The following is a 57,671-nucleotide window of genomic DNA, read 5'->3' as shown; positions in this document are numbered from 1 at the left end:
CGGCCCGGGGTGCGGGTGCTGGCGGATCCCGACGGCCGCGATCTCGGCGCGATGATCGAGCTGACCCGCCGCGACGTCGTCGTGCTCTTCGACTATCACCGCTACCAGCGCAGCGCCGCCGAGCTCGCGGCGCGGGTGCACCGCGCGGGGGCGACGGTGCTGCTGATCACCGACGACCTGGCCTGCCCGGTGGCGCCGGAGGCCGAGGTGGTGCTCGCCGCCTCGAGCACCGTCGGCACCACCTACCAGAGCATGGCGGCGGGGTTCCTGCTCACCGAGCTGCTGGTGCCTCTGGTGATGGACGCGATCGGTGAACCGGCCCGCACCCGGATGGCGCTGTGGGAGGAACAGCGGCACACCGAGCTGCTGGGCTGAGGACCCCACCCGCTAGTCGGCCGCCACCGCCAGCGCCTTGCGCGCGTTGGCCCGACGCTCCTCGATGGTGCGGCCGAATTCCTGCAGCAGCAGCGGGTTTCGCTGCACCATCATCTCGACGTAACTCCGTTCGACCTGGACCACGGTGACCTCGTCGACCGCATGGGCACTGCCGATCACGGGCTGGCGGGTCAACGTGCTCTGACCGAGGAAGCCACCCTCGTCGAGCGTGGCGATCGCGATCTGGGTACCGTCGTCGGCTTCACCGGTGAGCCGCACCCGCCCGGAGACGATGAACGACATCCGGTCCGGGACCTCCCCGGCGCGCTGGATCACCTCTCCCGCACCGTAGCGCTCCAGCATGGCGTTCGGGATGAGCTCGGCCTGATCGTCCCCGGAGAGCCGCAGTGTGGGGGCTACCACCCGATGAACGGCGTCGGCGACGCGGTCGGTAGTCGAGAACTCCTCGCCTGCCTCGTTCAAGTGCAGGCCCTCGCGCCGCGAGGCGTACCAGATCCATTCCAGGAACCGCGTCTTCGCGGCACCGTCGTCGGCGGGTGAGACCAGCGGGATGGTGGTGCGGTACTCCTGGCCACCGGACGGCGCCGCCGAGACGGTGGCATCGGGGCGGCGGTGCGGCAGGTCGGCGGCCACCCGCGCCAGCATGGCGCACACCCGGTTGGGCGGATCGTCGAGTGAGAAGACCGTCGTCACGGTGAGCATGTGCTTGCTCGCGGGCCGACTGAGGTTGGTGAACGACGCCCCGGCCAGCACCGAGTTCGGAGTGATCTGCAGACCCGTGCTGGTCTCCAGATGAACTGCGCGCCAGTTGACTTCGACGACGCGACCACGTGCAGCCGGAGTCTCCAGCCAGTCCCCCAGCTGGAATGGCTGCTCGAAGAGCATCAGCAGACCCGAGATGATCTGGCCGACCGAATTCTGCAGCGTCAAGCCGATGACGATGGACGTCACACCGAGCGCGGTGAACAGACCCTTGACGTTGGCGCCCCAGATGTAGGAGAAGATCATCGCCAGGCCGATCGCGATGACCAAGAACCTTCCTACGTCGATGAAGATCGTCGGCACCCGCTTGCGCCACGTCCCCGCGGGTGCACCCTTGAACAGGGTCGCGTTGACTCCCGACAGCACCAGGATCAGCACGACGAACGCGAACAGGGTGGCGACCATGCGCACCGGGGTGGTGCCGGCGGGCACCTGCTTGGCCTCGGTCAGCAGGAGCAGCAGCGCGCCGAGCGGTAGCAGGTAGTTGCGCAGCAGCGTGACGGGCCGGACCAGGAAGCTCTCCCTCCTGACCAGCGCGTGCTGCCATTCGGTGAGTGCGACCAGCCCGACGGGCAGCCCGATGGCGATGCCCACCGCCCAGTAGAACCAGGACGAACCAAACACGTTGGCCATCAGCGATTCTCCAGACGCCAGATGGGCCGTTCGCGTCCGTCGACCACGAGGCTCCCGGCGGGGGTGAAGCTCATCGTGTCCCGCAGCGCATCGTGGACCGGATCGGTGACGTCGATGCCGGGTTGTTGCGACCCGCTCTTGACCTGGTAGGCGATGTTCACCGCGGCACCCCACATGTCGTAGACGACCGACATCCGACCGCTGAGCCCACTGCTGACCGTGCCGGTGTCGATGCCCGCACGCAACGAGAGATTGCTGCCCGTCTCGCTGTTGAAGCGGTCGATGATTCGCCGGCACTCGATCGCGAATTCGACCGTGCGACGCACGTTGTCGAGCCGGGGCACGTTCAGACCACAGCTGCCCAGGTAGCCGTTGCGGACACCGCGGATCCGCTCGATGCCGAGACTGTCTGCCGCCGCGTCGAATTGGCGCTCGATCTCGTCGACGATCTCCAGCGACCGCTCGGAGGTCAGCTCGGCCTGCAGCCGGTCCAGGCCCAGCACGTCGGCGAAGATCACCGTGACGTCCTGGTGCTCCTCGGGCGGGATCTCCTCGCCTTGGCGGTAGCGCTCGACCACCGGCTCCGGCATCAGCAGCGCCAGCAGCTGGTCGTTCTCCTTGCGCTGGGCGTTGAGGAGCTCCTCCTTGACCGTCAGGCTTCGGCTCATCTCGTTGAACGCCTTGGTGAGATCCCCTATCTCATCCCGGGTCTCGACGGGAATGCTGACGCTGTAGTCGCCCCCGCTGATCCGGCGGGCGCCGGTCTCCAACCGCCGGATCGGGCGCACGAACAACTGGGCCAGGAACACCGCGGCCACGCAGACCACGAAGATGATCCCGACGGTCGCCAGCACCATCGTCTTGGTGAACGTCGCCTCCCTCGCGAACGCCTCCGCGGTGTCGACCTTCGCGACGATGGCCCAGTGGATCTCGGAGTCGGGGATCACCACCGGGGCATAGGCCTGCAGTGTCTCGTTGCCCAGGTAGTCGGTGGTGATCAGGGTTCCCGACTCGCCGCGCTCGGCATTGGAGGTGGCCTCCGACGGGACGGGTTGCACCAGCGTGGTGCCACCAAGGCGAATGGCCCGGTCGGCGACGTCGGCAGGGGTGCCAGCCGCGACGACCTCGCGACGGTAGGCCTGCTGATCTTCGACGAAGATGCGGGAATCCGAGCGCATCAGATCGTCCGGCCCGACCAGGAAGGTCTCCCCTGTCTGACCGAGACCCGAAGCAGCCCAATGCTTGTCGAAGGTCATGAGTCGGTTGATCTTGGTCGAGGGGAACTGCAGGGCCAGCACGCCCGCGGCCCGTCCGTTGATCACCACGGGGGTGACCATCCACGCGGTGGGCACGTTCTCGGCCGGCTGGTAGATCTCGAAGTCGGTGAACCCCACGTAGTCCAGCGCATTGGACGACAAGGCCTTCTCGTAGGCGCCGCGTAGCTTGGACCCGCTGTACGGACCGGTGAGGATGTTGGTGCCGAGGTCGACGTCCTTGTACGCCGAGTAGACCACGTTCCCTGCGGTGTCCAGCAGCAGCGCGTCCTCGAACTCGAAGCGAGTGACGATCTCGCGGAAGAAGTCCTGATACTGGGCGTTGGCCGCCGACCACGCGCTGCCGTCGTGCGCGTCGTCGATCGTGACCGCAACGTCGTCGGACTTGCGTTGAGCGGTGTAGTTGGCCTGTAGATAGCGCTGCGCACCGCCGACCGGGATCAGCTGCTGGGCGTTCAGCTTGGTCCCGCTGTACTGCTCGACCTGCTTGATGAAGACGTCGTCGTAGTAGTCGGTGATCGACTGTGCCTGCGCCGGGCTGATCGGTTGGTTCTGCAGTTCGTCGAACCCGCTGGTGAATGCCGCGAGCGCATTGCGGGTGGTGGCTCCGCGGGTATAGATGATCATCGAGTTCTTCAGATCCGTCAGCTGGTCCTGAAGGGAGCGGGACTGCGACTCGCGCACCTCGGTCAGCCGGTTGAACACCGAGTCGCGCAGCGAGTTGCGGCCGGCCTGGAAGCCGATGATCCCGACGACGGTGGCCGCCACGATGGTGCACAGCACCATCATCACGACGAGCTTGGACTGGATGCTCACCTTGGCCAGCAGGCGCCGACGCTGAAATCGCCCGAATCGGTGTGGTTTTGGCGTCTCGACAGCCGTCACCTCGGCAGCATCCGGCTCAGACACTTGTAACATCGGCATCCCTTCGCCGGTCGGGTCACCGCGGCGGTCTCGGGGCGCACACTAACACCGCCTCAGCGCTCGATGCCGGGTAGCGGACGGGGTTTATCAAATCGACGCCCTAAGGAGATGCGCCGCGCGCCAGCCACATTCACCGGACGGTCACACACCCGTTTCCTGTGAGGAATCTTCGCGTCAGCTGCCCGTCACGGCGATCACGTCATGGCCCGGCGCGGCGCCAGGCGCGTCACGTCCAGCCCTCTGGCGACCAGATCCGGGGGCGCGGGCCGACCGAGCGCCAGGGCCGCCGCCAAGCGGGCCGTCGCGGGTGCCGTTTGGATTCCGTATCCGCCCTGGCCGGCCAGCCAGAAGAACCCGGGCGCCTCGGGATCGGGACCGAGGACGAAGTTGCGGTCGGCCGCGAACGTCCGCAGCCCGGCCCACGCCGAGGCCACGGTGCGTATCCCGATGGTGGTGGCGGCGTTGATCTCCTCGATCGCCCGTGCGATCTGCTCGTCGTCGGGCTTGGCATCGCTTGGCGGACAGGGCGTCTCGTCGGCCGGCGAGCACAGGAACTGCGCCCCTTCGGGATTCACGTAGAAGGCGTCGTCGACGTCACCGCAGTTCGGCAACCCGCGGCCCGCTTCGCCCAGCGGGGAGGGCACCATGAAGATGGTCCGGCGCAACGGTCGCAGGCCGACGCGGCGCACCCCGGCCGCCTCGGCCACCACGTCGGCCCACGCGCCCGCGGCGTCGACCACGATCGCGGCCCCGTGCCGCCGGCCGTCCGCGGTCGTCACCGTCCACGAGTCGCTGCCGCGCCGCATCGTACGGACCTCGGCGCTGCGCACGATCTCGGTGCCGTTGCGGCGCGCACCGCGAGCGTACCCCTGGTGCAGGGCCGCCACGTCGAGGGCCAAGGCGCGCGGCTCGTACATGCCGTTGTCGACGGCATCGGGCCGCAGCAGCGGGAAGAGTTCGCGGCACCGGTCCGCGTCGAGCAGTTCGGCGTCGCCGACCAGTGGCAGCACCGCCCGGTGCAGCTCTTCGACGCGGTGCCCGCGACCGCGCAACGCGACGAGCAATTCGGGCCGCGGGGTCGTCAGCGGCGAGCCGAAGCCCTCCGGCGGGTCCTCGAAGAAGGCCCGACTAGCCGTCGTCAACGCTCGAATCTGTTCTCCACCATAGGTTTCCAGGAAGACAGCAGCCGACCGTCCGGTGGTGTGATAGGCCAGCGTCGGCTCCATCTCCAGCAGCGTGACGCGGACCGACGCGGACAATTCGTAGGCGATCGACACCCCGGCGATGCCACCTCCGACGACGATGACGTCTGCGGTGCCGTCCATCTCGACGACGCTATTGGCGGCCGGGCGATCCGTCCAGCTGGCCGTATCCTGTGAGCCATGACGTACGAGGGACACAGGTGAGCGCCGGGCTGTTCGGACTCCTCGACGACGTGGCGGCGCTGGCGCGGCTGGCGGCCGCCTCCGTCGACGACATCGGTGCTGCGGCGGGCCGGGCCACCGCGAAGGCGGCCGGGGTCGTCATCGACGACACCGCGGTGACGCCCCAGTACGTACACGGCATCGCCGCCGCCCGCGAGCTGCCGATGATCAAGCGGATCGCGATCGGGTCGCTGCGCAACAAGCTGGTGTTCATCCTGCCCGCCGCACTGCTGCTGAGTCAGTTCGTGCCGTGGCTGCTGACCCCGATCCTCATGCTCGGCGCCACCTACCTCTGCTTCGAGGGTGCCGAGAAGGTGTGGGCCCGGTTCGGCGCGCACGGGCACGACGGCCAGGGCGGGCACGGCGCGCCGACAGCCGCCGTCGGCGAGGACGCCGAACGCCAGATGACCTCCAGCGCGATCCGCACCGACTTCATCCTCTCCGCCGAGATCATGGTCATCGCGCTCAACGAGGTGGCCGACCAGGCCTTCCTGCCGCGGCTGGCCATCCTGGTCGTCGTGGCGCTCGTCATCACCGCCGGGGTCTACGGGGTGGTGGCCCTCATCGTGAAGATGGACGACATCGGGCTCAGCCTGGCGCAGCGATCGTCGCGGGCCGCCCAGAGGATCGGCCGCGGGCTAGTGGCGGGCATGCCGAAGGTGCTCAGCACGCTCTCGGCCGTCGGCACCGTCGCGATGCTCTGGGTCGGCGGCCACATCCTGCTGGTCGGCACCGATACCCTGGGCTGGCACTGGCCGTACGGCGTCGTGCATCACCTCGAGGACGGCGTGCACCACGCCACCGGCGCCGCCGGGGGCGTGCTGGGCTGGTTGGTCAACACCGGCATCTCGGCGGTGATCGGCCTGCTGGTCGGGTCGCTGGTGGTCGCCGTCGTACACGTCCTGCCCTTCGGCAAGAAGGCCGTCGCCTAGCCGAGGCTCAGCGCCGCGCCAGCACCATCATCGCGACGTGCAGCGAGGTCCTCGACTCGGCGTCGTCGAGGTCGACGCCGAGTAGACGCTCAAGCGCGGCCAGCCGCGCGTACAGCGTGGGGCGCGAGACGTGCAGCCGCTTGGCCAGTTCGGCCTTGTTGCCACCGACGTCGAGGAAGCCCGCGAGCAGATCGAACGTCTCGTCGCCGAACTTGGCCCGGCGCTCCAGCAGCCCGCGCAGTTCGGTCTCGGCGAAGGCCTGAACTCGCGGGTCGGCGCGAATGAGCCCGATGAGGCCGCGCAGCCGCACGTCGGCGGCGCGGTAGAACGGCCGGTCACCCACCGCGGGCGACGCGTTCTCGGCCATCGTCAGCGCCACCTCGGCGACGTGCCCGGATTCGGCAAGCCCACCCGCTGCGTCCACCAGCCGGCTCGACTCCGGACCGATGCCGATCACGCACTGTGACACCCCGTCGACGTGCAGCACCGCACGCCGCACCGCCACCGCGACCTCGGCAAGGACGCGCTCGTCGTCGGGCGCCGACCCGCCGATCGCCATGGTCCGCGACTGCGGCGCCAGCAGCAGGTCGATCTGACCGTCGTCGCGGCTCGCCGTCAGCACGCTGTGCCCCCCGGCGCGGATGGCGTGGACCAGTGCGTCGAGCGTGCGACTGCGCCGCTGCTGGATCAGCAGCTGGTTGGTGGTGACGGTCTCCCGCAGCCGCGCCGTCATCGGGACGTAGGCCAACGCGGGGCGCAGCCCGAGAGCGTGGGCCCGCGCGGTGGCCTCACCCTCGTCGCGGATGCGGCCGCGGAGCAGGTCGTCGACGAGACCACTCTGCGCACGCATCTCCAGCGACGTCCGGTCCTGCTCGACCATCCGGTGCAGGGCCAGCGCCTGCGCGGCGCGTTCGAGGGTGGTGACGGTGCGGTCGTCGGCCTCGCCGTCGCGGCTGCGGCCCCGTGGCGCGACGAGGCGACCCCAGACGTGACGGTGCGGTCCGACGGGCCGGGCGACCCAGGTGCCCTGGCCCGTGGTCGGAGTCAGCCGCGATCGGCGCTCCCAGTCGGCGAGCAGCTCGGTGGACGGCACGTCACGCCCGACGAAGGCCAGTACCTGGCGGTTCAGGTCCTCGAGCACGATCGGCGTGTCGAGCATGTCGGCGGCCGCCGCGACGATGTCGTCGACCGAGGCGCGCCGCATGCTGAGGTTGGTGAACGCCTCGTGCACCCGCCGGGCGTAGTCCACCGCGGCATACTGCTCGGCGACGATCCGCCGGTGCACCTCCTCGGTGACCTCGACGAAGCGGACCGGGTGGTGCAGGACGACGACGGGCAGATCCAACCGGGAACCGACCGCGCGGACCGACGGCGGCACCTCCTCGACATGGGTACCCAGCTCGACGACCACCGCGACGGCCCCCGCTCTGGCCAATTGCGGCAGGTACCCGTCGCGACGCTCGGCGTCGGCCAGCGCCTGGCCGGTGGTGAGCACCATCTCGCCGCCCTCGAGCAGGTTGGACAAGTCGGGCAGGTCGCTGACGTGGACCCAGCGCACGGGACGGTCCAGCGCCTCGGCGTGCTCGGCCCCGCAGACGATCTCCGGTCGGCCCGCCTGAAGCACCGGCAACGCGAGGATCTCCCGCACCGTAGGCAGCATTGACAGAGCGTAAGACAATCGGTGCCATTCGTTACACACCGTCGGGGCTCGCGGCGATCGGCGCGGTCGAGAATCGACGGGACGACACCCTTCAGATTGGACCTCCCGTGACAGTCAGCACCCGCGTCCGCACCATCTCGCACTGGGCCGACGGCAAGAGCTTCGCCGGTTCCAGCGACCGCACCGCACCGGTGACCAACCCGGCGACCGGTCAGATCACCGGTGAGGTCGCCCTCGCCGACGTCGCCGACGCGCGTGCGGTGATCGACGCCGCCGCGGCGGCCTTCCCCGCGTGGCGGGACGCCTCGCTGGCCAAGCGAACGGCCGTCCTGTTCGCGTTCCGGGAACTGCTCAACGCCCGCAAGCACGAGCTGGCCCAGATCATCACCAGCGAGCACGGCAAGGTCGTCTCCGACGCGCTCGGCGAGGTCAGCCGCGGCCAGGAGGTCGTCGAATTCGCTTGCGGCATAGCCCATCTGCTCAAGGGCGGGATGACCGAGAACGCCTCGACCAACGTCGACGTCGCCTCGATCCGCCAGCCGCTCGGCGTGGTCGGCATCATCAGCCCCTTCAACTTCCCGGCCATGGTGCCGATGTGGTTCTTCCCCATCGCGATCGCCGCGGGCAACACCGTCGTACTCAAGCCCAGCGAGAAGGACCCGTCCGCCGCGCTCTGGATCGCCGAACTGTGGGCCGAGGCCGGTCTGCCCGCCGGGGTGTTCAACGTGCTGCAGGGCGACAAGGTCGCCGTCGACGAACTGCTGACCAACAAGACCGTCAAGGCGATCAGCTTCGTCGGCTCCACCCCGATCGCGGAGTACGTCTACGCCACCGGCACGCTGCACGGCAAGCGCGTGCAGGCCCTCGGCGGAGCCAAGAACCACGCCATCGTGCTGCCCGACGCCGATCTGGACCTGGCCGCCGACGCGATGATCAACGCCGGCTTCGGTTCCGCGGGCGAGCGCTGCATGGCGATCTCGGCCTGTGTCGCGGTGGGGCCGATCGCCGACGAGCTGGTGGCCAAGATCGCCGACCGGGCCAAGGGCCTCAAGACCGGTGACGGCACCCGCGACGCCGACATGGGCCCGCTGGTGACCAAGGCGCACCGCGACCGGGTCGCGTCCTACGTCGACGCCGGCGAGGCCGACGGCGCCACCATCGTGGTCGACGGACGTGGCGTCAGCGTGGACGGCGAGTCCGACGGCTTCTGGCTGGGCCCGACGCTGATCGACAACGTGACCACCGAGATGAGCGTCTACACCGACGAGATCTTCGGCCCGGTGCTCTCGGTCGTGCGGGTGAACTCCTACGACGAGGCGCTGGCCCTGATCAACGCCAACCCCTACGGCAACGGCACCGCCATCTTCACCAACGACGGCGGCGCCGCGCGGCGGTTCCAGAACGAGGTCGAGGTCGGCATGGTCGGGGTCAACGTGCCGATCCCCGTCCCGACCGCCTACTACAGCTTCGGCGGCTGGAAGAGCTCGCTGTTCGGCGACACCCACGCACACGGCACCGAGGGCGTGCACTTCTTCACCCGCGGCAAGGTGGTCACCACCCGCTGGCTCGACCCGAGCCACGGCGGCATCAACCTCGGCTTCCCGCAGAACGACTGACAGGCACACGAGGAAGACTGAGGACATGACGACCTTCGACACCACCGACTCCCCGTCGCTGCGCTCGCCCCAGGACCTGCCCAGCGGGCAGGACCTCGCCACCGCCAAGGCCGAGGGCGCGCGCGCCTACGAGCTCGACCGCAAGCACGTGTTCCACTCCTGGTCGGCACAGGCACAGATCAAGCCGATGACGATCGTGGCCGCCGACGGCCAGTACGTCTGGGACGGCGAGGGCAACAAGCTGCTCGACTTCTCCGGGCAGCTGGTCTTCACCAACATCGGCCACCAACACCCGAAGGTCGTCGAGGCCATCGCCGCGCAGGCCGCCAAGCTGTGCACGATCGCACCGCAGCACGTCAACGCGGCGCGCTCGGAGGCGGCCCGGTTGATCGCCGAGCGCACTCCCGGTGATCTGAACAAGGTGTTCTTCACCAACGGTGGCGCCGACGCCGTCGAGCACGCCGTCCGGATGGCGCGCCTGCACACCGGTCGCTACAAGGTGTTGTCGCGCTACCGGTCCTACCACGGTGGCACCGACACGGCGATCAACCTGACCGGTGACCCGCGCCGCTACCCCAACGACTACGCCAGCGCCGGCGTCGTGCACTTCAACGGCCCGTTCCTGTACCGCTCGTCGTTCCACGCGGAGAACGAGCAGCAGGAGACCGAGCGCGCGCTGGAGTACCTGGAGCGCCTGATCCAGCACGAGGGGCCGTCGTCGTTCGCGGCGATCATCCTCGAGTCGGTCCCCGGCACCGCGGGCATCATGGTGCCCCCGCCCGGATACATGGCCGGCGTCAGGGAGATCTGCGACAAGTACGGCATGGTGTTCATCGCCGACGAGGTGATGGCCGGCTTCGGGCGGACCGGAAAGTGGTTCGCGATCCAGAACTTCGACGTCGTGCCGGACCTGATCACGTTCGCCAAGGGCGTCACCTCCGGGTACGTCCCGATGGGCGGTGTGGCGATCAACGCGAAGATCGCCGCGACGTTCGACGACCGGGCCTACCCCGGTGGTCTGACCTACTCCGGCCATCCGCTGGCCGCCGCGGCCGCCGTCGCGACGATCAACGCGATGGAGGACGAGGGCATGGTGGACAACGCCGCGCGGATCGGTTCCGAGGTGCTCGGCCCCGGCCTCGCCGAGCTCGCCGCCAAGCACCCGTCGGTCGGCGAGGTGCGCGGTCTCGGTGTCTTCCATGCCATCGAGCTGGTCAAGAACCCCAAGACCAGGGAGCCGTTGGCGCCCTACGGCGGATCCAGCCCGGCGATGAACGAGGTGATCGCCGCGTGCAAGTCCGGGGGGCTGCTGCCGTTCGCCAACTTCAACCGCATCCACGCGGTGCCCGCATGCAACATCACCGATGCCGAGGTCGCCGAGGGGCTCGAGATCCTCGACGCGGCGCTGACGGTGGCCGACGGGCACGTCGTCTGACCTGAGGCTGCGCGCCGACACTACGGTTGCCGCCGGAATCGAGCCGATTCCGCGCAGCGACCGTAGTGTTGGCGTGCGCTACTAGCTGCCTGCCGATGTGGGTATGCGCCCCCCATGGCGACTGAGACTGAGTACGACCTGATCGTGATCGGTTCTGGGCCCGGGGGTCAGAAGGCCGCGCTGGCTGCCGCCAAGCTCGGCAAGCGGGTGGCCGTCGTCGAGCACGGCCACATGCTGGGCGGCGTCTGCGTCAACACCGGAACCATTCCCTCCAAGACGCTGCGCGAGGCGGTGCTGTACCTGACCGGGATGAACCAGCGCGAGCTGTACGGGGCGAGCTATCGCGTGAAGGAGAAGATCACCCCGGCCGATCTGCAGGAGCGCACCGCGCACGTGATCCGCCGCGAGATCGACGTCATCCGCGACCAGCTCGTCCGCAACCGCGTCGACCTGTTCATCGGTCACGGCAGCTTCGTCGACGCCAACACCGTGACCATCGAAGGGCAGGACGACGCCGAACACCGAACGCTGACAGGGCAATTCGTCGTCATCGCCACCGGTACCACGCCGCGCCGGCCCGACGGCGTCGACTTCGACGCCGAACGCGTGCTGGACTCCGACGAAGTCGTCAGCCTGGACTTCATCCCCACCTCGATGGTCGTCGTCGGGGCCGGGGTGATCGGCATCGAGTACGCCTCGATCTTCGCCGCGCTCGGCACCACCGTGACGGTGGTGGAGAAGCGCGACACCATGCTCGACTTCTGTGATCCAGAAGTGGTGGAGGCATTGCGATTCCATCTGCGCGACTCCGCCGTCACGTTCCGGTTCGGCGAGGAGGTGACCGACGTCGACGTCTCCGAGCACGGCACGTTGACCACGCTGGCCAGCGGCAAGCAGATCGCGGCCGAAGCCGTCATGTACTCGGCGGGGCGGACCGGACGCACCGCCTCGCTCGATCTCGCCGCCGCCGGCCTCGAGCCCGACGCCCGCGGGCTCATCGAGGTCGACGACCACTTCCGCACCAAGGTCGAGCACATCTTCGGCGTCGGCGACGTGATCGGCTTTCCCGCCCTGGCCGCGACGTCGATGGATCAGGGTCGGCTCGCCGCCTATCACGCGTTCGGCGAGCCGGCCAGTGACATGACCGATCTGCAGCCCATCGGCATCTACACGATCCCGGAGGTGTCGTTCGTCGGGGCCACCGAGTCCGAGCTGACCCGCGAGTCCATCCCGTACGAGTTCGGAATCTCGCGCTACCGGGAGCTGGCCCGCGGACAGATCGCCGGTGACTCCTACGGCATGCTGAAGCTGCTCGTCTCGACCGAGGACCGCACGTTGCTCGGTGTCCACATCTTCGGCACCGCCGCAACGGAACTCGTCCACATCGGCCAGGCCGTGATGGGTTGCGGTGGCACGGTCGACTATCTGGTCGACGCGGTGTTCAACTATCCGACCTTCGCCGAGGCCTACAAGGTGGCCGCGCTCGACGTGATGAACAAGATCCGCGCGGTCAGCACGTTCAACGACGCACGGCAGGAGGCGGCGGACTGATCGCCGGCCGGGTGGCATCCATCTCAGTCACGGTCCTCGTCGGTCCTTGGCACCGGCGCCGGTGAAAGGATGCCCTGGTGGCAGAGCACGTCAGCTTCCCCAGCACCAGCGGCCCCCTCCTGCGCGGGATCGTCGACCTCCCCACCGGTGAACCGCGGGGGTGGGGCGTCTTCGCCCATGGATTCACCCTCGGCAAGGACTGCCCCGCCGCCAGCCGGATGTGCAAGCAGCTGGCCAGCGAGGGCATCGGCATGCTGCGCTTCGACAACCTCGGCCTCGGCGGCTCGGAGGGCGACTGGGGGGACGGCTCCTTCTCGCACAAGGTCGCCGATACCGTCCGCGCCGTGGAGTTCATGAACGACTCCGGTCGTGAAGTCCGGCTCCTCGTCGGACACTCCTTCGGCGGGGCCGCGGCGATCGCCGGCGCCCACGAGTGTCCGACGGTCGCGGCGGTGGCCAGCGTCGGCGCGCCGTACGAGCCCGCCCACGTCGAGCACACCTACGACGCCCTGATCCACCGCATCGAGGCCGAGGGCGAGGCCCAGTTCCTGGTGGGCGGCAAGGCACTGACGCTCAAGCGGCACTTCATCGACGACGTGCGCAACGCCGATCTGCGCGAGCGGATCCGGACCCTGCGCCGGGCCCTGCTGGTGATGCACTCCCCGACCGACAACACCGTCGGCATCCAGAATGCCAGCGACATCTTCCGCACCGCGCGGCATCCGCGCAGCTTCGTCTCGCTCGAGGGCGCCGACCATCTGCTCACCGGCAAGAACCAGGCGGCCAGGGCGGCCCGCATCATCAGCGCCTGGGCCGACCCCTACCTGTAGCCGGGCTCCGATTCGACGCGATGCCGCCGACGTGTTTAGCGTTGAGCGGGTGACACCTCGGGACGCGCCGCGATTGAAGGTCCTCTACCCCGACGATCTCGGCCTTCGGGTACCGGCGGATGCGCCCGACCTCGACCTGGTCCCGTACTCCCCCGAACGACCGTGGCCAAGCGAGCATCTGGACGCAGCTGTCGTCGTGGTCGGCTTCGAGAACGCCGAGGCGATCGGGGCGCGCTTCGGCGAGCTGCCCGAGCTGCGCCTGGTGCAGACGCTCAATGCCGGCTACGAACAGTGGCTGCCGCATCTGCCCGACGGCGTCGTGCTCTCCAACGGCCGTGGGGCACATGGCGGTTCGTCGGCCGAGTGGGTGGTGGCCGCGCTCCTGGCCATCTACCGGGAGCTCGCTTCGTTCCGCGAACGACAGGCTGCGGGGGTGTGGCGACCGCGGGACACCGAGACGCTGATCGGCAAGCGGATCGTCATCCTCGGCGCCGGGGACCTGGCCGCCAACCTCGCCGCCCGGCTCGCTCCGTTCGAGACCGAGGTGACCCTGGTCGGACGACACGCCAGACCCGGGGTGATCGCCCTCGACGACGTCGGCGAGGTGCTGCCGTCCGCGGACGCGGTGGTCGCCATGCTTCCGGGCACCGAGGCCACCCACCACCTGATCGACGCCGCGTTCCTGAGCCGGTTGCGCGACGGGGCGGTGGTCGTCAACGTTGGCAGGGGTGGCGCCGTCGACACCGATGCCCTGCTGGCGGAGCTGACGGCCGGCCGGTTGCGCGCCGCCCTCGACGTCACCGAGCCAGAGCCGCTGCCGGCGGGGCACCCGCTGTGGTCGGCGCCCGGCCTGCTGCTGACCCCGCACGTGGCTGGCAGCACCGAAGGCGCCTGGGACCGGGCCTGGCGCATCGCGCTGCACCAGATCGACGTCTTCGCCGGCGGTGGCCGGCCCCCGAACCAGGTGGCCGGGCCGTGAGCGCGGTGCCGCGGGTCGCCGTCGTCGGCGCCGGCCTGTCGGGCGCGGCGTGCGCACGAGCCCTGCGCGATGGCGGCGTGCAGGTCGAGGTGTTCGACCAGGGCCGGGCGCCCGGAGGCCGGATGGCGTCTCCGACGATGCACGGCCGGCGCGTCGACATCGGGGCGGCGTACTTCACCGTCAGCGAGCCTGCCTTCGCGTCCGTCGTCGAGCAGTGGGCGGCCCGTGGCTTGATCCGCGACTGGACCGACACCCTCGACGCCTTCTCGGCCGCCGGGCACCGGCTCAGTTCGGGTCCCATGCGCCACGCCGCACCCGACGGCCTGCGCTCGCTGGTCCAGGCCAGCCTGCCCGACGACGTCCGGTCCGGTCGGGTGGTCGGTGCCCTCGACGAGCTGGACCACGACGCGGTGGTGCTGGCGATGCCCGATCCTCAGGCCGCCCGGCTGGCCCCGTACGCCGCCGATTGGGTGACCTACGAACCCGTCGTCACGGTGATCGCGGGCTGGGACCGCCGATGCTGGCCGATGACCCACGCCGCGTTCGTCAACGACGACCCCGACATCACCATGGTCGCCGACGACGGATCGCGCCGCGGCGATGGGGCCGCGGTGCTCGTCACCCACACGACGGCCCGACTGGCCGGTGCTCATTTGCAGACACCGCTTGATGCGATCGCCCCCGTACTGGCCGCCCTCGCCCGCGTCATCGACGTGACGGCGGACCCGCAGTGGTCACTGGCCCACCGCTGGACCTACGCCAAACCCGTTGGTACGCACGGCAACAAGCCGTTCGCGCTGGTGGATGGCGGAGGCAGGCCCGTGGGCCTGTGCGGAGATTCGTGGTGTCCGTCCGGTTCGCCCCGCATCGAGTCGGCCTGGTTGTCCGGCCACCGGCTGGGCACCGCGCTCGCCGCCCGGTTGGAATCGTGAGGTGGCAGAGGTGACCGGTGAGTACGACGTCGAGGCCGTGCGGCGCTGCTTCCCCGCGCTCGAGGACGGCACCGCGTTCTTCGACGGGCCCGGCGGATCGCAGACCCCGACCGCCGTCGCCGACGCGATCCGCGACGCCATGCTTCACCCACTGTCCAACCGCGGCACGACGACCGCCGCGGCGCGCAATGCCGAGGACGTCGTCGGGCGATGCCGGCACGCGCTGGCCGATCTGCTCGGTGCAGGCCCCGACGAGGTGATCTTCGGGCGGAGCATGACCGCGCTGACGTTCGACCTGTCGCGCACGCTGGCGACGCGGTGGCGCCCCGGTGACGAGGTCGTCGTGACCCGGCTCGACCACGACGCCAACATCCGGCCGTGGGTGATCGCCGCCGAGGCGGTGGGCGCGGTGGTCCGCTGGGTCGACTTCGACCCGGAGACCGGCGAGTTGCCGGTGGCGCGGGTCGAGGCGCAGCTGAGCCCTCGTACCCGGGTCGTCGCGGTGACCGCGGCGTCGAACCTGATCGGCACCATGCCCGACGTCGCCGCGATCGCCGAGCGGGTCCACGCCGCAGGGGCGCTGCTGTACGTCGACGGCGTGCATTACACCGCGCACGAGGTGGTCGACGTGCGGGCGCTCGGGGCGGACTTCTTCGCCTGCTCGCCCTACAAGTTCCTCGGCCCGCACTGCGGCGTCGTCGCTGGGCGGCGCGCCGTTCTCGCCGAGTTGCGACCCGCGAAGCTCCTGCCCTCCACCGACGAGGTGCCCGAACGCTTCGAGCTCGGCACGCTGCCCTACGAGCTGATGGCCGGTGTCACCGCGACCATCGAATTCCTCTCCGACCTAACGGATCTCACCGGTTCCCGGCGCGAGCGCCTGGTGGCGGGCATGCACGCACTGCAGCGGCACGAGGACGCGCTGCGCACGCGCATCGAGGCTGGGCTGGCCCGGTTGCCCGGCGTGGAAGTGCACTCCAGGGCGGCGCGGCGGACCCCCACACTGCTGCTGACCTTCGACGGGCATCCCGCCGCGCAGATCGCCATCGCGCTGGCAGGGCGGGGAATGAACGCCCCCGCCGGATCGTTCTACGCGCTCGAAGCGTCTCGGCGGCTCGGCCTCGGCGATGAGGGCGGGTTGCGTGTCGGGTTGGCGCCCTACAACACCGACGACGACGTCGACCGGCTTCTGGATGCATTTGCCGAGCTGCTGAGCTGACGCCAGTTGCATAGTTCTGCCTATGTACTGGATCGGCCGCAGCGCACGACTCATACTTTCATGCAGTTGACGACTTCGAATACGAGCCCGTCAATGAGCATTGCGTGGCTCGACTAGCCAATGCATAGGGTGCGTGATATTAGTACCGGGTGGAAGATTCGCCGGCGGGGCCCGACGTCAGCGAGTGCGTCGGCGAGCTGATCGATCGCGCGGTGGATCTGACGGCCCGCTTCCTGACCGATCGCGCCGAGCTGAGCGCCTCCGCGGGATTCACGATCAACCGGGTATGCCGGGAAGGGCCGCTGCGCCTGACGACCCTGGCCGCGCGGGAGGGAATCACCCAGCCGTCGATGACGCAGCTGATCACCCGGCTAGAGCGGCAGGGCCTGGTGACGAGGCTGCCCGACCCCGAAGACGGTCGCGCCGCCCTCGTCGGCATCACCCAGCTCGGTCGCGATCTCATCGACGACCGCAAGCGCGTGCGCCGCGAACGGCTCGCCGAACTGCTCGCGACCCTGTCCCCGGAGGAAGCGAACGCGCTGTGGCTCGCCGCGCGGGTGGCCTTTCCCGTCATGGAACGAATCGTCACGAATGCGGAGACCGCACCGGATGATCCGGCCGGCCCGACGGTCGCGCCGCGACCTGTCAATCAGCGGAAGGTGTTGGGGTGAAGCGTATTCCGATAGGCCGGACGGCGAAGGCGGTGTGGATCCCGCTGGTGCTGATCGTGGTGCTCGCGGTCTCCGGCCTGGTGGTGTACCGGTTGCACGGGCAGTTCGCGTCGGCAGATCTGAATGCCAACGCCGGTGCCGGCATCGAGATCGTGCAGTTCAACCCCAAGGTCATGGTCTACGACGTGTACGGCGCCCCCGGCGACACCGCTCAGATCAGCTACTTCGACCCGGATGCGAACGTGCACTCGATCACCACGACGCTGCCCTGGTCCGTCACCCTCTCGACCACGTTGCCGACCGTCAGCGCCAACCTCATGGCCCGCGCCGACGGCGACCAGATTGGATGCCGCGTCACCGTGAATGGAACCGTCCGTGAGGAGCAGTCCGCCAGTGGGATCGAAGCCCAGACCTACTGCCTGGTGAAGTCGGCATGACGCAGGCGACCCCGACCCCGACCCCGGCGCGGCCGAAGCGGCCCTACCTTCCGCACGCGATCCGGCTCTTCTCGGTGCCGATCGTGCTGTTCTGGATCGCCGTCGCGGTCATCGTCAACGTCATCGCTCCCCAGCTGGAGACCGTCGGCGAACTGCACTCCGCGCCGATGGCGCCCGAGGACGCGCCGTCGATGACGTCGATGAAGCTGATGGGCGGCAACTTCAAGGAATTCGACTCCAACAGCACCGTGATGGTCATCGTCGAGGGGCAGAAGCCCCTCGGGCAGGACGCGCACGACTACTACGACGCGATCATCAAGAAGCTGCAGCAGGATCCCGAGCACATCCAGCACATCCAGGACTTCTGGGGTGACACGCTGACCGCGGCGGGTGCGCAGAGCTCCGACGGCAAGGCGTCCTACGTCATGATCAACCTGGCCGGCGAGCAGGGCCAGACGCTGGCCAACGAGGGCGTGGAATCGGTCCGCAAGGCCATCGAGGACACCAAGGCGCCACCCGGCGTGCAGGCCTACGTCGCGGGGCCGGCAGCCCTGACCGACGACCTGCACGTCATCGGCAACGCCAGCCTGGCGCAGATCACGCTGTACACGCTCATCGCGATCGCCTTCATGCTGCTGGTGGTCTACCGCTCCATCGTCACCACGCTGATCCAGCTGTTCCTGACGTTCCTCGGGCTACTCACCGCCCGCGGTGTGGTGTCGGTGCTGGCGACCAACGGCGCCTTCGGGTTGACGACGTTCGCGGGCAACATCCTGACGATGCTGGCGATCGCCGCGGCCACCGACTACGGCATCTTCATCTTCGGGCGCTACCGAGAAGACCGGGGTCTGGGACTGGACCGCGACGACTCCTACTACGCGACGTTCAAGTCCGTCGCTCCCGTCATCGTTGGCTCGGGCCTGACCATCGCGGGCGCCACCTTCTGCCTCAGCTTCTGCCGGCTGCCCTACTTCAGCACCATGGGCGCTCCCGTCGCGATCGGCATGGTCGTGGTGGTGGTAATCGCGGTGACCCTTGGGCCGGCGGTGCTGTTCCTCGGCAGCAAGGTCGGGCTCTACGAGTCCAAGCGGCCGCCGCAGAGCAGGTTCTGGCGCAAGGTGGGCACGGCCGTCGTCCGTTGGCCCGCACCGATATTCGTGGTCAGCCTGTTCGTGGTGCTGATCGGCATCGTGGCGATCCCCGGTTACAAGCCGGCCTACAACGACCAGTACTACCTGCCCAAGGACGCTCCGACCAACATCGGTTTCGCCGCCGCTGACCGGCACTTCAGCCAGGCCCGGATGAACCCCGACATCCTGATGGTCAACGCCGACCACGACATGCGCAATCCGGCGGACATGCTGGTGCTGAACGCCGTGGCGCGCAACGTGATGCACACCCAGGGGATCGCGATGGTGCAGAACATCACGCGGCCGCTGGGCATCCCGATCCAGCACAGCTCGATTCCGTTCCAGACCAGCGTGCAGGGTCAGACCTCCAACATGAACCTGCCGTTTCAGCGAGATCAGCTGGCCAACCAGCTCAAGACCATCGAGACCACGAACGCCTCGATCGCCATCATGGAGCAGCAGTATCAGCTGTCGCTGCAGCAGACCAAGCTCACGCAGGACTCGGCGGCCAAGTCGCAGGATCTGCTGGCCACCACCGAGAAGCTGCGTGACTCGATCGCGAACTTCGACGACACGTTCCGGCCGATGCGGGCGTACTTCTATTGGGAGCCGCACTGCTTCGACATCCCGCTGTGCGCGGCCATCCGCTCGCTGTTCGATTCCCTCGACGGCATCGACGAGCTGACCGACCGGACCGGGGCCGTGCAGGTCAACACCGACCAGTTGGCGGCGATCGCGCCCAAGCTGACGGCACTGCTACCGCAGACCATCGCGACCATGAAGCAGAGCCGCGATCTCGCTCTGGCGTCGTACAACTCGCAGAAGGCGCTGCTGGACCAGATGGAGGCCAGCAACGACACCGCCCTGGCGATGGGGGCGGCCTTCGACGGCGCCAAGAACGACGACCTGTTCTACCTGCCCCCGGAGGCCTTCACCAACCCCGACTTCGAGCGCGGCCTGAAGATGTTCCTGTCCCCGGACGGCAAGTCCGCGCGGATGTTCATCACCCACGAGACCGATCCCGCCACGGTCGAGGGCATCAGCCGGGTCAGCTCCGAACGCAGCGCCGCCCAGGACGCGCTGAAGATGACGTCGCTCTCGGACGCCAAGATCTATCTGGGCGGTACCGCCGCGACGTATCGCGACATGGCCGACGGCGCCAAGTACGACCTGATGATCGCCGTGGTGTCGGCGCTGACGCTGATCTTCATGATCATGCTGATCCTGACGCGAAGTGCGGTCGCGGCGCTGGTCATCGTGACCACCGCGGCGAGCTCGATCGCCGCGTCGTTCGGCATCTCGGTGCTCATCTGGCAGGACCTCTTCGGCAAGCCCGTCCAATGGCTGGTCATGCTGATGTCGGTCATCATCCTGTTGGCCGTGGGCTCGGACTACAACCTGCTGCTGGTCTCCCGGTTCAAGGACGAGATCCACGCGGGGCTCAAGACCGGCATCATCCGGTCGATGGCCGGCACCGGCGGCGTGGTGACCTCGGCCGGGCTGGTGTTCGCCGCCACCATGGCCGGCATGATGGGCAGCCAGCTCATCGTGCTCGCCCAGATGGGCTCCACCATCGCGATCGGCCTGCTGGTGGACACCTTCATCGTGCGTTCGCTGCTGATGCCGTCGATCGCGACGCTGCTGGGCCGCTGGTTCTGGTGGCCGCAGGTCGTGTATCCCCGCGGCGACAACCACTTCCGCAAGTCGACCCCGCCGAGCGACGACACGGACACCGCGCCGGTGCCGGTGTCCGGCTAGGTCCGGACGGCTGGGGTCAGGCGGCGCCGTGCACGCCCAGCGAGGTGGCCGATGCCGGTCCCGCGCCGGCGTCGCTCGTGACGAGCTGGTACAGCGGCGTGCCCCAGTCGTGCGCGCCGCTCGAGGCCGGCGCGTACGAGGTGTGGATCGCCAGCGCGGCGGCTGACAACGGATCGGCGGTCGAGTCGGCGTCGTAGTCGCAGACCGGATCGCCGACGTCGCACACGCTGACGGTGCGCGCACCGATCGTCGCCGGCAGCTTCGAGGTAGGGGCCGAGGCCAGGAACGAATGCTCCTGCGCGACGCCCTTGCCCACGCTGGGCACCACGGCGGTCGAACCCAGGTCGATCGTGGTGTCGCCGGGCAGCCGGTCACCGTCGGCGATCAGCAGCGCGGCCGCCACCTGGGGATCGTCGGCCAGGTCCTTCAGATTGCGGTGCACGACCATCGCGCCCTGCGAGTAGCCGGCGAGCACCACCTTGGTGGCGGGGCACTGCTCGGTGAACGCCGCGAGCTGCTTGGCCGTGGCCTTGGTGCCCTCCTTGACGCTGTCCATGAAGTCCATCCAGCCGCCAACCCCGCCGTCGAGCGGTACCGGCGCCGCCGGGTACTGGACGGCCTCGGCGGTGATGGTGCGGCCACTGGCGGCCAATTCGTCGCGCAGGTCGAGGAACGACTGGTAGACCACCTTGCCCATGCCACCGTTGGCGGTCAGGCCTGCGCCGTCGCGCTGCCCCGACCCCGCGGCTCCGATCCAGTGGTAGTCGGCGCACCCGGGCGCCGCAGTGGCGATGCCGGGGGCCAGCCCGACCACGGCGAAACCGGCCGCCACGGCGACCACACCCATCCGACGAATCACGATGACTTCCCTCCGACCTACGCGGCGCGACCCGACCGAGCGCTGCCGCCTCAGACGGTTATTCGTCCCCTGGGCCACCGCGCGTTACCGACAACGGACCGGGGTCACGGGCCGGTCCCACCGCATTTCCCAGGCGGTTCACAGCCAACCCACCGTCACATGGACCAACGCGTCCGTGGCACGAACGCGCACCCGGCCTGCTTCTGAACCGCCGATCGGGCTGCATACAGCGGGTTTCCCGCCGCGACGGCGGCAGCCGGTGTCGTCCGGTTCGCCTTGACGGCGAGCCGTACTGGACGATACAGTTCAGTTAGCATCATTCTCAGCGTTCCCGGCAGCACAGATAGGACTGCATCATGCAAAGTCGGTTCACACGCCGCGTCGCCGCTGGCCTCGGCGTCGCCGCCGTCATCTCCATGGGAGCGCTGACTGCCTGCGGCGGCAGCGGATCCAACGCCCCCTCCAGCACGACGACGACCACGACGACCACCGCGCCGTCGTCCAGCGTCACGCCCACGGAGAAGAGCATCAACCCCACCGGTGGCAACCTCTTCACGCCGCCCGTCAAGGCGCCACCCGCTCCGACCGCCATCCCCGGCACCCACAACTGAGTTCGGCCGTCGACCAGTAGAGATTGGACTGCATCGTGCATAGCAAGCTCACACGCCGCGTCGCGGCGGGCCTCGGCATCGCGGCCTTCATCTCGATGGGAACGCTGACCGCCTGCGGCGGTGGCGAGAAGAGCGGCCCGTCGAGCACCACCACCCCGTCCAGCTCGTCGGCGACGGTGTCACCGACCGAGAAGAGCATCAACCCCACCGGTGGCAACTCCTTCAGCCCCGGCGTCAAGGCGCCGCCGGCTCCGACGGGTGTGCCCGGTACCAACCACATCGGTTAGTTCGCGTCTTCCGTCCGAGGCGGGCCAGTCATCGACTGGTCCGCCTCGCTCGCGTCGGGGGTCGATCAGTCGGCGATCTCGGCCGTAACCGAGCGGAACGACGTGACGTGCCCGATCGCCGAGTCCAGCGCGGTCTGCATCAGTCGCGGGTCGTGCGTCGTCTGGGTCAGCAGGTAGCCACCCTCGACGGCGGCAAGGAGACCGGTGGCCAGCGCGAGAGCATCGATGGCCTCGACGAGCACCCCGGCGTCGCGCATCCGCTCCAGGGCGGCGGCCAGGATGGCCCGCCATTCGGTGAAGTGCTCGGCGAGCGACATGCGGGCCTTGTCATCGCTGTCGGACAGCTCCGCGGCAAGGGAGCCCAGCTCGCATCCCCACAATCCGCGGCGCAGCGTGCACCGCTGCACCATGGCGTCGCGCCACTGGTAGAGGCCCCGGAAGGAGTCCACCTTCTCCAGCCGGAGTCGCTGCCAGGACAGGATCTCGTCGGCGCGCAGGGTGATGACGTCGTAGACCAGATCGGTCTTGTCGTCGAAGTGTTGGTAGAACTGCGACTTGCTGGTCGCGCTCGCAGCAAGCACCTCGTCGATCGTCGTCGCGGCGACGCCGCGCACGTGCATGAGCTCGGCTGCGGCAAGCACGATTCGGTTGCGCGTCGCCACGCCCCTCGACGTCAGCTTGGGTCGCGACGCTTCATTCGGGTGCGGCGACATGGTGTAACTGTAGCCCCTCAGTTGGACTAAGAAGTCCAACACGGGCAGGACATCCGGCGGTTCGCCGGAGCCCGGTGCGGACGGTCGATGGGTGCGTCGTCGTCGAACGCACCCACCGACCCGGACCCGTTACTGCTGCGCGGTGCCGAGAGTGACCTGGGCGGTCTGACTCGCACCCGACGGGTCGAGATAGGTCAGCGTGACCTGGTCGCCCGGCGCCTTCGACCGCACGGCGGCCACCAGCCCCTCGGCGCCATCGATTACGTGATCGTCCACTTTGGTGACGACGGCTCCGTCCGGGACGCCGGCTGCGGCCGCGGGACCGCCGTTGACCACCTGCGCGATGGCAGCGCCGCGCGCGTTTGCGTCGCTGCTGAGCTGCACACCCAGCGACGCATGCGTGGCCGTGCCGGTGGACACCAGCTCGTTGGCGATGCGCTTGGCCTGATCGACGGGAATGGCGAAGCCAAGGCCGATCGAACCGCTCTGCCCGCCCGACGAACCGCCACCCAGAGATGCGATGGCCGAGTTCACGCCGATCAGCTCGCCGTTCATGTTCACCAGCGCGCCGCCGGAGTTACCCGGGTTGATCGCCGCGTCGGTCTGGATCGCGTCGAGCACGGCACCCTGATCGGATCCCTCGCCGCCGGCGGACACCGGCCGGTCCAAGGCACTGACGATGCCGGTGGTCACGGTGCCCTGCAGCCCGAGCGGAGAACCGATCGCCACCACGTTCTGGCCGACCTTGAGGTCCTTCGACGAGCCGAGCGCGATCGGGGTGAGGCCCGAAAGGCCTTGCGCCCGAACGACGGCGATGTCACTGGACGGATCGGCACCGACCACGGTGAACGGTGCGGAGCGGCCGTCGGACAGCGTGACCGTCGCCTGCATGGACTGTGGGCCCGGGATCTCCTGGCTGCTGGGGGCGGCTTGGCGTCCCGAACCGTCCTGGCCGCCCTGCGAGCCGCCGCCGGCGGAGTTGCCGGCCAGGGCCGCGACGACGTGGTTGTTGGTGAGGATCAGACCGTCGGGGTCCAGGATCACCCCGGAGCCCTCTTCGCTCTGGCTGCCCATGTCTATCTGCAGCTTGACCACGCTTGGCACCACCTTGGCGGCGACCTGCTCCACCGAACCGGTCGGCAGGTTGGCGGCCGGGACGGCGGACTGGCTGGGCGCCGTCGCCAGCGCGGTGGCAAGTCCGGTGGCGGCCGTCCGGTCGTCCTGACTGGTCAGCGCCACCGCGCCGACACCGGCCGATACCACCGCGAGGGCGGCGACGCTGGTGATGGCCACACGGGACCGAGACTTCTTGCGCAGCCGGCGAATTGGCGCCGTAGGGGTCGAATCCATCTGGCGGTGGTGACGGTTTGGATCGTAGGGCGGAGCTTGCTGGGCATAGCGCCAGTCGTAGCCCTGCTGATACGGATTATGAGCTTGGTTGCTCGGGTGTGGTTGTCCCACAGCCTGATTCGCACCCACGCCGGGAGCGGGGTGAGGATGCGGGTACCGCGGGTGATTCGTCATGTCCGGGCGTCTTACCTTCTTCGAGGAGCAGCAAAGTTGTGACTCCACTGTGCAGCCACCATCTGAGACGCGACTGAGAGATGGTTCTGTGCAGACCAAGACTCTTGGGCGGTCATCCTCGAGGGTCAGCAGCCCGTGCGCGCCCAATCGGCAAGCGCCCGTTCGGTCGTGATGTGGTCCAAGCCCCAGGCGATCGCGCCGTGGAGCGGACCATCTTCTCCGTGGTGGCCGTTCCGCACCGGTGGCGCCGATGACTTCCGGAACGACATCAACCCGTCGCGATAAGCGGTGTCGAACGCCTCGCACGCCGCCGCCCGCAGCGGTCCCGCCAGCCCGCCGAGGGTCACGACCTCGGGGTCGTGGAGGTTGACCAGCCCGCCGATGCCGGCACCGAGCGCGGAGGCCAGCGCCTCGAGCGCCGCCGTCCGGCGCGGGCTGGGGGCGCGGCCGAGGACGTCGTGCGCGTAACCGACGGGATCGGCCGGCGCTGGTTCACCGAGGTGCCGGGCCAGCGCGCGGCCGTCGATGGACAGATCCCAGCAGCCGCGGGCCCCGCACGGACACACCAGCCGGCCGTCGCCGAACGGCACGTGCCCGTACTCTCCTGCGGCACCGTGCGCGCCGGTCACGGGCTCTCCGTTGACCACCAACGTGCCGCCGAGGCCGACCGCGATCAGCAGATGCAGCGCCGTCGCCGCCCCGCGGGCGGCTCCCGAGCGGGCCTCGGCCAAGCCGGCGAGGGTCGCGTCGTTGCCCAGCAGCAGCGGCAGGTCGGCATCATCGCCGAGGCCCGACGTGAGCCCGGACAAGTCCACGCCGGTCCAGCCGCGGGTAGTGAACTGCACGAGACGCGCATCGCTGACGGTGCCGGCCGCCGAGACGGCCACGGCCCGGATGCGCTGGGGCCGTTCGGCGTACACCGCCGCGATCGCCGCCGCGGTGTCGGCGAGGAGCCGGGCCGGGTCCGCGCCCACGTTGCGCGCCTGGGCGACCACCCGCGGCAGACCGTCGAAGCCGGCAAGGGCGAGCCGCCAATCCCCGGCCCGCAGTTCGGCCGCCAGGACCAGCGGCCCCTCGGGGTGCGCACCGAGGACCGTCGTCGGGCGCCCGCGTCCGGTCGCTGGTGCTGGCGTCTCGTCGAGGAGCCGGGCGGTGCGCAGCCGCGCGACCAGGTCGGCGGCCCCACCGCTGCCGATGCCGAGGCGCTGGGCGGCCGCCGCGCGCGTGATGCCCGGCTCGGACCGCACCAGGCTGATCAGTTGCGCAGCACCGAACCACCGCTGCTGCGCGACCGTGCGGGGTTCCTGGGACATCGCCTGACATGATCGCACTTGTTTAAACTCTGCTGCTGAGTATATTCGTCGACGTGCCGACCGCGACCTCTCTGGACCCGCCCCGGCTCGGTCTGCGGCAGCACCTGCCCGGCCTGTCGTCGCTGGCGCTGGCGTCGTGCCTGGCCGTGACCACCGAGATGCTGCCCGTGGGGGTGCTCCCGGCCATCGGACGGTCGTTCCACGTCGACGACTCGGTCACTGGGTTGCTGGTGAGCCTCTACGCCGTGATGGTCGCCCTGCTGGCCGTCCCGCTGACCCTGCTGACCGCGCGATTCGCCCGCAAGCCGCTACTGCTGACGACCCTGGCGTGTTATGCCCTGAGCAATCTGTTGGTCTCCGTCGCCCCGACGTTCGCGATACTAGCCGCCGGCCGTGCGGTCGGCGGGGTGACGCATGCGCTGTTCTTCTCCCTCTGCATCGGCTACGTCCCCCGGCTGGTCGCCGGCCGCCAGGTTGGTCGCGCGCTGGCCATCGCAACGGGTGGGGCCGCGGCGGGTTTCATCGTCGGTGTGCCATTGGCGACGTCGGTGGGTACCGCATTCGGCTGGCGCACTTCGTTCGGTGCCCTGGCCGTGCTGTCCTTGCTGACCCTGGCGTCGGTTGCCTGGGTGCTGCCCGGCGTCGGCAACGACGTCCCCGCCCGACCGCACCGAACACGCAGCGGCCGAGGCGATCTCGCGGCCGTGGTGGCCTCGAATTGCCTGACCTACCTCGGCCAGTTCACGATGTACACGTTCGTCAGCCTGCTCTTCCTCGCCGCCGGCGCCCCGCCTGCGTGGATCGGGCCGCTGCTACTGCTGTGCGGCGTGTGCGGCCTGGCCGGATTGTCCTATGCTGCAGAAAGACTGGATCACCGTCCGCGCCGTACCATCGTCGTCATCCTGGCGCTCGTGATGGCCGCGATCCTTTCGCTGGGCATCGGCATGCCCGCGCTGGTGCCAGTCGTCGTGGCCGCGGCCGTGTGGAACGGCGCCTTCGGCGGTGCCCCGTCGATCTACCAAGCGGCGGCCGTCCGCACCCGCGCGGTCAGCCCGGAACTCGCCGGGGCGTGGGTCAATGCGTCCGCCAACGTGGGGATCGCCGGCGGTGCGGCGATCGGGGCGGGACTGCTTCCCGTGATCGGCCTCGGTGGTCTGCCGTGGGTCGGCGCCTCGTTGATCGGCCTCGGCCTGCTTACGAGCATGGCTGGGCGGCAGGCGTTTCCGGCCCGACTCTGACGGGCGCTAGCCCGTGTCACTGGTGTCGAAGACCGTCTCGGATCGGGACGTGTCACAGGCCATCGCGATTCTGTGCCGCATGTCGTCGGACATCTCGGGAAGGGCCCGTACGTCGAACCAGTCGGCGTCGACGCTCTCGTCGTCAGCGGCGTACGGCTCACCGCCAACCCACTCCATCCGAAAGACGTGGTCGAGGTACTGCGCGTGGTCACCGTTGGCGTGCACCACGGGTCGGGTGACGTGCACCCAGGCCAGCCGCCGCGCCACGGCGTGGACCCCGCTCTCCTCGAGCACCTCGCGCACGGCACCATCGGCGGGGTTCTCCCCGGGTTCGACGATGCCCGTCACCGGCGTCCACGCTCCGTTGTCGGCGCGCCGGACGAGCAGGATCCGCTCACGCCGTACGACGACGGCGGTCACCCCGGGCAGCCAAAGGGAAGCGTGACCGATGCTGCGGCGCAGTTCGACGATGAAGTCGGGAATCGGCATGCTCGTCATCCAACCGTGCGCGTCACCGCCAGGCGAACGCCGGCTGTTCGAGCTCCTGCACGGAGTCGTGGCGGCCCTCGAGACCCAGCCACCGCAGCTGCAGCAGCACCGCTCCCGTCGGGGCATGAATCAGGTCGTTGCCGAGCGGGATCTGGACGACCGGTCGAGGGCTCTCCGCAATGGTGACGAACCGCGGCGAGTCGGCACGGCACAGTTGGTGCAGACCCACCCGGTAGGCCGCCACCACCTCGTCGGGCGCCGGGCGCGGTTCGAGCCGTCCGCCACCCCAGACCACGACGGGCGTGATGACGTAGCCAGACCGGGTCGGGTAGTCGTCCATCAATCCGAGCACGGCGTCGCCAGGCAAGCGAATGGCGAGTTCCTCGTCCAACTCCCGCAGCGCGGCGTCGACGGCGTCCTCACCCGGATCTACCCGTCCACCGGGCAATGCCCACTGCGCGGCATGAGCACGGAGCCGAGAAGCCCTGCGGCACAGCAGGAATGAAGCTCCGCCCGCGACGTCGACCATGCGTCCATCGAGGTCCTCCGGAATCGGCCGGCCATCGATCCACTCGTCGACCGGGGCGGGATCCACCCGGTCCTCGCCGGACACGGAATCCACCAGCACCACCGCCACGGCCGCGTGCCGCTTGGACGGATCACTCACCTCGCGGCGGTCGTGGTCCGAGAGGTGCGTCCGGATGCGTTCGCGCAGCTCGTCGTCGTAGGCGATCGTCATTGCCCGACCATAGGCGGGCGCGGGTCCTACCCGCGGTACTGCGCCACCTTCGCGGCGTACTCGTCGAGCAGACGCAGGGCCTCGTCGGTCGGCACCGACGGCAGCAGCAGCGCCACCTGACCGAACCCCAGGTCGTCCACGGCGCGCCAGTAGTCCAGATCCACCGGGGTGCCGAACATCGCCAGCGGCACGTCGCCGTCGCGGCCCTCCTTGATCTGCGCGATGCGCTTGCCCAGGTGCTCGGCCGGTAGTGGGTTGGAGATCCAACCCGCGTCGTGCCGGTTCACCCGCTTGACGGTGGCATCGGAGTCGCCGCCCACGTAGATCGGCGGGTGCGGCTTGCGCACTGGCTTCGGCCGGCTGTACGACGGGCCGAAGTCGACGTACTTGCCGTGGTACTCCGCGGGTTCGGTGGTCCACAGCGCCTTGATGGCCTCGATCCGCTCGTCGAGCAGGGCGCCACGGGTCTTCGGATCGGTGCCGTGGTCACGCAGCTCCTCGATGTTCCAGCCGGCACCGACCCCAAACACGAAGCGGCCGCCGGAGATCAGGTCGATGCTCGCCGCCTCCTTCGCCGTCGTGATCGGATCGCGCTGGATCAGCAGGGCGATGCCGGTGAAGAGTTCGATCTCCGACGTGACGGCTGCGGCCGCAGCGAGCGTGACGAACGGGTCGAGGGTCTTGTAGTAGATGTCGGGCAACTCACCGCCGCCGGGATAGGCCGACTCCCGGCTCGCGGGGATGTGCGTGTGCTCGGCGATGACCAGCGACGCGAACCCCCGCTCCTCGATCGCGCGCCCCAGAGTCACCGGGTCGATTCCGTCGTCGGTGACGAAGGTGGAGATTCCGAATTTCATGTCGACCCCAATCGTTGGACTGTCACGGTCGGCGACGTCAGACGGTTGACTGGCCATTCTCCCGTCCGGAACCCATTCAGCATCGCCTCCTCGCCGACCGGAACGCAACCGGCCGCACGCACTGCGCCACCGGGGCCGACCGATTGGACGAACGTTAGATAGGGTCACTATTGGTTGAGCCGGAATCGAGGGCGCTTCGGGTGCGAACAGCCAGTCGCGAGAAGGACCGTTCGCGGGAATGAAATCCCGCTGCACAGATGTTGGAGGCTCACGTGCCTGCCCCCATTCCGTCGACCAGCCGTCTGACCGACGTTCGAGAGCAGGCCTGATGCGTCAAGGTCCGCTTGCGGGACGCTATCCAGCGGTCGCCGCGATGGTCACCCTGGCGCTGATCCCGTATCTGGCGTTGTCGGCGGCGATGGATCCCCTCGTCCCGATCATCACCGCGGAACTGCACACCACCGTCCAGATGATGAGCCTCGGGTCCGGCCTTGGCAACGCGGCCTATGCGGTGGGCACCGTGCTGGCCGTCCAGTTCGCCCAGCACCTGCCCCAGCGCCGGATGCTGCTCGCCTACGCGGTGACGTTGGTGGTGGGATCCGTGCTGGCCGCGACGGCCCAGAACGCGGGCATGTTCATCGGCGGTCACGTGCTGCAGGGACTGGCCACCAGCATGCTGCTGATCGCCGCCGCCCCGCCGCTCACCATCGGCTTCCCGAAGGAGAAGCTGCGGAACACAGCCGTCATCATGAACATGTGCGTGTTCGGCGCGGTTGCGCTCGGACCGTTCATCGGTGGCGCGCAGGCCGAGTCGCACGCCTGGCGACCGCTGTTCTGGATCATCGCCGGGGTCGCCCTGCTGGCGCTGGTGATGGCGGCGCTGACGTTCGAGGACGCCCCGCCAGCGGATCTGGATGCCCCGCGTGACCTCCGGGCGATCATGCTGGCGGCCGTCGGCTGCGCTGCCGCGTTCGTCGGCGCCTCGCAGCTGACCAGCCACGGGTTCGGCGACGCCGCGGTGACGGTGCCGATGTTCGGCGGGCTGGCGCTGATCGTCGCGCTGGTGGTCTACCAGTTCCGGGCCAGCCGGCCGCTGCTGACCGTGCGCACCATGCTCACTAGTTCGATCCCCGTGGCCGGCATCGGGGTCGCCCTGTTCGCCGCGGCCGCGTCGGTGGCGGCGACGGCACTGACCGCCAACGTGCTGCTGCAGACCTACAGCCCGGTGCACGTCGGGCTGCTCTACCTTCCCGAGCTCGGCGGCGCAGTCGTGATGGCCGTGGTGTTCGGCATCGTCATCACCCGGCGGGCGATGCACTACCTGCCGCTGGTGGGCATGGTGCTGCTGGCAGCGGGCATCCTGGTGTTCCGCGCCGCCCTGCCCGCCAACCAGCCCCTGGTCTTGCTGGCCTCGGCACTGACGGGGCTCGCACTGGGCGCCACCGTCGCACCCGCACTGTTCGTCGCCGGGTTCTCCCTGCAGTCCAACAGCCTGCAGCGGGTGTTCGCCATCATCGAGCTGTTCCGCGCGGTGGCAGCCTTCATGGTCGCACCCATCCTGGCCCACTTCGCGGCCACCGCCTCCACCGACCTGGCCTCGGGGACCGACGACGCCCTGTGGATCGGCTTCGGCCTCGCCGTCGGCGGCGCGGTGTTCGGGGTGTCCATCTACGCCCTCAGCGGGGCCCGCCCACAGCGCCCGGATCTCGACGAGTTCCTCGACGGGGACGACCCAGCCTGGTACTCCCCACCGTTGCTCGCCCGGCTTCGCCGCGGACTCCCCGCGGCTGCGATGCCGCCGCCCGCCCATAGAACCGCGGCCCGCGAGGTCGCGGACGTACCCGCCGGCGTGGTGCTGTTCGCCTACGACGGATCGGATCTGGCTGCATTCGCGATCACCCAGGCCGCGACCCAACTCGGCCCCCGCCGAGATGCGCTGGTGGTCTGCGTCTGGCAGCCCGTGGACGTCGGCTTCACTCCAGCCGGCACCGGCCACTTCGACGCCGACCGCGCCACCGACGTGCGACGCGCCGCCGAGGTGACGGCCGCACACGGGGCGGCGCTGGCCGAGGAGGCCGGTTTCTCGGCGCGGAGCCTTGCCGTCGAGGCGGCCCCAACGTGGAAGGGCATCGTCGCCGCAGCCGACGAGCACGATGCGAGCCTGATCGTGCTGGGCCCGCATCGCCGCAGCGGCATGCTCGGACATCTCCAGGGCAGCGTCGCGGCGGCGGTCCTCGCCCACTCCCCGAGACCGGTGCTGATCGTGCCGCAGCAGCCCGTCAGCCTCTGAGCCCGGTCACTTGGCCCGCAGCAGCGGCGTCACCCGGCGGATCGTGCGGACCTCGCTGTCGCGGTACGGCCGTCCGTCGAGCTGCAGCAGGTCGCTGAACCACACCTTCGGGGGCGCGGGGTCCGGACGGTCCCACGAATCCCAGGGCAGGTAGGTCTGCGTCTTGCCCGCCACCAGGCCCCAGTTGAACGCGCCGACACCGTGCCGTGTTGCCACCGGGAGGATTCCCTCGACGCTGCTGCCCAGCGTGCGGGCCAGGTACTCGGTGCAAAGGATGGGTCGCTGCAGCGGCGCCAGCTCCCCGATCCTGCCCTCGAAGTCGGCAGGTCCGGCGTAGGAGTGGAAGGAGATGACGTCGGAGTTGTCCAGCTGGATACCCGCGATCACGCTGCGCCGCCCGGGGTCGGCCCAGGTGCCCTGCCAGACGCCGCTGGTCAGCGGCTGGATCGGGTCGACGGCACGCGCCCAGTCGAACACCTGCGGCAGCAGGTCGGCGACGAGGACCTCCTTGTCGGGCCGCTCCACCGCGCGGTACACGCTGGCGGGGTTGTCGGGCTCGTTCCACAGATCCCACCCGAGGATGCGGTCGTCGGTGCGGAACTGGGTGAGCACCCCGGTCACGTACTCCTCGAGGACGTCGCGGTAGCGCGGGTCCCCGAGACGGTCGGCGCCGGGGCTCTGCACCCATCCCGAGTTGTGCACGCCTGGCACCGGCGCCTTCTGCGGACCGGCCTTGGGGTGCGGGTCCCAGCAGGAGTCGAAGAACACGAACAGAGGCTTGATGGCGTGGCTGGCCGCGATCGTCACGAACTGCATCAGGCGCCGCATGAAGCCGCGCCGGTCCTGCACCCACAGCAGGTCGTGAAGGAAGACCCGCAGCGTGTTGAGCCCCAGGTTGCGGGCCAGACCCAGCTCGGCATCGATGCGCCGCGGGTCGTAGGTGGCCGGTTGGAACATCTCGAGCTGGTTGATCGCGTTGGCCGGGATGTAGTTCGCACCGACCAGTCGCCGCTGCGCGCGGTACCAGGTGCCGGCCCGATCGGCCGACCAGCGGCCCCGCCCAACGGCGCCGGCACGCGGCACCGCGGCGATCGTCGCACCACCCGCCAGGACCAGTGGCACCTTGAGGGCCGTTCGGCGCTGAACGGGACGTGAACCGGGTTCGGGGTTGCTGACCAAGCTGCAATCCTTCGAGTCGGAGGCCGTCCGCCGACGCTCGCATCCGACGTGCGTCACAGGACAGCGAAAGAGGTTGGCGCGCAAGGCTTCCGGAGAGGACGGCGACTACCGCTGCTGGCCCGAACGTGAAAGGTGGTTCGGCACGCTTGCGGCCAGGGGCCCACGCTACGGGAACCTCGGCCGCGCGGCACCTTCCGTCCGCCGCCACCGTCGTGACCTGGCCGTTCGTCAAGCCATTGGGCGCAAGCACTTTGCTGCCGACGCAGCTGCAACCCGCGGTTCGAGCCGTCTCGAATCGATCAATCCCGAGGTTCGTGCTTGATACCGGGCCTGGATGGGTACCACGGCGCAGAAGGGTTTGCCACACAGAATGGAGCGCTCACCATGACCGACACCCGGATCGCCCGCCGATTCTCCGCTGCCGCGGGAATCGCTGCCGTCATCGCCCTCAGCACGCTGACCGCGGCCTGCGGCGGAAGTGACAGCGGTAAGGAGTCGTCGACGTCCAGCACGACGACCACGACCACCACGGCTACGACGACCGCGACGCCGACCAGCGAGACCGCGACCGCACCCGCCACCAGCACCGAGGGCGGCACCGGCGCTCCGGGTGCGGGAGCTGGCCCCGGCGGCGCCTCGGCCGGTGTGCCGGGAGCCGGCGCAGGAGCCGGACCCGGCGGCGCCTCGGCGGGGGCCGGCGGCGCAGGTGCCGGTGCCGGGCCGGGTGGCGCCGGCGCGTCCGTCCCGGGTGCCGGGGCGTCTGCGGGACCGGGTGGAGCCGGCGCCTGCGCCGGTCCGGTCTGCGTCGGCACCGGCGGCTAAGGACCACTACCGGGCCGCCGCCCGAGTCTCGTCCGCGCACCGCGCCGCCCGTGGCCTCCCCGCCGCCGGCGGCGCGGTTCGCGTCCGACGACCCCTACCGACTCCTCCCCGCTAGCAGGAATGCCACGTTGCCTGCTGGTGGTTACCCCAGATGGATGTCAGCGCCGATGTGTCGGCGGCCTGACTGCGGGACTCTTCAGAGGTCCGCTCACCACGTCGGAGGGAACCACCATCATGAGCGCCAACGCCACCTCACCCACTTCTCTCCGACGCTGGCGGCGCTGGCTCGGGGCCACGGCATTGGCCGTCGCCGCCGTGGCGGGTCCACAGGCCGCCGGGCTGGCCGCCGCCGAGGATCCCTCCTGTCCGGCCGTCGAAGTGGTATTCGCCCGCGGCACGTTCGAGGCTCCGGGGATCGGTGCCACCGGGCAGGCCTTCGTCGATGCCCTCAACGCCCGCCGGGGTGGTGCTCCGGTCGCCGTCTACGGCGTGGACTACCCGGCGTCGCTCGACTTCCAGGCCGCCGCCCAGGGCGTCGCCGATGCCAGCAACAAGGTGGAATCCATCGCCGCGAGCTGCCCCAGCACCAAGATCGTCCTCGGCGGTTACTCGCAGGGGGCAGCGGTCGCCGCCTACACGACCTTCGACGCCGTGCCCGCCGGCCTGGCCCTGCCCAGCAGCATCACCGGCCCGATGCCGCCGTCGGTCGCGAACCACGTCGCGGCGGTCGCGCTGTTCGGCACACCGGACAACTGGTTCCTCAACCTCGTCGACCGCAGTGCTCCGCCCATCACGGTCGGGCACCTCTACGCGGCCAAGACCACCCAGCTCTGCAACCCCGGTGACCCGGTGTGCTTCCCGGGCGGGCTGGATCGCTCCGCGCACAGCGCATACAAGGACAACGGCGCCGCCGACCAGGCAGCCGCCTTCGTGGTCAGTCAGTTGTCCGCGGCGTCGGCCGCCTGACCGTCTCGCCGGCACCACCATCGTCGACCCGTGCGGCACACTGCGGTGCTGGATGGGTTGACGTGTGTCCCTTCGGGTAACAATTGCTCTGTGCGCAATGACTTCCATGGCGAGCTCGACTCGCTGACCAGCACGCTGAGCCAGATGTGCGGACTCGCCGGCCTTGCCATGGAGCGAGCCACCCAGGCGCTGCTGCAGGCCGACCTGGTGCTGGCCGAACAGGTCATCACCGACCACGAGCAGCTGACCCTCATGCAGACCCGGGCCGAGGAGGCCTCGCTGCTGCTGCTGGCACTGCAGGCTCCCGTGGCCGGGGACCTGCGCGTGGTGGTCAGCTCCATGCAGAACGTCGCGGATGCCGAGCGGATGGGCGGGCTGGCTTTGCACGTGGCCAAGATCGCCCGCCGTCGCCATCCCGATCACGCGGTGCCGGAGGAGGTCAACGGCTACTTCGCCGAAATGGGGCGGATCGCCGTGGATCTCGGCAACAACGCCAAGGAGGTGGTGCTGGCGCGCGACCCCGAACAAGCCGCTCAGATCGGGCGCGATGACGAAGCCATGGACGTGCTGCACCGTCACCTGTTCACCCTCATGATGGACAAGGAGTGGAGCCACGGTGTCGCGGCCGCCGTCGACGTCACCCTGCTCGGCCGCTTCTACGAGCGCTTCGCCGACCATGCAGCCCAGATCGGGCGCCGCGTCGTCTTCCAGGTCACCGGCACGACTCCCGAGCTGTGACCCACGCCGCTACGCAGTTTGCCAGCGATCGCGCGTCGCTGTGATGTCCGTCGCGATGGCGCCGTCGGAGTTGGCGCCTCCACCTCGGCGATGCCACCATCGAAAGGGTGTTGGACCCGATCGCTAGACATCTACCCTGGATGCGTTGATGGACTTTCAATCGTTTGCTCGATCCGTCCGTCGCCAGCTCACCGCGCTTGGACGCAACCCGCTCGTACGCACCAGCGATCGACTCGAGGCATTCGCCGTGCTGGCCGTGCTGGTGATCGGACTGCTGGCCATTCCACTGGCCGCCCGCGTAGAGGACGAGAACTACCGCGCCAGGCTCCCCACCGCCATCGAGGAAATGCAGACCCGGCATTCCGTCCAGGCCGTTGCCGTCGAGGGCAGCAACGGCTTGCCGACGGACTTCTACAATCCCAACTACGTGCGGGTGCAGTGGCACGAAGGCACGCGGGTCCGCACCGAGGAGGTCGTCAGCCCCGGCACCATCAAGGCCGGCGATCCCCTCGTGATCTGGCTGGACCAGACCGGCAAGGTCGTCACCACCCCCCTCACGCCGGGTGACGTCGAGTTCAGTGCAGTCACCGTCGGATGGACGGTGTGGGTGATGGCCGTGGTCTTCAGCGGTCTGGCCGCCGTCGCGGTCCGGGTCTGGCTGGACCGTTCACGGTCGCGGGCCTGGGAGCGCGAGCTGACGTTGATGGCGCACAACGACGACGGTTGGGCCAACCGCCGGGCCTAGCGGATCGCCTAGCCCGGCCCTGCACCCGGACTCGGCACGTCTGCCTGCCAGCGCGCGCGGCGCTGCGCGGCGGTCTGTTCCCACCACGGCGGTCTGCCCCGCTCGCCAAGCGCGACCTTTGCCGCATGGACGCCGGCCCGCGCCGTCGATTCCTCGTCGGTGCCCTTGGTCCGCCGTACTTCTCGGCGCCAGGACATCAGGATGGCGACGAGCTCGGCCCGGCGTTCCTCGGGAATGTCGGGGTCGGTGGCGCGCCAGCGCCGTCCGCCGATCACGCGGTAGCGGCCGTCGTCGGTCAGCGGCGGATCACTCACCTCCCCAGCGTAGGTTCGGGATCAATGCCTTATCGTGACCTTATTTAAGCCTTAGTTTTCTTAGAAATACGCGTAGGGTGTACCCCGTGGAGCCTCCCAGGCGACGCAATCGATCCACGGAAGGAACCCGACATGACGTCTGCACCCGAGCGAATCGTCCTGATCACCGGCGCATCGAGGGGGATCGGCGCGGAGGTGGCACAGCTGCTGGCCGCCGCCGATACGCACGTCATCGTGAACTACCGGGAGAAGTCCAAGCGCGCCGAGACCATCGCCGACGCCATTCGCCACGCCGGCGGGCAGGCCTCTACGATGGCCGCCGACCTGTCCGACGCCGCGTCCGCCGCGGCGATGATGGACGCGATCGCCGCACGGTTCGGTCGCCTGGACGCACTGATCCTCAACGCCTCCGGCGGCCTGGAGCTGGGCGCCGATCCCGGCTACGCGATGCGACTCAACCGCGATGCCCAGCGACGCCTCGCCCTGCTGTCGATGCCACTGATGCCCGTCGGCGGCCGAATCGTGTTCGTCACCAGCCATCAGGCCCACTTCTTCCCCCACAAGGCGGTGCCGAAGGGGTACTCGGCAGTGGCCGCGAGCAAGCGAGCCGGTGAGACCGCGCTCTACTCGATGCGTTCGGAGTTCGACCACGCGGGGATCCACTTCTCGGTGGTCTCCGGCGACATGATCGACGGGACGATCATCGTCCGGCTGCTACACCGCCGTGACCCCGATGCGGTGCAGGCCCGTCGCAACGCGGCGCCCCTCCCCACGGTCAATCAGTTCGCCACGGCGATCGCCAACGCGGCCACCAGCCCGAATCCGCCCGGCATCGTCTACGTCGGAGGCGCCGACTACCTGGTGACCGCCTGACCCGGCCGCCGTGTCTGCATCGTGATGGAAGTTTGTCCCAAACGTCACATGGGTAACTCTTGTAACAGCGTGATGGCAACCACGCCGCAAGGTCCGCGACGAAAGAGATGAATGGGACACCGCAATGAACACCGTCTTGTACTTCAGCGCCAACGGCGCGGTCTATGAAACCCGCGCCTACAGCAAGGTAGACATCGACCAGCTCGTCCAGTCCAAGGGATTGCAGTGCTTCACCAGCGCCGATCGACAGTTCGACTTCTGGTTCAGCCCGTCGACGCCCCGCTGCCAACGTCGGGTCAACCGCATCGCGACCGAGCTCCTGCTGGCCACCACGTCCTTCAGCGCCCGTACCGTGCCGCTGCTGCACGGCGCCGTCGTCGTCGCCACCCATGACTCCGAAGGCGATCTGGACGGCCTCAGCTGGCAGCAGCTCGACCTACTGGCCCGCAAGTCGCGGTCGCTGACCAAGCGGCAGGAGCGGGCGATTGCTCGCCGGATCGATCGCGACGACCTACGCCGCCGTCGCCTGGTCGAGGCCCCGCGCACCGCTCCCGTGCGTCAGGAACCCGCCGTCGGCACGCCGGTCCTGCACTGAACTCGGATCGCTCCTACTGGCCCGCGTTGCGGGCCAGTTCGATGGCATACGAGTTGACGAAACGGCCCGGTCCGGGGTCGCCGCGCCCGCAGCTTCCGTCGGACTCACCAGGGCGCTTGACCCACAGGTAGGCGTCTGCGTGTGCCCCCGAGGTGGCAGTGCTGGGGGCGACACCCAGTGCCCGGCCGCTCGGGTTGCACCAGGCCAAGTCTCCGTCAGCCGGTCCGGCACCGTTGCGCGACGTGTCGATCACGTAATGCGAACCGTTGGTGAGACCAGAGATGGCCTCCGCGTACCCGGTCTCCTCGTCGGTGGTGAAGAAGTTCGCGGTGTTGACGCTGAAGCCCCGCGCCTTGGCCACGCCGACCTGGTTGAGCCGCGCCGCCATCTCGTCCACGCCGACCCAGCGGGAGTGCCCGGCATCGACGTAGACCGCCGTGGCCGGGTTCTGCGTGAGCGTGTCGACGGCGTAGCGCATCAGGTCGAAGCGTTCTTGCCGCTGCTCGCCCGACAGGCAGTCGGCCATCGCCAACGCGTCGGGCTCGAGGATGATCGCGGCCGGGCCGCCCCCGATGTCGGCGGCGACGGTGTCGATCCAGCTCCGGTAGGACGCTGCCGACCCGAAGCCGCCCGCCGCGAAGCTGCCGCAGTCGCGGTGCGGGATGCCATAGAGCGCGAGGATCGGGACCGCACCGGACGCCTGTGCCGCAGCGATGTACTTCGCGTCGACCGCAGGGGTGGACAACTGGTCCATCCAATACGCCTGCGGTGTGTTGGCGATGGCCGTCAGCTCGGGGCTGGGCGGGTTGGCTCCCTGGGCAGCCCGCATGGCCGCGGAGTTCGGGTTGACGTACATCGGCGCGCCGGCCAACGGGTTCGCGTCGCTGGCCAGCCGTACCGGGGCGGAGGCGACGTGGCCCGCCTGGGCCGAGCTCACCAGGCCGGCCACCACCGCGACCGCCAGGAGCGCAGGAAACCACCGGGCGAGCGCGCCAACACCAGAAGACATCACCCCAGGAAAAATAGTGGGGCCGCTCCGTCCACGCCAATCACCACCCCCGAGCCCGCCGTGGTCGTCCGAACCGCGGACGAACCGGCCCGCTCCCTACGCGCCGCGGCGGATCAGGCTGACGTCGCCCGCAGGCACGTCAACCCCGTCGCGGCGCCGGAACGCGACGCCCACCCGCTGACCGGTGGCGGTTTCGACGAAGCGGTAGTCGCTGCTGTCGGGTCTGGCCAGGTGCACGTGACCCCACTGACCGATGGCCGCCAACACCGAGCTCAGCTCCCGCCCGGCCGCAGTCAGTTCGTAGCGACCGCGTCGGCGCGCACCAGGTTCCTGATAGTCGACGACCTCGAGGATGTCCTCGGCCACCAGCTCGGACAACCGAGCGCTCAGCACGTCCGACGGTATGCCGAGCTCGTCGCGGAACTCGGAGAAGCGGGTCCGGCCAAGCAGCGCCTCACGGACGATGAGGACCGCCCACCGCTGCCCAAGAACGGACATCGTGCGAGCGATTGGACATGCGTCGTCTGACCAAACCACCGGTGACATCGCCACATTCTACGTGGGTTGGCGAGGCCAACCTAGAAGATCACCTCGCGCGGAGCACGCCGTCCGCCACCGTGGGACGTCACGCCTAGAGGGGCGCTTGCGGGTAACCCCCACCGACGGTTGCAGTCCACCACCATCCGAGTCTCTCGGTACCGGGGATGACGCCTGGGTTCGCCACCTGGACAGTGGAGCCATGCCCGAGTCAGCTGACCGCACCGCAGCCGGGTGGACAGTGAGTCCACCGAGTTCTCGAAACGATTGCCGACTCTCCGGCAACGCGGGAACCAACGACCAATGAAGAGCGGATGACGACGTGATCAACGCCTACCGTCTGTGCACCGGCCCCGACGGCAACTCGCACGTCGAGCGCGAAAGCATCGCCGTCGATCCCATCATCGGCGCAAAGTCGTTGCTGTTCAAGGAGACTGCGGCACACTCGTCGCTCGACTGGCACAACGGTCCGACCCCGCAGTACGTGATCACACTGTCCGGTGTGCTCGAGTTCACCACGGTCGGCGGTGACACGTTCACCATCCGTCCCGGTGACGTACTGTTGGCCACCGACCACACCGGCACCGGGCACCGGTGGCGCCTCATCGACACTCACTTCGTGCCCGACCGATCATGACTGCACTGCCCGGGGGAACCGATCGCATGACTTCGCCAGACGCTGCCCAGATCTATCAGTCCGCGACGATGGAGGCGCTGCTCAGCGGTGTCTACGACGGCGCGCTGACGATTCGAGAACTGTTGAACCACGGCGATTTCGGGCTTGGCACGTTCAACGGCCTCGACGGTGAGCTGCTGATTCTGGACTCCACCTGCCATCGACTCCGCTCGGACGGCAGCGCCACCCAGGTCTCCCTCGACGAACGGGTCCCGTTCGCCGTGGTCACCCGGTTCCAGCCGCAGATCACCCTCGACATCACCGAGCCGCTCGACCGCACGGCCGTCACCGCACTGGTCGACGATGCGGTGGGGAGCGCCAATTCGATGGCGGCGGTTCACGTCACGGGCAGATTCGAGACGATTCGCACCCGCACCGTCACCCGGCAGGAGCGGCCGTACCGGCCCTTCACCGAGGCGACCCACGACCAGCGCGAGGTCGCCTCGACCGACGTGACGGGAACGCTCGCCGGGTTCCGCATGCCCCCTTGGATGCAGGGGATCTCGGTGGCCGGCTATCACGCCCACTTCCTCGACGCCGACCGCACCCGGGGCGGCCACGCCCTCGGCTACCGGCTCGTCCGGGGCACCGTCGACATCGGCGTGTACACCGAATTCCACCTCAGCCTGCCTCGCACGGCGCAGTTCGAACAGGCCAATCTGACCGATGACGACGCCGACGGACAGATCCGCCGGACCGAGGGAGCATGACATGACCACCCAGCCCACACGTTCGGCGCAGACCGTGGTGGATACGTTGTCCGCCTACGGGGTTCGCTACGTCTTCGGCATTCCCGGTGCCAAGATCGACGCGGTCTTCGACGCGCTCGCCGACGGTGGACCGCAGCTGGTGCTGTGCCGGCACGAGCAGAACGCGGCATTCATGGCGGCCGCCGTCGGACGGCTCACCGGAACCCCCGGTGTTGCGCTGGTGACCTCGGGACCCGGCACCACCAACCTCGCCACCGGGCTGGTGACGGCCAACACCGAGCAGGACCCGATGGTCGCGATCTGCGGGGCCGTCGGGCGAGCGGACCGGCTCAAGCGCACCCACCAGTCGATGAACGCCGCGGCGCTGCTGGACACCGTGACCAAGTACACCGGTGAGGTGACCCACCCGGACAACACCCCAGAGGCGGTGGCCAACGCATTGCGCGCGGCCAGCACGGTGCCACGCGGCGCGGCCGCGGTCGTGCTGCCCGCCGACGTGGCGGCCGAACCCACTACGTCGACGATCGCCGCACCAATCCCGCCGGCTCCCCTAGGTGCCGCGCCGGCCGAACGAATCTCGCGCGCAGCCGATCTCGTTCGCGGGGCCGAACGGCCAGTGCTGCTGGTCGGCATGCGCGGCGGCGACCCACGCGCCTGCGCGGCGCTGCGGGACCTGCTCGCGGTCACCGAACTCCCCGTCGTCGAGACGTTCCAGGCCGCCGGCGTAGTGTCACGCGACCTCGAGGAGCACTACCTGGGGCGCGTCGGGTTGTTCCGCAACCAACCCGGTGACGTCCTGCTCGCCCATGCCGACGTCGTCCTCGCCGTCGGCTTCGATCCGGTCGAGTACGACCCCCGGCTGTGGAACCTCGACCCGGCCCGGACCGTGATCCACCTCGACGAGATCGCTGCCGACATCGACACCCACTACCAACCCGCGCTCGAACTCCGGGGAGACGTCGAAGCCACCCTCCGCGCCCTCACCCCCGAACTGTCGGGGCTGCGGTCCGCCGAGAGCGCCGCCGCGGCCGCGGCCGAACAGCGCGCTGCGCTGGTCGCCATCGATGCGGCCGCGGCCGCCCACCCCGACACCGAGGTCGGCGTCAACCCCGCGGCGCTGGTGCTCAAGATCCGCGATCTCATCGACGACGACACCACCGTCGCCTGCGACATCGGGTCGAACTACATCTACACCGCGCGGCACCTGCGCGCCTACGAGCCGAGACGACTGCTGTTCTCCAACGGTCAGCAGACCCTCGGCGTGGCGCTGCCGTGGGCCATCGCCGCCGCCCTCGTCCGGCCAGACAGCCAGGTGGTGTCCATCTCCGGAGATGGCGGCTTCCTATTCAGCGCACAGGAATTGGAGACGGCCGCCCGGCTCGGCGTCAGTTTCACCCACGTCCTGATGCGCGACGACACCTATGACATGGTGGGTTTCCAGGAGAAGCTGAAGTACGGCCGCGAATCAGGTGTGCAGCTCGGCGAATACGACATCACCCATTACGCCGCGGCCTTCGGCGCCAAGGGAGTTCGGGTGGATTCGCTGGCGCACTTCGCCACGGCATTCGAGAAGTCGCTTCGCGATCCCGGTGTCACGATCATCGACGTGCGCGTCGACTACCACGCCAACACCGACCTGGCGAAGCAGCTGCACACCGGCGTGCTGGACTAGGACTCGGTGACCCGCCCACCGTCCACCCGCCACGTGCGATCCAGCCGGACGTTCTGCAACATCCTGCGGTCATGGGTCACCAGCAGGAGCGCACCGTCGTAGGGCTCCAGCGCCTGCTCGAGCTGTTCGATCGCGGCGAGGTCGAGGTGGTTGGTGGGCTCGTCGAGCACCAGCACGTTGGTTCCGCGCGCCTGCAGCAGCGCCAGGCCTGCGCGAGTCCGCTCGCCGGGTGACAGGTCGTCCACCGAACGTTCCACGTGGTCGGCACGCAGGCCGAACTTCGCGAGCAGAGTGCGCACGTCGGCCGTCGTCCACGTGGGCACCCGCTGTTCGAAGCGGTCGACGAGTCGTTCGGATCCGGTGAAATCCGCTCGAGCCTGGTCGATCTCACCGATCGCGACGCTGGCGCCCAGGCTGGCCCGGCCCTCGTCGGGCCGTTGTCTGCCGAGCAGGAGCCGCAGCAGCGTCGACTTCCCGGCCCCGTTCGGCCCGGTGATCCCGATCCGCTCACCGGCGTCGACTCGTAGCGACACCGGCCCGAGGACGAAGTCACCCTGGCGCACCAGCGCCCCGTCGAGCGTGGCGACGACCGAACTGGACCGCGGCGCAGCGCCGATGGTGAATTCGAGGTTCCACTCCTTGCGGGGCTCTTCGACCTCCTCGAGCCGGGCGATGCGGCTCTCCATCTGGCGCACCTTCTGCGCCTGCTTCTCACTGGACTCGGTGGCGGCCCGGCGCCGGTTCTTGTCGTTGTCGGGGGCCTTGCGCATCGCGTTGCGGACGCCCTGGCTGGACCACTCCCGCTGGATGCGGGCCCGCGTCACCAGATCGGCCTTCTTGTCCGCGAATTCGTCGTACTGCTCACGCCGGTGCCGGCGGAGGACCTCGCGCTCGGCGAGATAGCTCTCGTACCCACCACCGAAAACCGTGGTGGTGTTCTGCGCCAGATCCAGCTCCAGGACGCGAGTCACCGTGCGAGCCAGGAATTCCCGGTCATGACTCACCAGCACCACGCCGCCGCGCAGCTCGCGGACGAACTGTTCGAGCCGCGCGAGTCCGTCCAGGTCGAGATCGTTGGTCGGTTCGTCGAGCAGGACGATGTCGAATCGCGACAGCATCAGCGCCGCCAGACCCACCCGGGCCGCCTGGCCGCCCGAGAGTGCCGTCATCGGCGTCGAATCCGGCCGGACCGCCTCCGAGTCCAGTCCCAGGTCGGCCAGCACCGCGGGCAATCGTTCGTCGAGATCCGCGGCGCCGGTGGCCAGCCAATGATCCAGCGCCGCAGCGTAGGCGTCAGCCGGATCACCCTCGGCCGAGCTCGGGTCGGCCAGCGCCGCGGCGGCAGCGTCCATGGCCCGCGTCGCCTCGGCGCATCCCGTCCGCCGCGCGATGTAGGCGGCAACGGTCTCGCCAGGAACCCGCTCGTGTTCCTGGGGCAGCCACCCCACGAACGCGTCGGCCGGTGCGAGGCTGAGGGTGCCCTCGAGCGGTTCGAGGTCCCCGGCCAGGATTCGCAGCAGCGCGCTCTTGCCCGCGCCGTTGGCGCCGACGACCCCGATGACATCGCCGGGGGCAACGGTCACGTCGAGCCCCTCGAAGAGGGTTCGGTGGGCGAAGCCACCGGCCACGTCCTTCACGACGAGCGTTGCGGTCATTGCTCCATCGTCGCACCAGCTGTGGGGCGGCGGCGGCGACGTGGATCGCCGAGGCCCCGGCCCGCTAGGGTGCTGTGGGTCGGCCCCGGCCGAGGGGCGAAGAGGAAGTTGGGCGCATTCATGACCGCAGCAGCAGAAACGTCGCCGCTCGAAGCGCGGGTGGGCAGCTACTACCAGATGGACGGCACCTACCTGGTCGGCCGCGAGAAGCTGCGCGAGTACGCCCGCGCCGTGCAGGACTACCACCCCGCGCACTGGGACGTCGCCGCCGCCGCCAAGCTGGGCTACCCGGACGTGATCGCGCCGCTGACCTTCACCTCGGCGCCGGGCATGCAATGCAATCGGCGCATGTTCGAGGAGATCGTCGTCGGTTACGACACCTACCTGCAGACCGAAGAGGTCTTCGAGCAGCACCGCCCGATCGTCGCCGGTGACGAACTGGTCATCGACGTCGAGCTGACCTCTGTTCGCCGGACCGCGGGCCGGGACTTCATCACCGTCACGAACACCTTCACCGACGCCGACGGCCAGCGGGTGCACACCCTGCACACCACCGTCGTCGGCGTGACCGGCGAGGACATCGACGCCGGGGTCAAGGCCGCGGTGCAAAAGGCGATGATGCACGACATGAACATCATCGACATCCCGGGATCGGATGGCGACTACGACAAGGAGCTGCGGCCCGCCGGCGAGGTCCGAATCTCCGACGGCGGTCTGACCCGCACGTCGGGAGCCCGAAGGTTCGACGAGGTCCGGGTCGGTGACGAGCTCCCCACCCACCACACCCGGCTATCGCGCGGCGACCTGGTGAACTATGCCGGCGTGGCCGGTGACGCCAACCCGATCCACTGGGACGAGGCCATCGCCAAGCTGGCGGGGCTGCCCGACGTGATCGCTCACGGGATGCTCACCATGGGATTGGGCGCCGGCTTCGCCAACGAGTGGATCGGTGACCCCGGCGCGGTGACCCGTTACGCCGTGCGCCTGTCCCAACCCGCGATCGTGTCGGCGACAGAGGGCGCCGACATCGAGTTCAGCGGCAAGGTCAAGTCGCTGGACCCGCAGACCCGGTCCGGCGTCGTGCTGGTGGGCGCGAAGTCCGACGGCCGCAAGATCTTCGGGCTGGCGACGTTGACCGTGCGCTTCGGCTGAGCTGGCCGTCCGTCCGTGGTCTCCGACCGTGTGTCGTGATCATGACGGATCCCGCACTACGCGGCCGTGTCGTCGGTGGCGGTCTACTCTGCTCTGCGTGACGCCCTGCCGCCGCCTCGGAAATCCCCGTTCGTGCCCGCACCGGTAGCCGTTCACTTCTTCCTCGAACTGGCCGTCATCCTGCTGGCCTGCCGGGCTATGGGGATGGTGGCCCGCCGCTTCGGGCAACCACAGGTGGTCGGAGAGATGATCGCCGGTGTCGTCCTCGGGCCCTCACTGCTGGGTCTGATCGCGCCCGAGGTCCAGCACTCCCTGTTTCCCACGGGACCGGCCAACACCGTGCTCTACACCATGGCGCAAATCGGCCTGGTGCTCTACATGTTCCTCATCGGGCTCAACTTCGACGTCCACCTGATCAAGCACCGGGCGGGGACCGCGGCCGCGGTGTCATCGGCCGGCATCCTGGTGCCGCTGGGCCTGGGCGCTCTGATCGCCGGGCCCCTGATCGCGCACGGTTCGTTCTTCGGAGACGACGTCACCCTGGTCATGGCGATGCTGTTCCTCGGTGCGTCGATCGCCACGACGGCGTTCCCCATGCTTGCGCGCATCATCTTCGAGAAGCGGCTCGCCGGAACGTCCTTGGGCACCCTTGCCCTGGCCTGTGGCGCCACCGACGACGCACTGTCCTGGTGCATCCTCGCGATCGTGCTGGCGATGAACCGGGACAGCCCCGGCCTCGCCGTCATGGCCATCGCCGGGGGAATCCTCTACGCGCTGCTGGTCCTCACCGTCGGCCGCCGGGCGCTGGGCGTCCTCGGTCCGATGTCGGAGCGTCGCGGTGCCATCAGCGCACCCATGCTCGGAGTCGTGCTGTGCGTGCTCATGCTGTGCGCCTGGTTCACCGACACCATCGGCATCTACGCGATCTTCGGTGCCTTCATCCTGGGCATCGCCATGCCCTCCGGCTTCTTCGCCCAGCGCCTCACCACCACGCTCGAGCCGCTGGTGACCACTTTCCTGCTACCGCTGTTCTTCGTCTACTCCGGCCTGAACACTCAGATCGGCCTGGTCGACACCCCGGCGCTCTGGGCCCTCACCCTGGGACTGCTCGTGGTCTCGATCGCGGGAAAGGGCGTCGCGTGCACGCTGGCGGCTCGGCTCAAGCGGGTGCCCATGCGGGAATCCGTCGCACTCGGTGCCCTGATGAACGCGCGCGGCCTGATCGAGCTCATCCTGCTCAACATCGGGCTCCAAGCCGGCATCATCACCCCGACGCTCTTCACGATCCTGGTCCTGGTAGCCATCGTGACGACGCTGATGGCCTCCCCCATCTTCGAGTTCGTGTACGGACGGCACCGTGTTCCGGACTTGCCCGCCGGTGGGCAGTCGCCGCGGGTCGACATCGGCGAGACGTAAGGGTTTGTTCACAAATTGACGTCCGCGTCCGCCCGCCGCGGCGGCATCACGAATGATCTTGACCGCGAGCCGAATTCGAACCGCGCCCGCACGGTGTCATCCGTGTAGCCGTAGGTTCTGGGCCGCGGGCAGCGGTTCCGATCCGTGTTACGTTCGATCAGCCGAGTGACTTCTTCGACGTGACCCGAGGGAAGGTGGCGCGTGGACGTACGAGCGCAACTGGCGCAACTGAGTTCGGAGCACCGAGATGCGCTCGCGCGCAAGATCCAGGCGCGGCTGTCCGCGGCGGGAACGGCCGCCACCGATCACGACGTCAGCATCGTCGGCGGCGGTGTCGCCGCGCTGACGCTCGCGCTCGAACTCACGCGGGCCCGTCCCGGCACCCGGATCCTCATCGTCGAGCCGAACCCCCACCCGGTCCCCGAGATCACCCACACCGTCGGTGAGTCGACCGTCGAGGTGTCGGCCCACTACCTCCGCGACCGGCTGGGCCTCGGTGATCACCTGAACACCGCCCAGCTGCGCAAGATGGGGTTGCGGATGTTCTTCTCACGGGACGGCAACACCGACATCGCCAGGCGGACCGAACTAGGCAGCTCCACGTTCACGGCGCAGACCACCTATCAGATCGACCGCGGCAGGCTGGAGAACGAACTGCACCGCCGATGTCTGGCCGCCGGGGTCGACGTCAAGTCCGGTCGCGTCCGGACCATCGAGGTCGGCAGCGGTGCCACCCCGCACACCCTGACCATCCAGAGCGACGATGCCGTCACCCAGCGCACCGCCCGCTGGGTGGTCGACGCGTCCGGTCGCAACCGGACCCTGCCCAGGGAGCTGGATCTCAAGCGCTCCAACGGCCATCACTGCAACGCCGCCTGGTTTCGCGTCGCGGCCGAGATCGACGTGGGCCGCTGGAGCGACGACCCGGCGTGGCACGCCCGCCTCGCCGAGGGGGATCGGGCATTCTCGACCAATCATCTGATGGGCGAAGGCTATTGGGTGTGGCTCATCCGACTGGCCTCGGGCGCCACCAGTGTCGGCATCGTCGCCGATCCCGAGTTCCATGCGTTCGACGACTTCAACACCCTCGCCAAGGCCAAGTCGTGGCTGGCCAGCCACGAGCCGCAGTGCGCCGCCGAGGTGGCGCGGCACGACATCATGGACTTCCGGGTGATGAAGCACTACAGCCACACCGTGACCAAGATGTTCGACGGTGGCGACCGTTGGTGCCTGACCGGTGACGCCGGGGTCTTCCTCGATCCGCTGTACTCGTCGGGTCTCGATCTCGTCGCCATCGGCAATGGTCTGGTCACCGACATGGTCACGCGCGACCTCGACGGTGAGGACGTCGCCGCCCGCGCGGGCATCGGCGACTCGCTGTTCCGCTCACTAACCGACATGTGGCTCAACATCTATCGGGACCAGTACCCGTTGATGGGGTCGCCCGCCGTCATGTCGGCAAAGGTGATCTGGGACATCGCGTTCTACTGGGGATTCGTCGGTTTGCTCTACGGCAACGACCGTTTCACCCGGGTCGCCGACCAGCCGGACGTCGTCCCGCACCTGCAGGGGCTGATCGATCTCAGCAACCGGATGCAGGCGTTCTTCCGCGAGTGGGCCGCCGTCGAGCGCGCCGAAGGGCCCGCGACCTTCGTCGACCTCTACGCACCGCTCGACTTCATGGTCACACTGCACCACGCGATGATGGGCACGGCGGACGACTTCACCGCCCAGTTCCACGCGAACGGCCGACTTCTGCGCCAGGTGGCGGGCCATGTCATCGAGACCGTGCTCGACGACAAGTCCTCGAACTTCGCCGACGATGCCGTCATGCAGCAGATGCAAGCCTGGCAGCGGGACTCCCTGCTACGCGAGCTGCGCTCCATCTACCGCCGCGAGCAGGCGATCAGCCCAATCACCGAGAATTGGATCGTCAGTCCTGCACCCGCGCTGTGAGTTTCGCCGGGTGCATCACGGTTCGAGCCGATTGAGGCAGTCACGACGCGGCGTGCGTTCGGGCTCTTGGAAAGAGGATGATGATGCCCGCTGAGGACGGCCGGGAGCCGTTGGCGATCGTCGGGATCGGTTGTCGCCTGCCAGGCGGCGTCGGTTCCCCCGACGACTACTGGGAGCTTCTGTGCAACGGTATCGACGCCACGCGTGACGTGCCCGAAAACCGTTGGAACGCCGATCGATTCCACGATGTCACGTCGGGCAAGGCCGGCAAGATGGTCACCCGGCGCGGCGGCTATCTCGACGAGGTCGACCAATTCGACGCCCAGTTCTTCGGCGTGTCGCCCCGCGAGGCGAACCTGCTGGACCCGCAGCAGCGCCTGCTGCTGCAGACCACGTGGGAGGCGCTCGAAGACGGGGGCATTCCCGCCGAGCACTTGGCCGGCACCGAGGTCGGCGTCTTCATCGGCGGTTTCACCCTGGACTATCAGCTACTCCAGAACCAGGGCCGCACCAGTAGGTTCCGCTTCAAGACGCATTCCACCACCGGGATGATGCTCACGATGCTGGCGAACCGCATCTCCTTCGCCTTCGACCTGCGCGGCCCCAGCATGACCATCGACACAGCCTGCTCGAGCTCGCTGGTCGCGGTGCACCTTGCCGCACAGAGCATCTGGAACGGCGAATGCCACCTTGCCCTTGCCGGCGGGGTCAACGTCATCATCGGTCCCAACACCGCCATCGCCGAATCCAAGAGCGGATTCCTCAGTCCCGACGGACGCTGCAAGGCCTTCGACGAGTCCGCCGACGGCTACGCCCGCGGCGAGGGCGGGGCCGTCGTCGTGATCAAACCACTGGCTCAGGCCATGCGCGACGGTGACCAGGTCTACGCCCAGATTCTCGGCTCCGCCGTCTCACAAGACGGTCACACCGACTCCATCACCGTGCCAAGCGAGGACGCGCAGCGGACGGCGATCACGACGGCCCTGCAGCGAGCTGGCGTGCACGCCAGCGAGATCGGGTACGTGGAGGCTCACGGCACGGGCACGCCGGTGGGTGACCCCATCGAGATGCGGGCATTGGCAGGCGCGCTGGCCGCCGAGCGCGCGTCCACCGATCCGCTGCTGATCGGGTCGGTCAAGACCAACATCGGTCACCTCGAGGCCGGCGCCGGGGTAGCCGGGCTGATCAAGACCGCCCTGGTGCTCAAGCACGGCTTCATCCCCGCCCATCTGCACCTGCGGAATCCCAGCAGCCAGCTGTCGTTCGCCGAGTTGAACGTCGACGTTCCCACCACGGGGCGGCCGTTCCCCGCGTGCGAGCGACGGCTGGCCGGAGTCAACTCGTTCGGCTTCGGCGGCACCAACGCCCACGTCGTCCTGGCCGAACCCCCCACCCCGGCGATCGAAGCAGCTACCGATGCGGCCGAGCAGGCGGCGCCCACCGTACTGCCGGTCTCGGCACGGTCCGAGGAGGCACTGGTCGCTACGGCGCAGCGGTTGGCCGACCACCTGCGCGCCCATCCCGACCTGAGCCTGGCCGATCTGGGCTACCACCTCAGCCGGCGCCGCTCCCACCTCAGCCACCGCGTGGCGCTCATCGCCGACGGGATCGACGACGCACGCGATCAGCTCGAGGACCTCGCCGCCGGCGGTGGACGACTCGCCGCGGCACGCACGCCGTCCCAGACGCCGAGGCTGGCGTTCGTCTGCACGGGCATGGGTCCGCAGTGGTGGCGGATGTGCCGGGACCTGCTCGACACCGACTCCCGCTTCGCCGAGAGCATCCGGCGCACCGACCGTGAACTGTCCAGGTACACCGACTGGTCGCTGCTCGAGGAACTCCGCCGCGACCAGGCCGATTCGCGGATGTCCGAGACGGAGATCGCGCAACCCGCCAACTTCGCGATCCAGGTGGCCCTGGCCGCGCAGTTGGCCCACTACGGCATCCGGCCGGACGCGGTGGTCGGTCACAGCGCAGGTGAAGTCGCCGCCCATCATCTGGCCGGGCTGCTCACCTTCGAGCAGGCCGTCTACGTGATCTTCCATCGCAGTCGGCTCCAGCAGCGCACGACGGGTCTGGGCCGCATGCTCGCGGTCGGCCTTGGCGCCGAGGCTCTGCTGCAGCGGCTCGACGGCGCGGCCCTGGACGAATTCGGTTCGCGCGTCTCGGTGGCCGCGATCAACAGCCCGTTCGCGGTGACGATCGCCGGCGACGGCGACGTGCTCGACGACATCGCCTGCCAGCTGGACGCGGCAACGGTCTTCAACCGCTTTCTGCCGGTCAAGGTGCCGTACCACACGCACTACATGGATCTCGTGAAGGACGATTTGTACGGGGCGTTCGAGGGGCTGTCCTCGGGCACGGCCACCACGCCGCTGTACTCCACGGTCACCGGCGAACTCCTGACCCAGTACTCGGCCGGCGCGGCCTACTGGTGGCAGAACACCCGCGCCACCGTGCTCTTCGAACCGGCGGCGCGCCGGATGATCGACGACGGCTACACCCACTTCGTCGAGCTCGGGCCGCATCCCGTGCTCGCCTCCTCCATTCTCGAAATCGCTGGCTCGCAACGTGTCTCGGTGCTCGCCACGCAGCGGCGCAACGACGACGACGTCCGGTCACTGCTCACGTGCGTTGGCGCACTGCACAGTCAGGGCGCCAGCGTGGCCTGGGACGCGCTCAATCCCCGCAGCAGCAACCGACCCGTCCGCCTGCCGACCTATCCGTGGCAGAACCGGCGTTTCTGGAACGAGACCCAGGAGGCCGCCGAGGACCTGCACTACCACCCGGTCCACCCGCTGCTGGGACAACCGGTGAGCGCCGTGCATCCCACCTGGGAGGTCGAGCTCGGCACGCACACCCTCGGCTTCCTGGCCGACCATCGGGTGCAGGGCAGCATCGTGGTCCCCGGTGCGGTGTTCGTCGAGATGGCGCTGGCCGCCGGGGCACAGACCTATGGATCCCGGCACGGCGTGCGGGATCTGGTGCTGCACCGCGCCCTCATCCTCGACGACACCTGCGATCCGATCGTCAGGACCACCCTCGATCAGGACCGCGGCACCATCGAGTTCGCCGCCTTCACCGCCACCGCGGACGGTGACTTCACCTGGACCCTGACGGCGTCGGCCGAACTCACCGCGCTGCCGCCGCGCCCCCGTCCCGCCGACACGCTCACCGCGGTCGAGGCCACCACGTCGACCGCCGAGGACTTCTACGCCCACACGCGCTCGATCGGGTTCGACTACGGGGACGCCTTTCAACCCATCACCGAGATCAGTGCCGGAACCGACTGGGCCACTGCACGACTCAGGGTTCCCCCGGTGATCGCCGGGGACGTCGGCGCCTTCTCGTTCCACCCGGCGCTGCTCGACGGAGCCTTCCAGACGCTGTTCGGCACGACGTTGGTCGAGGGCAACGACGACGGCACCTACCTCCCCCACCGAATCCGGCACGTCACGATCTACGGCCCACCCGCGCCGGACATGACCGCCCGCGTCCGTGTCGTGTCGGCCAACGCCGAGAAGATCGAGAGCGACGTCACGATCGTCGACCACCGCGGTGAGCCCCTCGTCGTCATGGAGGGCTTCGAGGTGCAGTCCTTGACCGCATCGTCGACCATGTCGACCGAGCGAATCGACAAGGGACTCTACGAGGTTCAATGGATTCCCCACCCCTGCGTCGACGCCGTCACCTCCGTCGGCGACGGTCGGTCCTGGCTCGTCTTCGTCGACGACACCGGCTTCGGCGCCGCGCTCGCCAGTCGGCTGCGCCGTGACGGCCACCGGGTCCGCACCGTCGAGCACCATGCCACCGAGACGCTCGTCGACACCGGCACCGGATACCGGCTCGACCCCGGCCGGCCCGATCAGCTGCGCGCACTGCTGCAGGTCCACCTCGCGGACCACGGCGACCTCATCGGCGTCGTCGACTGCTGGCCGCTGGACGTACCCGCCGGCTCTGGTTCGTTCGAGCCGACCCAGCGGCTCGGCGTTCTCGCCGTCCTGCACCTGATCAACGCCCTGGCCGAACTCGATGGCGTCACGCCGCGTCTGCACCTGGTGACCGCCAACGCCCAACCGGCACCGGGAACTCCGACGACGGCCGTCGACCAAGCCGCCGTCTGGGGGCTGGGTCGGGTGATCGGTCACCAGGAGTTCGCCGAACACTGGGGCAGCCTGATCGACGTCGATCTCGAGCCGGGCCGCGACCATCGGCAGACCGCCGAGCGGGTCTGCCGGCACCTGCTCGACGACGGGCCAGAGGACCAGATCGCGATCCGCGGCGAGCAGACCTTCGTTCCGCGTCTTCGCCCGTGCGCCGCGCTTACCAGGGCCTTCCCCACCAAGCTCACCCCCAACGCGACTTACGTCGTCACCGGCGGCACCGGCGCTCTGGGCCGCAGTGTGGCCACCCACCTCGCCGAGCACGGTGCCCGACACCTCGTGCTGATGAGCCGGCGGGCGGTGCCGCCCCGCGCGCGGTGGGCCCAGCTGGACGTCGAGGACCCGCACTTCGCGACCGTGCAGACCATCCGCGCGATCGAGCGCCTCGGCGCCGACGTCGTGTGCGCGGCCATCGACGTCACCGATGCCGACCGGATGCGGACCTGGCTCACGGAGTACCTCGACGGCGGCGGCCGCCCGGTCCGCGGCATCGTGCACACCGCCGGCACCGTCGACGATCGGTTGCTGGTCAACATGACCGAGGCGCACTTCACCGAGGTGATGGCGCCCAAGGTCGTCGGCACCCGCGTGCTGCACGACGTGTTCGGCGCGAACGACCTGGAGTTCTTCGTCATGTTCGGCTCGGCGGGGTCGGTGATCGCCTCCCCCGGCCAGGGCAACTACGCCGCGGCCAATGCCTTCCTCGACGCCTACGCCCACGACCTTCGCGCACGAGGCCTGCCGGCACTCACCATCGGATGGGGTCCGTGGTCGGTGGGGATGGTCTCCGAACTCAAGCTGGAGAAGATCTACGCCCAGCGCGGCATCGAGCTGATCACGCCGGCCGCCGGAGCCAGGATCCTCGACCGGCTGCTCGACCAACCGGTCGCGACGGTCGTCGCCATCAGCGCCGACTGGGGCCGCGCCCGTCAGCTGGGTCTGGGTGGCCATCTGCCGCCGATGTTCTCCGACCTCGAGACCACCGACTCGATGTCGGGGGACGCCGCCCTCGGGACGTCGGTCCTCGACGTGCTGAGCGCCACGGCGGAGCCCGAGCGGGTCGACGTCGTCACCGAGCACCTGCGGCTGATCGTCGCGACCGTCTTCGATTGCGCGGTCACCGACGTCGAGACCGACGAAACCCTCGACGACATCGGTTTGGACTCGATGATGGCGATGGAGTTCCGTGTCAGGATCAACGCAATGTTCGCCATCGACCTACCGGTTCTGGAGATCCTCCGGGGCGTCAGCGTCACGTCCCTGGCCTCCCGCGTGCTCGCCGAGCTCGAACTTCCCGGCTCCGAGGAACCGGTGGTCGACCCACCCCAACAGCCCGCGTCCGCTGACGTCGACCGCCTGATCGAGCAGCTGTCGGAGGAGGACCTGCGGGCGCTGCTCGCCGAACTCGAGGCGGAGTCCAGCGACGGCGGATCGGACGGAGTGCCGGCGTGAGGCATTCGGCGTGACGGCCACCGAAAGCTCGCTGGCCGTGCGGGTCCGCGGACTGTCGAAGGCCTACGGGCGGCTGCAGGCCGTGCGGGAACTGAACCTCGACGTCGGTTACGGAGAGGTCGTCGCGATCCTCGGCCCGAACGGTGCCGGTAAGTCCACCACTATCGAGATCCTCGAGGGCCACCGCAAGCGCGACGGCGGCGACGTCCGCGTGCTCGGGGAGGATCCCGGAACCGCGGGACGGAGCTGGCGCGCCAGAATCGGCATCGTGCTGCAGGAGGCCAGCGACTTCGGCATGCTCACCGTGTCCGAGACGGTGTCGATGTTTGCCAGGTGTTACGCCGCGACGCGGTCGACCGAGGACGTACTCGAATCGGTCGGTCTCGGAGCCACTTTCGGCTCCCGGGTGCGCAATCTGTCGGGCGGCCAACGACGCCGGCTCGACGTCGCCCTCGGCATCGTCGCGATGCCCGAGCTGCTGTTCCTGGACGAACCGACCACCGGTTTCGACCCCGAGGCGCGCCGGCAATTCTGGGACCTCATCCGGTCCCTGGCCGGCGACGGCACGACCATCCTGCTCACCACGCACGCGCTGGACGAGGCCGCTGCACTCGCCGACCGCGTGGCGATCATCGCCGGCGGCCGGGTGGTGGCGGTCGACTCTCCCACCAAGCTTGCCGCGCAGGCGAACTCGGTAGCGACCGTGCGATGGGTGGAGGGTGACGTCGTCCACCTCGAGCAGACCGCGCATCCCACCGAGCTGATCCGGCAGCGCTCGGCGGCCGGCGCGGAACTGGCCCAGCTCACGGTGACGCGACCGACGCTCGAAGATGCCTACCTGGAACTGATTGGTCTGACGTGATGGCGATCGAATCCGAACGCACGGTCTGGGGGCCGCGCCATCGCGCCGGCGACGCGGACCCGGCGCTGCCCTCGCCGCTGCGCATCGGCCTGTCGCGGGTGGTGCCCGAGGTGAAGATGTTCTACCGGCGCCCAGAGCAATTGGCGCTGACCTTCTCGATGCCCGCGGTCATCTGCCTGCTGCTGGGGTCGATCTTCTCGGCGAAGCTGCCCAACAGCGACACCAGCACCGGCGCGGTCATCGCGGCGAGCATGCTCGCCTACGGCATCCTGTCCACGTCGTTCATCAACCTCGGTATCAGCGTCGCCGCCGACCGGGACACGGGCGCGCTGCGGCGACTTCGCGGCACCCCGGCGACCGCCACGTCCTACTTCGTCGGGAAGATCGCGCTCGTCACCATCGCCAGCCTCGCCGAGGCCGTCATACTCCTGGCGGTCGGCGTGCTGATCTTCAAGCTGCGGTTGCCCTCCGACGTCGGCGAATGGTGGACCCTGACGTGGGTGTTCCTGCTGGGCATCGTCAGCTGCTCGCTGCTGGGGATCTTCATCAGCAACTTCGCCAGCAATGCGGTGTCCGCGGCGGTCATCACCAACGGTCCCGCGGTGGGCCTGCAGTTCGTCTCGGGCACCTACGTTCCGCTGATGGCGCTGCCGGCGTGGATGCTGACCATCGGCTCGCTGTTCCCGGTCAAGTGGATGGCGCAGGGATTCCGCTCGGTGCTGTTGCCGCCAGAGATGGTGGCGTTCGAACCGGCGGGCAGCTGGGAGCACGGGCGGATCTTCCTGGTCCTGGCCGCCTGGAGCGTCGTTGGCCTGATCTGCTGCCTGCGGGTGTTCCGGTGGTCGGACAAGAGCTGACGGTCAGGCCGTGGCGCCGGGTCCGCGCAGTCCGACCCCGATGACCATCTCGGGGTGCGCCGCGGGGTCGAGCCACTGCAGCACCGAGCGCATCTGGTCCCGTCCGATCGCCACGCAGCCCCAGGTTGGGTCGCCGTCGGTGACGTGCAGGAAGATCCCCGCCGAACGGCCGGGGATCCGCTGCGGGTTGTGCTCGATGAGCACCGCGTAGTCGTAGATCCCGCCCGAGTCGTAGAGGTTCTCGGCATCCTCGGAGTCGATCTCGGCGGCGTGAACGTGCGTGTTGTACGTCGGGGAGTCGACGTCCTCGTCCCACCAATCCTCGTCGGTGGCTTGGAAGTACGGCATGCGCGTGCCCGGATTGGGTTCGCGGCCGAAGGCCTGGCCGAGGGGGAAGGTGCCCTCGGGCGTCCGAAACGAGTCGTCCGCCGGCTGGCCGAGGCCACCTTCCCCGAGATCGGCCGGGATCGGGCCGAGCACTAGCCTCCAGTCCCCGCCGGAGCGCTCATAGGTGGTGAGGCTGGCCGTCGTGGATGACGCCGATGGTGCACTGACCACGATCCGTTGTTCGGGCGCCTCGGCCCCCGCCGGTGCCGGGCTCGCCAGGTCGGCAGCGACGAGCGAGGCGACGACCAGGGCGCCGACCGCAATCCGCGATGGCACGCCCACCAGCATCCCTGCGGCGCGCGAACACCCCTTCGACCTCGCGTTCATTCGGTGTCGTCCCCTCCCGTTTCGCCCGCGTGCGTGGTTCGACTCCGGGCATCTCCCATGCTGCCCGGTCTCACCCTGCCCGGCGGGATACCCGCGGCACGCCCATCCGTCGAGCTCGAGACGCATACGTGATCCTATGGAGATCCTTCCCACATGGTGTGGATAAGACTTTGACAGCGTCACCCCATGACCAGCGGTGATCCTATTCCGGTGACGAACCTCGGCATCCCCGCCTCACGGCAATCGCCCCTGGCCCCAGTGGTGCGGCTGCCCCGGAGGCACCTCGACGGCAGGCAGCCCAGGGTCCTGATCGTCGATGCCGAACGCGTGGTGGCCGAGATGTCGTCGATCGCCCTCAATGGCGACGGCATCCAGACGGTAACCGCGCCGGACGGGGCCAGCGCCCTCGCCATGGCACGCAGCTTCGATCCCGATCTGGTGGTGCTCGATCAGCGACTGCCCGATACGGACGCAAACACCCTGGTGTGTCGGCTACGGGACTGGCGCCCGTCCGTGCTCACCATCAGGATGCACGACAAGTCCGGCGCGCGGCAGCGTTCCGCGCGCGACGCTGCCGGCGAGGCGTGCCTGTTCAAGCCGTTCAGCATCGAGGACGCAACGTCGCGGGTGCGAGCCGTGTTGCGCAAGGGTGGTGTCGACCACGATGCCGTCCGGGCCAGGGTGTCGGTCGGGAATCTCGTCTTGGACGAGGAGTTGCGCCAGGTGTGGCGTGACGGCGAGAACATCGCGCTGACCCCCACCGAGTTCGCCTTGATGCGCTTCTTCGTGCGCAACCCCGGCCGCGCCCTGAGCACGCGGGAGATCCTCGGGCGGGTATGGCATTACGACTACACCGGCCAGTCCTCGCAGGTACGGCTCTACGTGTCCTACCTCCGCCGCCGGATCGACGACGGTCGGGAGCCGATGATCCATACCCTGCGGCGGACCGGATATGTCTTCAAGTCGGCGCAGGCTGTGCCCCAGCGGGCCGCGCGGTCCTAGCCTCGCGTCACTCCATCGTCGAAGCCGATGTCGCGAACCGATTTTCGGCTCAGTGCGCGGGCGCGGTCAGGTCGTACAGGGTCACACCGTCCACCGTCATCAAGGTGTAATGCTGCTTGACCCAGT

The 57,671-nt window shown here is 69.0% G+C and carries 50 protein-coding genes (2 of these 50 cut by a window edge); 32 read left to right on the top strand and 18 right to left on the bottom strand.

Annotated elements, in window-relative coordinates; all coding sequences use genetic code 11:
• Positions 1–375 carry the end of a MurR/RpiR family transcriptional regulator gene (locus SBI80_RS21265; protein WP_318976810.1) on the top strand. It extends 486 nt beyond the left edge of the window, so only the last 375 of its 861 coding nucleotides appear in the window; its start codon lies beyond the left edge, outside the window; its stop codon occupies positions 373–375.
• A 12-nt stretch (positions 376–387) separates the two neighbouring features.
• Here SBI80_RS21265 and SBI80_RS21260 read toward each other — a convergent pair whose 3' ends face one another.
• The 3 genes from SBI80_RS21260 to SBI80_RS21250 form a co-directional block, all read right to left on the bottom strand.
• Entirely contained in the window at positions 388–1,791 is a 1,404-nt protein-coding gene (locus SBI80_RS21260; RefSeq protein ID WP_318976809.1) for a mechanosensitive ion channel domain-containing protein, read from the bottom strand.
• A complete protein-coding gene (locus tag SBI80_RS21255) occupies positions 1,791–3,983 on the bottom strand; it encodes an adenylate/guanylate cyclase domain-containing protein (protein WP_413232769.1) in 2,193 nt (730 codons plus the stop codon). Before SBI80_RS21255 ends, SBI80_RS21260 begins: the two co-directional genes overlap by 1 nt.
• A 200-nt stretch (positions 3,984–4,183) precedes the next feature.
• Complete coding sequence (locus SBI80_RS21250; protein WP_318976808.1) at positions 4,184–5,314, bottom strand: NAD(P)/FAD-dependent oxidoreductase; 1,131 nt, start codon at positions 5,312–5,314, stop codon at positions 4,184–4,186.
• 77 nt (positions 5,315–5,391) lie between these two features.
• Here SBI80_RS21250 and SBI80_RS21245 point away from each other — a divergent pair, with 77 nt between their 5' ends.
• On the top strand, positions 5,392–6,345 hold the full coding sequence (locus SBI80_RS21245) for a DUF808 domain-containing protein (RefSeq protein ID WP_318976807.1): 954 nt from the start codon (positions 5,392–5,394) through the stop codon (positions 6,343–6,345).
• 7 nt (positions 6,346–6,352) lie between these two features.
• Here the strand turns inward: SBI80_RS21245 and SBI80_RS21240 are convergent, their stop codons facing one another.
• Positions 6,353–8,005: a PucR family transcriptional regulator gene (locus SBI80_RS21240; protein ID WP_318976806.1), complete on the bottom strand. Its 1,653-nt coding sequence runs from the start codon at positions 8,003–8,005 to the stop codon at positions 6,353–6,355.
• Positions 8,006–8,112: 107 nt separating this feature from the next.
• On the opposite strand from SBI80_RS21240, the gene SBI80_RS21235 reads away from it, so the two are divergent.
• The 10 genes from SBI80_RS21235 to SBI80_RS21190 all read left to right on the top strand — a co-directional run bounded on the left by SBI80_RS21235 (position 8,113) and on the right by SBI80_RS21190 (position 20,560).
• The gene (locus SBI80_RS21235) at positions 8,113–9,621 is read left to right on the top strand and encodes a CoA-acylating methylmalonate-semialdehyde dehydrogenase (RefSeq protein ID WP_318976805.1); all 1,509 of its coding nucleotides are present in this window, start codon (positions 8,113–8,115) and stop codon (positions 9,619–9,621) included.
• A gap of 25 nt (positions 9,622–9,646) precedes the next feature.
• Positions 9,647–11,056 (top strand): aspartate aminotransferase family protein, encoded by a 1,410-nt coding sequence (locus SBI80_RS21230; protein ID WP_318976804.1) that lies wholly within the window; start codon positions 9,647–9,649, stop codon positions 11,054–11,056.
• A gap of 114 nt (positions 11,057–11,170) precedes the next feature.
• A complete protein-coding gene (sthA, locus tag SBI80_RS21225) occupies positions 11,171–12,607 on the top strand; it encodes a Si-specific NAD(P)(+) transhydrogenase (RefSeq protein ID WP_318976803.1) in 1,437 nt (478 codons plus the stop codon).
• A 77-nt stretch (positions 12,608–12,684) separates the two neighbouring features.
• A complete protein-coding gene (locus tag SBI80_RS21220; protein WP_318976802.1) occupies positions 12,685–13,437 on the top strand; it encodes an alpha/beta hydrolase family protein in 753 nt (250 codons plus the stop codon).
• Between the two features lie 49 nt (positions 13,438–13,486).
• Positions 13,487–14,416, top strand: coding sequence for an NAD(P)-dependent oxidoreductase (locus SBI80_RS21215; RefSeq protein WP_318976801.1), 930 nt, complete (start codon positions 13,487–13,489; stop codon positions 14,414–14,416).
• Entirely contained in the window at positions 14,413–15,348 is a 936-nt protein-coding gene (locus SBI80_RS21210; protein WP_318976800.1) for an NAD(P)/FAD-dependent oxidoreductase, read from the top strand. Before SBI80_RS21215 ends, SBI80_RS21210 begins: the two co-directional genes overlap by 4 nt.
• Position 15,349: 1 nt before the next feature.
• The gene (locus SBI80_RS21205) at positions 15,350–16,564 is read left to right on the top strand and encodes a cysteine desulfurase-like protein (RefSeq protein WP_318976799.1); all 1,215 of its coding nucleotides are present in this window, start codon (positions 15,350–15,352) and stop codon (positions 16,562–16,564) included.
• A gap of 149 nt (positions 16,565–16,713) precedes the next feature.
• Positions 16,714–17,235: a MarR family winged helix-turn-helix transcriptional regulator gene (locus tag SBI80_RS21200; protein WP_318976798.1), complete on the top strand. Its 522-nt coding sequence runs from the start codon at positions 16,714–16,716 to the stop codon at positions 17,233–17,235.
• On the top strand, positions 17,232–17,672 hold the full coding sequence (locus SBI80_RS21195; RefSeq protein ID WP_318976797.1) for an MmpS family transport accessory protein: 441 nt from the start codon (positions 17,232–17,234) through the stop codon (positions 17,670–17,672). Before SBI80_RS21200 ends, SBI80_RS21195 begins: the two co-directional genes overlap by 4 nt.
• Positions 17,669–20,560 carry an MMPL/RND family transporter gene (locus tag SBI80_RS21190; RefSeq protein WP_318976796.1) on the top strand — a complete coding sequence of 964 codons (2,892 nt, stop codon included), beginning with the start codon at positions 17,669–17,671 and terminating at the stop codon, positions 20,558–20,560. Before SBI80_RS21195 ends, SBI80_RS21190 begins: the two co-directional genes overlap by 4 nt.
• A 16-nt stretch (positions 20,561–20,576) precedes the next feature.
• Here the strand turns inward: SBI80_RS21190 and SBI80_RS21185 are convergent, their stop codons facing one another.
• Positions 20,577–21,407, bottom strand: coding sequence for a cutinase family protein (locus SBI80_RS21185; RefSeq protein ID WP_489685612.1), 831 nt, complete (start codon positions 21,405–21,407; stop codon positions 20,577–20,579).
• Between the two features lie 368 nt (positions 21,408–21,775).
• Between SBI80_RS21185 and SBI80_RS21180 the strand changes: the two genes are divergently transcribed.
• Positions 21,776–22,030, top strand: coding sequence for a hypothetical protein (locus tag SBI80_RS21180; protein WP_318976794.1), 255 nt, complete (start codon positions 21,776–21,778; stop codon positions 22,028–22,030).
• 35 nt (positions 22,031–22,065) lie between these two features.
• Positions 22,066–22,317, top strand: a complete 252-nt coding sequence (locus SBI80_RS21175) for a hypothetical protein (protein ID WP_318976793.1) — start codon at positions 22,066–22,068, stop codon at positions 22,315–22,317.
• Positions 22,318–22,382: 65 nt separating this feature from the next.
• Here SBI80_RS21175 and SBI80_RS21170 read toward each other — a convergent pair whose 3' ends face one another.
• The 3 genes from SBI80_RS21170 to SBI80_RS21160 all read right to left on the bottom strand — a co-directional run bounded on the left by SBI80_RS21170 (position 22,383) and on the right by SBI80_RS21160 (position 25,867).
• Positions 22,383–23,030 (bottom strand): TetR/AcrR family transcriptional regulator, encoded by a 648-nt coding sequence (locus SBI80_RS21170; RefSeq protein ID WP_318976792.1) that lies wholly within the window; start codon positions 23,028–23,030, stop codon positions 22,383–22,385.
• A gap of 129 nt (positions 23,031–23,159) precedes the next feature.
• The gene (locus SBI80_RS21165) at positions 23,160–24,554 is read right to left on the bottom strand and encodes a S1C family serine protease (protein ID WP_318976791.1); all 1,395 of its coding nucleotides are present in this window, start codon (positions 24,552–24,554) and stop codon (positions 23,160–23,162) included.
• Between the two features lie 125 nt (positions 24,555–24,679).
• Positions 24,680–25,867: an ROK family transcriptional regulator gene (locus SBI80_RS21160; RefSeq protein WP_318976790.1), complete on the bottom strand. Its 1,188-nt coding sequence runs from the start codon at positions 25,865–25,867 to the stop codon at positions 24,680–24,682.
• A gap of 53 nt (positions 25,868–25,920) precedes the next feature.
• On the opposite strand from SBI80_RS21160, the gene SBI80_RS21155 reads away from it, so the two are divergent.
• A complete protein-coding gene (locus SBI80_RS21155) occupies positions 25,921–27,105 on the top strand; it encodes an MFS transporter (RefSeq protein ID WP_318976789.1) in 1,185 nt (394 codons plus the stop codon).
• Positions 27,106–27,111: 6 nt separating this feature from the next.
• On the opposite strand, the gene SBI80_RS21150 is transcribed toward SBI80_RS21155, so the two are convergent.
• Genes SBI80_RS21150 through SBI80_RS21140 form a run of 3 tightly spaced genes read right to left on the bottom strand, consistent with a single transcriptional unit; the run spans position 27,112 to position 29,190 of the window.
• Positions 27,112–27,594, bottom strand: a complete 483-nt coding sequence (locus SBI80_RS21150) for an NUDIX hydrolase (RefSeq protein ID WP_318976788.1) — start codon at positions 27,592–27,594, stop codon at positions 27,112–27,114.
• Between the two features lie 22 nt (positions 27,595–27,616).
• Positions 27,617–28,333 carry an NUDIX hydrolase gene (locus SBI80_RS21145; protein ID WP_318976787.1) on the bottom strand — a complete coding sequence of 239 codons (717 nt, stop codon included), beginning with the start codon at positions 28,331–28,333 and terminating at the stop codon, positions 27,617–27,619.
• A 26-nt stretch (positions 28,334–28,359) separates the two neighbouring features.
• Positions 28,360–29,190, bottom strand: a complete 831-nt coding sequence (locus SBI80_RS21140; protein ID WP_318976786.1) for an LLM class F420-dependent oxidoreductase — start codon at positions 29,188–29,190, stop codon at positions 28,360–28,362.
• Between the two features lie 328 nt (positions 29,191–29,518).
• Here SBI80_RS21140 and SBI80_RS21135 point away from each other — a divergent pair, with 328 nt between their 5' ends.
• Entirely contained in the window at positions 29,519–31,480 is a 1,962-nt protein-coding gene (locus SBI80_RS21135; protein ID WP_318976785.1) for an MFS transporter, read from the top strand.
• Between the two features lie 6 nt (positions 31,481–31,486).
• Here the strand turns inward: SBI80_RS21135 and SBI80_RS21130 are convergent, their stop codons facing one another.
• Entirely contained in the window at positions 31,487–32,659 is a 1,173-nt protein-coding gene (locus tag SBI80_RS21130; protein ID WP_318976784.1) for a glycoside hydrolase 5 family protein, read from the bottom strand.
• 384 nt (positions 32,660–33,043) lie between these two features.
• Here SBI80_RS21130 and SBI80_RS21125 point away from each other — a divergent pair, with 384 nt between their 5' ends.
• From SBI80_RS21125 to SBI80_RS21110, 4 genes are all read left to right on the top strand, one after another.
• Entirely contained in the window at positions 33,044–33,481 is a 438-nt protein-coding gene (locus tag SBI80_RS21125) for a hypothetical protein (protein ID WP_318976783.1), read from the top strand.
• Between the two features lie 234 nt (positions 33,482–33,715).
• Entirely contained in the window at positions 33,716–34,447 is a 732-nt protein-coding gene (locus tag SBI80_RS21120) for a cutinase family protein (RefSeq protein ID WP_318976782.1), read from the top strand.
• A 90-nt stretch (positions 34,448–34,537) separates the two neighbouring features.
• Positions 34,538–35,185 carry a phosphate signaling complex protein PhoU gene (gene phoU / locus SBI80_RS21115; protein ID WP_318976781.1) on the top strand — a complete coding sequence of 216 codons (648 nt, stop codon included), beginning with the start codon at positions 34,538–34,540 and terminating at the stop codon, positions 35,183–35,185.
• Positions 35,186–35,333: 148 nt separating this feature from the next.
• Positions 35,334–35,930, top strand: coding sequence for an Rv1733c family protein (locus SBI80_RS21110; RefSeq protein WP_318976780.1), 597 nt, complete (start codon positions 35,334–35,336; stop codon positions 35,928–35,930).
• A gap of 8 nt (positions 35,931–35,938) precedes the next feature.
• Here SBI80_RS21110 and SBI80_RS21105 read toward each other — a convergent pair whose 3' ends face one another.
• Positions 35,939–36,244: a hypothetical protein gene (locus SBI80_RS21105; RefSeq protein ID WP_318976779.1), complete on the bottom strand. Its 306-nt coding sequence runs from the start codon at positions 36,242–36,244 to the stop codon at positions 35,939–35,941.
• A gap of 132 nt (positions 36,245–36,376) precedes the next feature.
• On the opposite strand from SBI80_RS21105, the gene SBI80_RS21100 reads away from it, so the two are divergent.
• Positions 36,377–37,117 carry an SDR family oxidoreductase gene (locus SBI80_RS21100; protein ID WP_318976778.1) on the top strand — a complete coding sequence of 247 codons (741 nt, stop codon included), beginning with the start codon at positions 36,377–36,379 and terminating at the stop codon, positions 37,115–37,117.
• Positions 37,118–37,241: 124 nt separating this feature from the next.
• Positions 37,242–37,712: a hypothetical protein gene (locus tag SBI80_RS21095; RefSeq protein WP_318976777.1), complete on the top strand. Its 471-nt coding sequence runs from the start codon at positions 37,242–37,244 to the stop codon at positions 37,710–37,712.
• A 13-nt stretch (positions 37,713–37,725) separates the two neighbouring features.
• Here SBI80_RS21095 and SBI80_RS21090 read toward each other — a convergent pair whose 3' ends face one another.
• On the bottom strand, positions 37,726–38,721 hold the full coding sequence (locus tag SBI80_RS21090; RefSeq protein ID WP_413232768.1) for a glycoside hydrolase family 6 protein: 996 nt from the start codon (positions 38,719–38,721) through the stop codon (positions 37,726–37,728).
• Positions 38,722–38,817: 96 nt separating this feature from the next.
• Positions 38,818–39,219, bottom strand: coding sequence for a winged helix-turn-helix transcriptional regulator (locus SBI80_RS21085; RefSeq protein ID WP_318976775.1), 402 nt, complete (start codon positions 39,217–39,219; stop codon positions 38,818–38,820).
• Between the two features lie 361 nt (positions 39,220–39,580).
• Here SBI80_RS21085 and SBI80_RS21080 point away from each other — a divergent pair, with 361 nt between their 5' ends.
• The 3 genes from SBI80_RS21080 to alsS are packed head-to-tail and all read left to right on the top strand — an operon-like array spanning position 39,581 to position 42,316.
• A complete protein-coding gene (locus tag SBI80_RS21080; RefSeq protein WP_318976774.1) occupies positions 39,581–39,895 on the top strand; it encodes a cupin domain-containing protein in 315 nt (104 codons plus the stop codon).
• 26 nt (positions 39,896–39,921) lie between these two features.
• On the top strand, positions 39,922–40,644 hold the full coding sequence (gene budA, locus SBI80_RS21075; RefSeq protein WP_318976773.1) for an acetolactate decarboxylase: 723 nt from the start codon (positions 39,922–39,924) through the stop codon (positions 40,642–40,644).
• 1 nt (position 40,645) lies between these two features.
• Positions 40,646–42,316 carry an acetolactate synthase AlsS gene (gene alsS / locus SBI80_RS21070; protein ID WP_318976772.1) on the top strand — a complete coding sequence of 557 codons (1,671 nt, stop codon included), beginning with the start codon at positions 40,646–40,648 and terminating at the stop codon, positions 42,314–42,316.
• On the opposite strand, the gene SBI80_RS21065 is transcribed toward alsS, so the two are convergent.
• Positions 42,313–43,971, bottom strand: coding sequence for an ABC-F family ATP-binding cassette domain-containing protein (locus SBI80_RS21065; protein ID WP_318976771.1), 1,659 nt, complete (start codon positions 43,969–43,971; stop codon positions 42,313–42,315). The genes alsS and SBI80_RS21065 overlap by 4 nt on opposite strands.
• 120 nt (positions 43,972–44,091) lie before the next feature.
• Between SBI80_RS21065 and SBI80_RS21060 the strand changes: the two genes are divergently transcribed.
• From SBI80_RS21060 to SBI80_RS21035, 6 genes are all read left to right on the top strand, one after another.
• Positions 44,092–45,123, top strand: coding sequence for a fused (3R)-hydroxyacyl-ACP dehydratase subunits HadA/HadB (locus tag SBI80_RS21060; RefSeq protein ID WP_318976770.1), 1,032 nt, complete (start codon positions 44,092–44,094; stop codon positions 45,121–45,123).
• A 132-nt stretch (positions 45,124–45,255) separates the two neighbouring features.
• Complete coding sequence (locus SBI80_RS21055; RefSeq protein ID WP_318976769.1) at positions 45,256–46,539, top strand: cation:proton antiporter; 1,284 nt, start codon at positions 45,256–45,258, stop codon at positions 46,537–46,539.
• A gap of 201 nt (positions 46,540–46,740) precedes the next feature.
• Positions 46,741–48,495 carry an NAD(P)/FAD-dependent oxidoreductase gene (locus SBI80_RS21050; RefSeq protein WP_318976768.1) on the top strand — a complete coding sequence of 585 codons (1,755 nt, stop codon included), beginning with the start codon at positions 46,741–46,743 and terminating at the stop codon, positions 48,493–48,495.
• A 77-nt stretch (positions 48,496–48,572) separates the two neighbouring features.
• On the top strand, positions 48,573–54,110 hold the full coding sequence (locus SBI80_RS21045) for a type I polyketide synthase (protein ID WP_318976767.1): 5,538 nt from the start codon (positions 48,573–48,575) through the stop codon (positions 54,108–54,110).
• A 10-nt stretch (positions 54,111–54,120) separates the two neighbouring features.
• Positions 54,121–54,972 carry an ABC transporter ATP-binding protein gene (locus tag SBI80_RS21040; RefSeq protein ID WP_318976766.1) on the top strand — a complete coding sequence of 284 codons (852 nt, stop codon included), beginning with the start codon at positions 54,121–54,123 and terminating at the stop codon, positions 54,970–54,972.
• A complete protein-coding gene (locus SBI80_RS21035) occupies positions 54,972–55,829 on the top strand; it encodes an ABC transporter permease (RefSeq protein WP_318976765.1) in 858 nt (285 codons plus the stop codon). The genes SBI80_RS21040 and SBI80_RS21035 overlap by 1 nt, the downstream gene beginning before the upstream one ends.
• Before the next feature lie 3 nt (positions 55,830–55,832).
• On the opposite strand, the gene SBI80_RS21030 is transcribed toward SBI80_RS21035, so the two are convergent.
• Positions 55,833–56,492 (bottom strand): L,D-transpeptidase family protein, encoded by a 660-nt coding sequence (locus SBI80_RS21030; protein ID WP_318976764.1) that lies wholly within the window; start codon positions 56,490–56,492, stop codon positions 55,833–55,835.
• A 237-nt stretch (positions 56,493–56,729) separates the two neighbouring features.
• On the opposite strand from SBI80_RS21030, the gene SBI80_RS21025 reads away from it, so the two are divergent.
• Complete coding sequence (locus SBI80_RS21025) at positions 56,730–57,545, top strand: response regulator transcription factor (RefSeq protein ID WP_318976763.1); 816 nt, start codon at positions 56,730–56,732, stop codon at positions 57,543–57,545.
• A gap of 49 nt (positions 57,546–57,594) precedes the next feature.
• Here the strand turns inward: SBI80_RS21025 and SBI80_RS21020 are convergent, their stop codons facing one another.
• Positions 57,595–57,671: the 3' portion of an ArnT family glycosyltransferase gene (locus SBI80_RS21020; RefSeq protein WP_318976762.1), read on the bottom strand. Its footprint extends 1,921 nt past the window's final position; the window shows 77 of its 1,998 coding nt (coding positions 1,922–1,998); its start codon lies beyond the right edge, outside the window; it ends in the stop codon at positions 57,595–57,597.

The organism is Mycolicibacterium sichuanense (assembly GCF_033741125.1).
Classification (GTDB): domain Bacteria; phylum Actinomycetota; class Actinomycetes; order Mycobacteriales; family Mycobacteriaceae; genus Mycobacterium.
This window is presented reverse-complemented; position numbering and strand designations above follow the sequence as displayed.

Excerpts from the sequence above, each read along its gene's own strand:
- SBI80_RS21110 (WP_318976780.1), top strand. The coding sequence starts at position 35,334 with ATGGACTTTCAATCGTTTGCTCGATCCGTCCGTCGCCAGCTCACCGCG.
- SBI80_RS21160 (WP_318976790.1), bottom strand. The coding sequence starts at position 25,867 with ATGTCCCAGGAACCCCGCACGGTCGCGCAGCAGCGGTGGTTCGGTGCT.
- SBI80_RS21190 (WP_318976796.1), top strand. The coding sequence starts at position 17,669 with ATGACGCAGGCGACCCCGACCCCGACCCCGGCGCGGCCGAAGCGGCCC.
- SBI80_RS21260 (WP_318976809.1), bottom strand. The coding sequence starts at position 1,791 with ATGGCCAACGTGTTTGGTTCGTCCTGGTTCTACTGGGCGGTGGGCATC.
- alsS (WP_318976772.1), top strand. The coding sequence starts at position 40,646 with ATGACCACCCAGCCCACACGTTCGGCGCAGACCGTGGTGGATACGTTG.
- SBI80_RS21250 (WP_318976808.1), bottom strand. The coding sequence starts at position 5,314 with ATGGACGGCACCGCAGACGTCATCGTCGTCGGAGGTGGCATCGCCGGG.
- SBI80_RS21090 (WP_413232768.1), bottom strand. The coding sequence starts at position 38,721 with ATGTCTTCTGGTGTTGGCGCGCTCGCCCGGTGGTTTCCTGCGCTCCTG.
- sthA (WP_318976803.1), top strand. The coding sequence starts at position 11,171 with ATGGCGACTGAGACTGAGTACGACCTGATCGTGATCGGTTCTGGGCCC.
- SBI80_RS21185 (WP_489685612.1), bottom strand. The coding sequence starts at position 21,407 with ATGGGTGTGGTCGCCGTGGCGGCCGGTTTCGCCGTGGTCGGGCTGGCC.
- SBI80_RS21035 (WP_318976765.1), top strand. The coding sequence starts at position 54,972 with ATGGCGATCGAATCCGAACGCACGGTCTGGGGGCCGCGCCATCGCGCC.
- SBI80_RS21060 (WP_318976770.1), top strand. The coding sequence starts at position 44,092 with ATGACCGCAGCAGCAGAAACGTCGCCGCTCGAAGCGCGGGTGGGCAGC.
- budA (WP_318976773.1), top strand. The coding sequence starts at position 39,922 with ATGACTTCGCCAGACGCTGCCCAGATCTATCAGTCCGCGACGATGGAG.
- SBI80_RS21165 (WP_318976791.1), bottom strand. The coding sequence starts at position 24,554 with ATGACGAATCACCCGCGGTACCCGCATCCTCACCCCGCTCCCGGCGTG.
- SBI80_RS21170 (WP_318976792.1), bottom strand. The coding sequence starts at position 23,030 with ATGTCGCCGCACCCGAATGAAGCGTCGCGACCCAAGCTGACGTCGAGG.
- SBI80_RS21150 (WP_318976788.1), bottom strand. The coding sequence starts at position 27,594 with ATGCCGATTCCCGACTTCATCGTCGAACTGCGCCGCAGCATCGGTCAC.
- SBI80_RS21025 (WP_318976763.1), top strand. The coding sequence starts at position 56,730 with ATGACCAGCGGTGATCCTATTCCGGTGACGAACCTCGGCATCCCCGCC.
- SBI80_RS21095 (WP_318976777.1), top strand. The coding sequence starts at position 37,242 with ATGAACACCGTCTTGTACTTCAGCGCCAACGGCGCGGTCTATGAAACC.
- SBI80_RS21180 (WP_318976794.1), top strand. The coding sequence starts at position 21,776 with ATGCAAAGTCGGTTCACACGCCGCGTCGCCGCTGGCCTCGGCGTCGCC.
- SBI80_RS21125 (WP_318976783.1), top strand. The coding sequence starts at position 33,044 with ATGACCGACACCCGGATCGCCCGCCGATTCTCCGCTGCCGCGGGAATC.
- SBI80_RS21255 (WP_413232769.1), bottom strand. The coding sequence starts at position 3,983 with ATGTTACAAGTGTCTGAGCCGGATGCTGCCGAGGTGACGGCTGTCGAG.
- SBI80_RS21065 (WP_318976771.1), bottom strand. The coding sequence starts at position 43,971 with ATGACCGCAACGCTCGTCGTGAAGGACGTGGCCGGTGGCTTCGCCCAC.
- SBI80_RS21140 (WP_318976786.1), bottom strand. The coding sequence starts at position 29,190 with ATGAAATTCGGAATCTCCACCTTCGTCACCGACGACGGAATCGACCCG.
- SBI80_RS21145 (WP_318976787.1), bottom strand. The coding sequence starts at position 28,333 with ATGACGATCGCCTACGACGACGAGCTGCGCGAACGCATCCGGACGCAC.
- SBI80_RS21100 (WP_318976778.1), top strand. The coding sequence starts at position 36,377 with ATGACGTCTGCACCCGAGCGAATCGTCCTGATCACCGGCGCATCGAGG.
- SBI80_RS21230 (WP_318976804.1), top strand. The coding sequence starts at position 9,647 with ATGACGACCTTCGACACCACCGACTCCCCGTCGCTGCGCTCGCCCCAG.
- SBI80_RS21240 (WP_318976806.1), bottom strand. The coding sequence starts at position 8,005 with ATGCTGCCTACGGTGCGGGAGATCCTCGCGTTGCCGGTGCTTCAGGCG.
- SBI80_RS21045 (WP_318976767.1), top strand. The coding sequence starts at position 48,573 with ATGATGATGCCCGCTGAGGACGGCCGGGAGCCGTTGGCGATCGTCGGG.
- SBI80_RS21135 (WP_318976785.1), top strand. The coding sequence starts at position 29,519 with ATGCGTCAAGGTCCGCTTGCGGGACGCTATCCAGCGGTCGCCGCGATG.
- SBI80_RS21120 (WP_318976782.1), top strand. The coding sequence starts at position 33,716 with ATGAGCGCCAACGCCACCTCACCCACTTCTCTCCGACGCTGGCGGCGC.
- SBI80_RS21085 (WP_318976775.1), bottom strand. The coding sequence starts at position 39,219 with ATGTCCGTTCTTGGGCAGCGGTGGGCGGTCCTCATCGTCCGTGAGGCG.